Origin of the sequence: Tritonibacter multivorans, from assembly GCF_001458415.1 — a bacterium.
Taxonomy (GTDB): domain Bacteria; phylum Pseudomonadota; class Alphaproteobacteria; order Rhodobacterales; family Rhodobacteraceae; genus Epibacterium; species Epibacterium multivorans.
In genome coordinates, this window is sequence record NZ_CYSD01000002.1 from 115,344 (window position 1) to 173,014 (window position 57,671).

General features: G+C 57.7%; 51 protein-coding genes (2 of these 51 cut by a window edge). 33 read left to right on the forward strand and 18 right to left on the reverse strand.

What is annotated here, in order from left to right; translation table 11 throughout:
• The 20 genes from xdhC to TRM7557_RS00740 form a co-directional block, all read left to right on the forward strand.
• Nucleotides 1–610, forward strand: the 3' portion of a protein-coding gene (xdhC, locus tag TRM7557_RS00650; RefSeq protein ID WP_058288290.1) for a xanthine dehydrogenase accessory protein XdhC. Its footprint begins 326 nt before the window's first position; the window shows 610 of its 936 coding nt (coding positions 327–936); its start codon lies beyond the left edge, outside the window; it ends in the stop codon at nt 608–610.
• Entirely contained in the window at nt 607–2,124 is a 1,518-nt protein-coding gene (locus tag TRM7557_RS00655; protein WP_058288291.1) for an ABC transporter ATP-binding protein, read from the forward strand. Before xdhC ends, TRM7557_RS00655 begins: the two co-directional genes overlap by 4 nt.
• 126 nt (nt 2,125–2,250) lie before the next feature.
• Nucleotides 2,251–3,333 (forward strand): ABC transporter permease, encoded by a 1,083-nt coding sequence (locus TRM7557_RS00660; protein WP_058288352.1) that lies wholly within the window; start codon nt 2,251–2,253, stop codon nt 3,331–3,333.
• Nucleotides 3,333–4,253 (forward strand): ABC transporter permease, encoded by a 921-nt coding sequence (locus TRM7557_RS00665; RefSeq protein ID WP_058288292.1) that lies wholly within the window; start codon nt 3,333–3,335, stop codon nt 4,251–4,253. The genes TRM7557_RS00660 and TRM7557_RS00665 overlap by 1 nt, the downstream gene beginning before the upstream one ends.
• An 85-nt stretch (nt 4,254–4,338) precedes the next feature.
• Nucleotides 4,339–5,409, forward strand: a complete 1,071-nt coding sequence (locus TRM7557_RS00670) for a BMP family ABC transporter substrate-binding protein (protein ID WP_058288293.1) — start codon at nt 4,339–4,341, stop codon at nt 5,407–5,409.
• 314 nt (nt 5,410–5,723) lie between these two features.
• A complete protein-coding gene (locus TRM7557_RS00675; RefSeq protein WP_207382599.1) occupies nt 5,724–6,146 on the forward strand; it encodes a tetratricopeptide repeat protein in 423 nt (140 codons plus the stop codon).
• Complete coding sequence (locus TRM7557_RS00680; protein WP_074942085.1) at nt 6,124–6,645, forward strand: prepilin peptidase; 522 nt, start codon at nt 6,124–6,126, stop codon at nt 6,643–6,645. The genes TRM7557_RS00675 and TRM7557_RS00680 overlap by 23 nt, the downstream gene beginning before the upstream one ends.
• 96 nt (nt 6,646–6,741) lie before the next feature.
• Nucleotides 6,742–8,379 (forward strand): TadE/TadG family type IV pilus assembly protein, encoded by a 1,638-nt coding sequence (locus tag TRM7557_RS00685; protein ID WP_058288296.1) that lies wholly within the window; start codon nt 6,742–6,744, stop codon nt 8,377–8,379.
• Between the two features lie 299 nt (nt 8,380–8,678).
• Nucleotides 8,679–8,903: a Flp family type IVb pilin gene (locus TRM7557_RS00690; protein ID WP_110590851.1), complete on the forward strand. Its 225-nt coding sequence runs from the start codon at nt 8,679–8,681 to the stop codon at nt 8,901–8,903.
• 153 nt (nt 8,904–9,056) lie between these two features.
• Nucleotides 9,057–10,217: a Flp pilus assembly protein CpaB gene (gene cpaB / locus TRM7557_RS00695; RefSeq protein ID WP_207382600.1), complete on the forward strand. Its 1,161-nt coding sequence runs from the start codon at nt 9,057–9,059 to the stop codon at nt 10,215–10,217.
• Between the two features lie 240 nt (nt 10,218–10,457).
• A complete protein-coding gene (locus TRM7557_RS00700) occupies nt 10,458–11,777 on the forward strand; it encodes a type II and III secretion system protein family protein (protein ID WP_207382601.1) in 1,320 nt (439 codons plus the stop codon).
• A complete protein-coding gene (locus tag TRM7557_RS19905) occupies nt 11,755–11,931 on the forward strand; it encodes a hypothetical protein (protein WP_165592387.1) in 177 nt (58 codons plus the stop codon). Before TRM7557_RS00700 ends, TRM7557_RS19905 begins: the two co-directional genes overlap by 23 nt.
• Nucleotides 11,932–12,040: 109 nt before the next feature.
• Nucleotides 12,041–12,517: a TadE/TadG family type IV pilus assembly protein gene (locus TRM7557_RS00705; RefSeq protein ID WP_165592388.1), complete on the forward strand. Its 477-nt coding sequence runs from the start codon at nt 12,041–12,043 to the stop codon at nt 12,515–12,517.
• Complete coding sequence (locus tag TRM7557_RS00710) at nt 12,511–13,143, forward strand: TadE/TadG family type IV pilus assembly protein (protein ID WP_058288299.1); 633 nt, start codon at nt 12,511–12,513, stop codon at nt 13,141–13,143. The genes TRM7557_RS00705 and TRM7557_RS00710 overlap by 7 nt, the downstream gene beginning before the upstream one ends.
• Before the next feature lie 32 nt (nt 13,144–13,175).
• Entirely contained in the window at nt 13,176–14,324 is a 1,149-nt protein-coding gene (locus TRM7557_RS00715) for a hypothetical protein (protein WP_058288300.1), read from the forward strand.
• Entirely contained in the window at nt 14,321–14,881 is a 561-nt protein-coding gene (locus tag TRM7557_RS00720; RefSeq protein WP_058288301.1) for a L,D-transpeptidase, read from the forward strand. Before TRM7557_RS00715 ends, TRM7557_RS00720 begins: the two co-directional genes overlap by 4 nt.
• 26 nt (nt 14,882–14,907) lie before the next feature.
• Nucleotides 14,908–16,281 carry a CpaF family protein gene (locus TRM7557_RS00725; protein ID WP_058288302.1) on the forward strand — a complete coding sequence of 458 codons (1,374 nt, stop codon included), beginning with the start codon at nt 14,908–14,910 and terminating at the stop codon, nt 16,279–16,281.
• On the forward strand, nt 16,281–17,240 hold the full coding sequence (locus TRM7557_RS00730) for a type II secretion system F family protein (protein ID WP_058288303.1): 960 nt from the start codon (nt 16,281–16,283) through the stop codon (nt 17,238–17,240). The genes TRM7557_RS00725 and TRM7557_RS00730 overlap by 1 nt, the downstream gene beginning before the upstream one ends.
• A 27-nt stretch (nt 17,241–17,267) precedes the next feature.
• Nucleotides 17,268–18,191, forward strand: coding sequence for a type II secretion system F family protein (locus TRM7557_RS00735; protein ID WP_058288304.1), 924 nt, complete (start codon nt 17,268–17,270; stop codon nt 18,189–18,191).
• Nucleotides 18,192–18,214: 23 nt separating this feature from the next.
• On the forward strand, nt 18,215–19,591 hold the full coding sequence (locus TRM7557_RS00740) for an AAA family ATPase (protein ID WP_131727503.1): 1,377 nt from the start codon (nt 18,215–18,217) through the stop codon (nt 19,589–19,591).
• 62 nt (nt 19,592–19,653) lie between these two features.
• Here TRM7557_RS00740 and nqrF read toward each other — a convergent pair whose 3' ends face one another.
• The 6 genes from nqrF to TRM7557_RS00770 are packed head-to-tail and all read right to left on the reverse strand — an operon-like array spanning nt 19,654 to nt 25,508.
• Nucleotides 19,654–20,877 (reverse strand): NADH:ubiquinone reductase (Na(+)-transporting) subunit F, encoded by a 1,224-nt coding sequence (nqrF, locus tag TRM7557_RS00745; protein WP_058288306.1) that lies wholly within the window; start codon nt 20,875–20,877, stop codon nt 19,654–19,656.
• Between the two features lie 12 nt (nt 20,878–20,889).
• Entirely contained in the window at nt 20,890–21,498 is a 609-nt protein-coding gene (nqrE, locus tag TRM7557_RS00750) for an NADH:ubiquinone reductase (Na(+)-transporting) subunit E (protein WP_058288307.1), read from the reverse strand.
• Nucleotides 21,498–22,151 carry an NADH:ubiquinone reductase (Na(+)-transporting) subunit D gene (locus TRM7557_RS00755; protein WP_058288308.1) on the reverse strand — a complete coding sequence of 218 codons (654 nt, stop codon included), beginning with the start codon at nt 22,149–22,151 and terminating at the stop codon, nt 21,498–21,500. The genes nqrE and TRM7557_RS00755 overlap by 1 nt, the downstream gene beginning before the upstream one ends.
• Nucleotides 22,151–22,969 carry a Na(+)-translocating NADH-quinone reductase subunit C gene (locus TRM7557_RS00760; protein ID WP_058288309.1) on the reverse strand — a complete coding sequence of 273 codons (819 nt, stop codon included), beginning with the start codon at nt 22,967–22,969 and terminating at the stop codon, nt 22,151–22,153. The genes TRM7557_RS00755 and TRM7557_RS00760 overlap by 1 nt, the downstream gene beginning before the upstream one ends.
• Nucleotides 22,962–24,161 (reverse strand): NADH:ubiquinone reductase (Na(+)-transporting) subunit B, encoded by a 1,200-nt coding sequence (locus TRM7557_RS00765; RefSeq protein ID WP_058288310.1) that lies wholly within the window; start codon nt 24,159–24,161, stop codon nt 22,962–22,964. Before TRM7557_RS00765 ends, TRM7557_RS00760 begins: the two co-directional genes overlap by 8 nt.
• 3 nt (nt 24,162–24,164) lie before the next feature.
• The gene (locus tag TRM7557_RS00770) at nt 24,165–25,508 is read right to left on the reverse strand and encodes a Na(+)-translocating NADH-quinone reductase subunit A (protein ID WP_058288311.1); all 1,344 of its coding nucleotides are present in this window, start codon (nt 25,506–25,508) and stop codon (nt 24,165–24,167) included.
• Nucleotides 25,509–25,680: 172 nt separating this feature from the next.
• Between TRM7557_RS00770 and TRM7557_RS00775 the strand changes: the two genes are divergently transcribed.
• On the forward strand, nt 25,681–26,706 hold the full coding sequence (locus tag TRM7557_RS00775; protein ID WP_058288312.1) for an FAD:protein FMN transferase: 1,026 nt from the start codon (nt 25,681–25,683) through the stop codon (nt 26,704–26,706).
• 22 nt (nt 26,707–26,728) lie between these two features.
• Nucleotides 26,729–26,974, forward strand: coding sequence for a (Na+)-NQR maturation NqrM (nqrM, locus tag TRM7557_RS00780; RefSeq protein WP_058288313.1), 246 nt, complete (start codon nt 26,729–26,731; stop codon nt 26,972–26,974).
• Between the two features lie 28 nt (nt 26,975–27,002).
• Here nqrM and TRM7557_RS00785 read toward each other — a convergent pair whose 3' ends face one another.
• On the reverse strand, nt 27,003–27,185 hold the full coding sequence (locus TRM7557_RS00785; RefSeq protein ID WP_058288314.1) for a hypothetical protein: 183 nt from the start codon (nt 27,183–27,185) through the stop codon (nt 27,003–27,005).
• A gap of 81 nt (nt 27,186–27,266) precedes the next feature.
• On the opposite strand from TRM7557_RS00785, the gene TRM7557_RS00790 reads away from it, so the two are divergent.
• Complete coding sequence (locus TRM7557_RS00790; RefSeq protein WP_058288355.1) at nt 27,267–27,788, forward strand: CBS domain-containing protein; 522 nt, start codon at nt 27,267–27,269, stop codon at nt 27,786–27,788.
• Between the two features lie 97 nt (nt 27,789–27,885).
• Here the strand turns inward: TRM7557_RS00790 and TRM7557_RS00795 are convergent, their stop codons facing one another.
• Nucleotides 27,886–28,485, reverse strand: coding sequence for a CDP-alcohol phosphatidyltransferase family protein (locus TRM7557_RS00795; protein ID WP_058288315.1), 600 nt, complete (start codon nt 28,483–28,485; stop codon nt 27,886–27,888).
• 99 nt (nt 28,486–28,584) lie between these two features.
• Between TRM7557_RS00795 and TRM7557_RS00800 the strand changes: the two genes are divergently transcribed.
• Nucleotides 28,585–29,526 carry an aldo/keto reductase gene (locus TRM7557_RS00800; RefSeq protein WP_058288316.1) on the forward strand — a complete coding sequence of 314 codons (942 nt, stop codon included), beginning with the start codon at nt 28,585–28,587 and terminating at the stop codon, nt 29,524–29,526.
• 6 nt (nt 29,527–29,532) lie between these two features.
• Here TRM7557_RS00800 and TRM7557_RS00805 read toward each other — a convergent pair whose 3' ends face one another.
• The 5 genes from TRM7557_RS00805 to TRM7557_RS00825 form a co-directional block, all read right to left on the reverse strand.
• Entirely contained in the window at nt 29,533–30,315 is a 783-nt protein-coding gene (locus TRM7557_RS00805; RefSeq protein ID WP_165592389.1) for a GGDEF domain-containing protein, read from the reverse strand.
• Nucleotides 30,316–30,634: 319 nt separating this feature from the next.
• A complete protein-coding gene (locus TRM7557_RS00810) occupies nt 30,635–33,145 on the reverse strand; it encodes a GcvT family protein (protein ID WP_058288318.1) in 2,511 nt (836 codons plus the stop codon).
• Between the two features lie 187 nt (nt 33,146–33,332).
• The gene (locus tag TRM7557_RS00815) at nt 33,333–33,644 is read right to left on the reverse strand and encodes a hypothetical protein (protein ID WP_058288319.1); all 312 of its coding nucleotides are present in this window, start codon (nt 33,642–33,644) and stop codon (nt 33,333–33,335) included.
• A gap of 253 nt (nt 33,645–33,897) precedes the next feature.
• Nucleotides 33,898–35,685, reverse strand: a complete 1,788-nt coding sequence (ggt, locus tag TRM7557_RS00820) for a gamma-glutamyltransferase (protein ID WP_058288320.1) — start codon at nt 35,683–35,685, stop codon at nt 33,898–33,900.
• A 30-nt stretch (nt 35,686–35,715) separates the two neighbouring features.
• Nucleotides 35,716–36,702: a 2-hydroxyacid dehydrogenase gene (locus TRM7557_RS00825; RefSeq protein ID WP_058288321.1), complete on the reverse strand. Its 987-nt coding sequence runs from the start codon at nt 36,700–36,702 to the stop codon at nt 35,716–35,718.
• A 233-nt stretch (nt 36,703–36,935) separates the two neighbouring features.
• Between TRM7557_RS00825 and TRM7557_RS00830 the strand changes: the two genes are divergently transcribed.
• The 3 genes from TRM7557_RS00830 to TRM7557_RS00840 all read left to right on the forward strand — a co-directional run bounded on the left by TRM7557_RS00830 (nt 36,936) and on the right by TRM7557_RS00840 (nt 41,886).
• Nucleotides 36,936–37,403, forward strand: a complete 468-nt coding sequence (locus TRM7557_RS00830) for an SH3 domain-containing protein (RefSeq protein ID WP_082626465.1) — start codon at nt 36,936–36,938, stop codon at nt 37,401–37,403.
• Between the two features lie 279 nt (nt 37,404–37,682).
• Nucleotides 37,683–39,899 (forward strand): NADP-dependent isocitrate dehydrogenase, encoded by a 2,217-nt coding sequence (locus tag TRM7557_RS00835; RefSeq protein ID WP_058288323.1) that lies wholly within the window; start codon nt 37,683–37,685, stop codon nt 39,897–39,899.
• Between the two features lie 220 nt (nt 39,900–40,119).
• Nucleotides 40,120–41,886, forward strand: a complete 1,767-nt coding sequence (locus tag TRM7557_RS00840; protein WP_058288324.1) for a methyl-accepting chemotaxis protein — start codon at nt 40,120–40,122, stop codon at nt 41,884–41,886.
• 259 nt (nt 41,887–42,145) lie between these two features.
• Here the strand turns inward: TRM7557_RS00840 and TRM7557_RS00845 are convergent, their stop codons facing one another.
• The 4 genes from TRM7557_RS00845 to TRM7557_RS00860 all read right to left on the reverse strand — a co-directional run bounded on the left by TRM7557_RS00845 (nt 42,146) and on the right by TRM7557_RS00860 (nt 47,962).
• Nucleotides 42,146–43,891: an FkbM family methyltransferase gene (locus TRM7557_RS00845; protein WP_058288325.1), complete on the reverse strand. Its 1,746-nt coding sequence runs from the start codon at nt 43,889–43,891 to the stop codon at nt 42,146–42,148.
• Between the two features lies 1 nt (nt 43,892).
• Entirely contained in the window at nt 43,893–45,368 is a 1,476-nt protein-coding gene (locus TRM7557_RS00850; RefSeq protein ID WP_058288326.1) for a glycosyltransferase family 2 protein, read from the reverse strand.
• Between the two features lie 163 nt (nt 45,369–45,531).
• The gene (locus tag TRM7557_RS00855; RefSeq protein WP_235811366.1) at nt 45,532–46,503 is read right to left on the reverse strand and encodes a sterol desaturase family protein; all 972 of its coding nucleotides are present in this window, start codon (nt 46,501–46,503) and stop codon (nt 45,532–45,534) included.
• Between the two features lie 58 nt (nt 46,504–46,561).
• Complete coding sequence (locus TRM7557_RS00860) at nt 46,562–47,962, reverse strand: DUF4856 domain-containing protein (protein WP_058288328.1); 1,401 nt, start codon at nt 47,960–47,962, stop codon at nt 46,562–46,564.
• Nucleotides 47,963–48,270: 308 nt separating this feature from the next.
• On the opposite strand from TRM7557_RS00860, the gene speA reads away from it, so the two are divergent.
• Genes speA through speB form a run of 4 tightly spaced genes read left to right on the forward strand, consistent with a single transcriptional unit; the run spans nt 48,271 to nt 53,527 of the window.
• The gene (gene speA / locus TRM7557_RS00865) at nt 48,271–50,223 is read left to right on the forward strand and encodes a biosynthetic arginine decarboxylase (protein WP_235811367.1); all 1,953 of its coding nucleotides are present in this window, start codon (nt 48,271–48,273) and stop codon (nt 50,221–50,223) included.
• Nucleotides 50,224–50,279: 56 nt separating this feature from the next.
• Entirely contained in the window at nt 50,280–51,491 is a 1,212-nt protein-coding gene (locus TRM7557_RS00870; protein ID WP_058288329.1) for a saccharopine dehydrogenase family protein, read from the forward strand.
• A 15-nt stretch (nt 51,492–51,506) separates the two neighbouring features.
• Entirely contained in the window at nt 51,507–52,679 is a 1,173-nt protein-coding gene (locus tag TRM7557_RS00875; RefSeq protein ID WP_082626467.1) for a carboxynorspermidine decarboxylase, read from the forward strand.
• Complete coding sequence (gene speB, locus TRM7557_RS00880) at nt 52,676–53,527, forward strand: agmatinase (protein WP_058288331.1); 852 nt, start codon at nt 52,676–52,678, stop codon at nt 53,525–53,527. The genes TRM7557_RS00875 and speB overlap by 4 nt, the downstream gene beginning before the upstream one ends.
• A 78-nt stretch (nt 53,528–53,605) precedes the next feature.
• Here the strand turns inward: speB and TRM7557_RS00885 are convergent, their stop codons facing one another.
• Entirely contained in the window at nt 53,606–54,886 is a 1,281-nt protein-coding gene (locus tag TRM7557_RS00885; protein WP_058288332.1) for an MFS transporter, read from the reverse strand.
• A gap of 215 nt (nt 54,887–55,101) precedes the next feature.
• Between TRM7557_RS00885 and cyoA the strand changes: the two genes are divergently transcribed.
• Together cyoA and cyoB are read left to right on the forward strand one after the other, a co-directional pair.
• Complete coding sequence (gene cyoA, locus TRM7557_RS00890; RefSeq protein ID WP_058288333.1) at nt 55,102–56,196, forward strand: ubiquinol oxidase subunit II; 1,095 nt, start codon at nt 55,102–55,104, stop codon at nt 56,194–56,196.
• A 6-nt stretch (nt 56,197–56,202) separates the two neighbouring features.
• On the forward strand, nt 56,203–57,671 hold the 5' portion of the coding sequence (gene cyoB, locus TRM7557_RS00895; protein WP_058288334.1) for a cytochrome o ubiquinol oxidase subunit I. Its footprint extends 568 nt past the window's final position; only the first 1,469 of its 2,037 coding nucleotides appear in the window; the start codon lies at nt 56,203–56,205; its stop codon lies beyond the right edge, outside the window.

Below are 57,671 nucleotides of genomic sequence, written 5' to 3' on the forward strand. Positions count from 1 at the left end.
CCGTCCGGTCGAGGCCAGCCCGCAGCCACTGTCGGTTGCACGTCTCATCGGCCAAGCGCGCAATATGGGCATCCAGCCCACCGTGCAATTGACTGACGGCTGGATGATCGAACCGGTCTATCGCCCGGACCAGCCCCTGTGGATTTGGGGCGCTGGTCATGTAGGCCGCGCGCTGGTGGACGTCCTGTCACCCTTGCCGCAATATGACATCACCTGGGTCGATACAGGGCCGGAACGGTTTCCAGCAGACATCCCCTCTGGCGTCACACAATTGCCCGCCGCCCGGCCGGAACGGCTGGTGCCCCACGCGCCAGCAAAAGCCGTGCATCTGGTGCTGACTTATTCCCACCAACTGGATCTGGCGCTGTGTCATCGCCTGCTGGGCCACGGTTTTCAGTTCGCAGGCCTGATCGGTTCTGACACCAAATGGGCGCGTTTCCGATCCCGGCTGGCAGACTTGGGCCATCGACCGGAACAAATTTCCCGGATCACCTGCCCCATCGGCCAAAAGGATCTTGGAAAACACCCCCAAGCCATTGCCGTAGGCGTCACAGCTGAGCTACTGAGCCTCAGCCTGAGCCTCGAAACCAAAAAGGACCTGACAGCGTGAGCCATCCGCCCTTGTTGACCCTGAGCGGCCTGACCAAGGCCTATCCCGGCGTGGTCGCCAACGACCAAGTCTCTTTGACCATCGGCGAGGGTGAAGTACACGCGCTGCTTGGGGAAAACGGGGCTGGCAAATCGACCCTGGTCAAAATGATCTATGGTCTGGTGAAGCCCGACAGCGGCACCATGACCCTGCGCGGAACCCCTTATGAACCGGGTGAGCCGCGCGAAGCGCGTGCCGACGGCATTGCCATGGTGTTCCAGCACTTTTCGCTGTTTGACGCGTTGAACGTTGCCGAAAACATCGCGCTTGGCATGGAAAACCCACCGCCCATGCGTGATCTTGCGGCGCGTATTCGCGAGGTATCAGAGGCCTATGGCCTGCCGCTGGACCCGTTTCGCACCGTTGGCGATCTCTCCGCAGGCGAACGCCAGCGGGTCGAGATCATCCGCTGCCTGCTTCAGGACCCAAAGCTTCTGATCATGGACGAGCCGACCTCGGTTCTGACCCCACAAGAAGTCGAGATCCTGTTCCAGACCCTGCGGAAGCTGAAATCCGAAGGCACCTCGATCCTCTATATCTCGCACAAGCTCGAAGAAATCCGCGCGCTGTGCGATCACGCCACGATCCTGCGCCTGGGCAAAAACGTCGGTGAATGCGTGCCAGCCGAGACCTCGGCCCGTGACATGGCAGAACTTATGGTTGGCACCACGCTACAAACGCCGGAACGCCACGCGCGGGACGTAGGCGAGGTGATCCTTGATATTTCAGGGCTGTCTGTGGCCTCGCCATCGGAATTTGGCACCGCGCTGAAAAACCTGCATCTGACCGTCCGCCGCGGCGAAATCCTTGGTATTGGCGGTGTGGCTGGTAACGGCCAAGACGAACTGCTGAGCGTTCTGTCGGGGGAGATCACCACCGCCGCAGATGCGGTTAAATTCGACGGCAAAGCCATCGGCCAGATGGGCCCGAACGCGCGCCGCGCGTTGGGTGTACTGGCGGCGCCGGAAGAACGTTTGGGGCATGCGGCAGCGCCAGACATGAGCCTGACCGAAAACGCGCTCTTGACCGGCGCTGCGCGCGAAGGGCTAGCGCAAAACGGGTTCCTGAAATGGGGCGCGGCCAAGGAGTTTGCCGAGACAATCATCAAAGCCTTTGATGTGCGCACCCCCGGCCCCGCCAATGCGGCGCGGTCGCTGTCGGGGGGCAACCTGCAGAAGTTCGTCATTGGCCGTGAGGTCCTGCAACGGCCCGAGGTTCTGGTGGTGAACCAGCCCACCTGGGGTGTGGATGCGGCGGCAGCCGCCGCGATCCGTCAGGCCCTACTGGACCTGGCCGCCGGTGGCGCGGCCGTCATTTGCATCAGCCAAGATCTGGACGAACTGATGGAAATCTCGGACAACTTTGCCGCCCTGAACGAAGGCCGCCTGTCGGCGCCGCGTCCTGCGGTGGATCTGACGGTGGATGAAATTGGCCTGATGATGGGTGGATCCCACGGTATGGAAGTGGCGCATTGAACCCTGCGCCGCCCCCAAAGGGCAAAGGCCTGCGCCTGTGGTGGCGGGGGGGAGCCTCCGGCGGGGATATTTGGAAAAAGATGAAAGAGCGGCCGCTAAGGGCCGCAAATGACAGGGGAGTTGGAGATGATCCGGCTTGAGAAAAGACCACAGCCATCGCGCGCCTGGTCACTGGCGACGCCTTTGGTTGCGGTGCTTGCAACGATGCTGTTTGGGGGCGTGCTGTTTGCTGTGCTGGGCAAAGACCCGGTGGAAGCTATTCGCACGATCTTCTGGGAGCCGCTGTTTGGCGAGTTTGCCTTTTATTACCGCCCGCAGCTTCTGGTGAAAGGTGCACCCTTGGTGCTGATTGCCATTGGCCTGTCCTTGGGCTTTCGCGCTGGCATCTGGAACATTGGCGCTGAGGGGCAGTATATCATCGGTGCACTGACCGGCGCGGGCGTGGGGCTGGCGTTTTACCCGATGGAAGCCTTCTATATCTTCCCGCTGATGGTCCTTGCCGGTGCGCTTGGCGGCTGGGCCTGGGCGATGATCCCTGCAATCCTGAAAACACGCTTTGGCACCAATGAGATCCTTGTGTCGCTAATGCTCGTCTATGTGGCTGAGCAGCTTTTGGCCTCTATGTCCTTGGGGTTGTTGAAAAACCCTGAAGGCTTTGGTTTCCCCGGTTCACGCAACCTGCAGCAATATGACAGCGCTCATAATGCGGAACTCATCGCAGGCACAGGCATGCACTGGGGTGTTGTGGCCGCGCTGATCGCGGTGATCTTTGCCTATGTTCTGCTGAACCGCCACATGCTGGGCTTTCAGATCCGCCTCACCGGTGAAGCGCCACGGGCTGCAAAATTCGCCGGTGTGAACCCGCCGCGCCTGATCCTGTTTTGCCTCGGGATCTCTGGTGCGCTGGCCGGTCTTGCGGGCCTGTTTGAAGTGGCAGGCCCGGCTGGCCAGGTGTCGATCGACTTTAACGTGGGTTATGGCTTCACCGCCATTATTGTGGCTTTCCTTGGCCGCCTGCATCCTGTGGGCATCCTGCTGGCCGGTGGGCTGATGGCGCTGACTTACATTGGCGGTGACATTGCGCAGGGCAATCTGGGCCTGCCTGCCGCTGCGATCCAGGTGTTCCAGGGGATGCTTCTGTTCTTCCTCTTGGCGCTGGACCTGTTGACCAACTACCGTATTGCAATCGGCAAACCGGAGGCCGCGTGATGGACCTTAGTGCAATCAACCCCGTCCTCCTCGTTGCATCGCTGATGGTCGCGGCCACCCCGATCCTACTGGCAGCCATTGGCGAACTGGTGGTGGAGAAAGCTGGCGTGCTGAACCTTGGTGTTGAGGGCATGATGATCGTCGGCGCCATCGCAGGCTTTGCCACTGCCGTTGAGACCGGCTCACCGCTGTTCGGTTTCCTGATCTCTGCTTTCGCTGGTGCGGCGCTGTCGCTGTTGTTTGTGATCATGACCCAGGTGGCGCTGGCGAACCAAGTGGCGTCTGGCCTTGCGCTGACACTGTTTGGCCTGGGGCTTTCGGCGCTGATGGGGCAATCCTATGTTGGGATCAAACCGCCGCAGCTGGGTCAAATACACCTGCCGGTCCTGTCGGACCTGCCGGTTGTCGGCCAAATCCTGTTCAGCCATGACATCATTCTTTACTTTGGCATCGCGCTGACGGCAGCGGTCTGGGCGGTTCTGAAATACACGCGCGTTGGCCTGATCCTACGGGCGGTTGGCGAAAACCACGACGCCGCCCATGCGCTTGGCTATAAGGTTGTGCGCATTCGCATTCTCGCCATTTTGTTTGGTGGTGCCTGCGCTGGTCTGGGTGGCGCTTACATTAGCCTGATCCGCGTGCCGCAATGGACCGAGGGCATGACTGCAGGCGTGGGCTGGATTGCGCTGGCGCTGGTCGTCTTTGCCAGCTGGAAACCCTGGCGTGCGCTGCTCGGTGCCTATCTTTTTGGCGGTGTGACCGTTGTTCAGCTTAATCTACAGGCAGCCGGCGTTGCGATCCCCGTCGAATATCTGGCAATGTCACCCTATCTGATCACCATTCTGGTGCTCGTCATGCTTTCCGCAGACAAGAGCAGCGCACCTGCCGCACTTGGCCGCATCTTCCACGCCTCCCGCTGATTTCGGGGGGCTTTTACCTGCCTGACTGCCGGAGAAACCGGCAGCGGCTCTCATCAACAGGATCCAACAAGGGGGAACCTTACTTATGAAACTCACCAAACTTCTGACCGGGGCCGCAATGGCACTGGCGCTGGCCACCGGCGCGATGGCCGACACCACCAAAGTTGGCTTTGTCTACGTTGGCCCCGTCGGCGACGGCGGCTGGACCTATGAACACGATCAGGGCCGACTTGCTGTCGAAGAAGCCTTCGGCGACAAGGTCGAAACCGTCTATGTAGAAAGCGTCGCGGAAGGCCCAGACTCCGAGCGTGTGATGACCCAGATGGCGCTGGAAGGTGCAGACCTGATCTTCACCACCTCGTTCGGCTATATGGACCCGACCATCAACGTTGCGAAGAAATTCCCGAACGTGAAGTTCGAACACGCAACCGGCTATAAGCGCGCAGACAACGTCTCCACCTATTCCGCACGCTTCTATGAAGGTCGCGCGGTTCAGGGCCACATCGCGGGCAAGCTGACCAAGTCCAACACCATTGGCTACATCGCCTCCTACCCGATCCCCGAAGTGATCCGCGGCATCAACTCTGCTTATGTGCACGCCAAGAAAGTAAACCCGGATGTCGAGTTCAAAATCATCTGGGCCTACACATGGTTTGATCCGGCAAAAGAAGCCGATGCGGCTAAGGCGCTGATCGAACAGGGCGCAGACGTAATCCTGCAGCACACCGACTCCACCGCGCCGCAGGCGGCAGCTCAGGCTGCTGGCAACGTCTACACCTTTGGTCAGGCGTCTGACATGGCGGAATACGGCCCGATGCCGCGTGTGTCCTCCATCATCGACAACTGGGCGCCCTACTACATCGCGCGCACCCAAGCGGTCATTGACGGCACCTGGACCTCTGTTGACACCTGGGACGGTATCCCCACCGGCATGGTTAAAATCGGCGAGATCACCGACGCGGTTCCCGCGGACGTAAAAGCCGAAGCTCTGGCCATGGTCGAAGCCATGCGTGCGGGCGAATACCACCCGTTCACCGGTCCGCTGAAAAAGCAGGACGGCTCTGACTGGCTGGCAGATGGTGAAACCGCAGACGACGGCACCCTGGCAGGCATGAACTTCTATGTTGAGGGCCTCGAAGGCACCATCCCGCAATAATTTGCGCTGAGACTGAGACCGAAATGGCCCGCCATTGGCGGGCCTTTTTCGTCACGAGGCGGAGGGCAGCGTCCGTGTGCCGTACCACTTCGGATAGTTTGGGGCCCTGACAGACTGTGTGAAAACTACCACGCGTGGCCAAACATCCCGCTGTTTTCACTATTTTGAACAAATTCCGTATGTAATGATTCTTTCATGCGCTTCGCTGTTGGTTAATTTATTGGTGAGGAAGAATGAAAATTCTACGTTTGGCCCCCTTGGTACTCGTCCTATGCGCCTGTGAGATGTCAGCCTTCTCGGACTCATCTGACGCTGTGAAAGATACGGCAAATGTCGCATACTATCCCGATGATGAATTGCTGGTCTCGGCCAAGGTTCAGTTTAGCGAAGGAAACTACGGCAAGTCCTTCCGCATGTTCGAACAGGCCTTGGATGTTACGCCAAAAGATCCTGCCGCCCTGCTGGGATATGCCGCAAGCGCAGATATGCTGCGCCGGTTCGACAAGGCCGACGTTGCTTATCGCAAACTGCGTCCCACCATCGGCAACCGCATCGAATATCTGAACAATTACGGATACTCCCTGCTACTGCGTGGAGATCTGGTCAGTGCGCGAAAATTCTTTCTCAAAGCCTATGAGAAAGACCCGGCGAACCCCGTTACGGCAAATAATCTGGAATTGCTGCGCAACTCCGTAAACTATCCGAAGCGCGGTCGTGGTGACCTCAAAGGCCTTTGAGTCCGCAAACATCGGTGAATTGATCTCCACCAGTGCGACCGCTGTTTCTGTCGGGCTTCTGATTTGGATCGCGGTTCAGGACATTCGGTACCAGCGGATCGGGAACCGCGCAGTTTTGGCGCTTTTGCTTTTGTATTTGCCTGCTCAAGGGGGATTCGGTTTTCCCAATCTTGCCAGCGATTTTCTGGCTGGAAGTACCCTGTTTGGAATCGGTTTCCTCCTTTGGCTAGTCCGGGCACTGGGTGCAGGAGATGCAAAACTCATGTTTCCACTGGGTCTCCTTATGGGGATTGACGGGTTACCGATCTTTGCGGTGGCGCTCCTCTTCGGAACTGTATTGTTTACCACGACTTCACGTCTAAGCATTTACTTTAATTTGGAAAACTCAATTTCCACCTGGCTTCGACGGTGTCGCGATCAGGGCGAAACACCCTACGCCCCCCTGTTGGTCGTCGCGTCAATTTCGGCGCTGATCACGCCGTTTTTTTCCAGCTCTTGAAAGATCGGCGATTCTTTGCCACCATAAATCCACCGTGTTTGTTTCTGAGTAACCGCACCTTTCGAGGTGTTGGTATTGTTATAAGGGCTATTGTGTATGCAATTGCTTCTACGCCTTTTGCGCAAAGAGGACGACGGCTATGTGCTGGTTCTGACTTTGCTGCTTTTGCCGATTTTTTTGGGTGCCTCATTGCTCATGGTCGATGTTGGTCGCGTGACCAACGCGCATGCTGATTTACAGACCGTGGCCGACGCCACCGCATTGACAGCCGCCCGCGAATTGGACGGATCCCCCAACGCAATCGCCAATGCCCGCCTAGCGATGGCCGAAGTGTCGAACTCCGTGAGCATGCTGTCTGCAGGCGGCGACAACATGCTCCACGAGATTTCATTCTCGACTGAAGACGGCGCCTTCGTCTCTGTCGCGTTTCTTGACGCGATCCCGACACAAGACGACACCCCAATTGACGCAACCTGGCTTGCAGCCCACCGCGTCGCGGACAGCGCGGCAACCGACGCAGCCTATGTCTATGTTCACGTTCAAGCCGGGGATTTCGAACCGCTTGCCGGGTACATCAACGAAGAGGGCCTCTTTGCCAGACCCGCCAGCCGCCCTATCGGTGCAGTGGCTGTCGCCAAAGTACAGCGCTCCGTTTGCAATGTACCGCCCTTGTTCATCTGCAACCCGTTTGAAGAAGAGAACGGCGTGTTTTCCACGGATGGCCTCAGAGAGGCCTTCCGCCAAGGTCTCTTGCACGGTCGCATGATCAAACTGCAACCGCTTGGGTCTGATGATCCGGCCCCCGGCCACTATGGATTTCTGGAAACATTGGCCGAAGACGGTTCCATTTCCCTTGCAGCGGACGCCGCGCGGCACATCTATGCCGGGAAGGTCAACCCGACCTGCTATAGCGGCAACAGCGTGACCCCTTCCACCGTTCTGCCGGATGAAATCAAGGACGGGTTCAATACGCGGTTCGATATCCTAAAGGGGGCCTATAACGTCTGGAACAACAATGATCCGGGTGTCGAATATGAAATCGCTCCTGCCCGCAATGTGCGCAAAGGCTACAAGCCGGGCCCGGTGAAATTCAAGTTCCTGCCCGAAGTGTGCACCACCGTTGTCACAGACGACCACTTTGACAACGCCGATGGTGAAACCGACGTGGCCTATGGTTTGCCCGACGATCCGGTGATGACCCGTCCCCCCCTGGGTGTGACAGGCGCTTTCATTGGCGGCGGCTCCTGGAGCATTGATCAATACCTCGAAGAAAACTATGGCGCAGCGCATGTGAACACGATCAAGAATCAGATCACATCGTCCTTTCCGAACCGCCCCCCATCCCGGTTTGATGTCTACCTGGCCGAACAGACGATTCTGCATCCCGACACTGGCGAAGAACTTTACAAATACACCCCAGCCGGCGGCGAAAGCGGCGAAGCACTTTGTGCGGCCACGAAACCGGCGACACGTGGCATTGATCCAGTGTCCGACCCCGACAGGCGCCAGTCTTTTGCGGTGATTGTTGATTGTATCGCAGGGTCGGCACCAACCGGGCTTCCTGACAGCTATCCAGTCAATAGTTTCGCCAGTATTTTTCTCGCGCGCCCGATCGAAGAAATTTCCTCCCCCGGTGGAGGAACGCTCGATCTGGAAATCATCGACATGTCCGGGTCTGGAAATGAAGGTGGTTTGGAAAACCTAATGCGCGTCGAATCGGTTCTTGTCAGATAATACGAGGGCGGCATTAATTTGCAAAACATCAACCGGCACACAACCCCTGCGTTAATATCAATTCAGTCAATTCAGCATTGCGATAGCCGAGCACTGATGTAAATGGAACCAATTGAAAGGAATGGAAAATATTCAAGGTTTTCCGCAAAAACGGCCTTGAAAAACCAATAAAAAATGAGGTAGATTTTAAATGTGGACGGGGCACTGGATCATGTCATTGATCACCAAAGAAGAACCCACACATTCTCAAAGAGCATGTTTATCGCCCATGAGGGCTTAGTTAGTGGTTGGAGTTAAAAATGAAGCGTTTCAGCAAAATCAAAGCAATCGATGTTTTCCGTCGCTTTATGAAAGAAGAAGACGGAATCGCGCTGTCTGAATACCTGGTCGTTCTGGGTCTGATGATCGGTGGCGTTATTGTGGCCGTGACCCTTTTCGGCACAAACCTGGGCATTGCCTGGGACAACTGGGCAGACTGGATTGTCACGCTGGATGATGGTGTTGTGGCATTGATGACCCCCTAAGGGTCTCCTTGGGGTCTCTCCTTTAGTGTCGGCATCGTGCCGTCCAAAAAGGGCTTTATTTTTCGACCCCACCAAATTGCAAAAAATGCATTTACGGAATCGAGGCCCGACCCGATTGGGCCGGGCCTCGATCAATTGTGCTTGAATTGAGTTGTGGAGTTCGTGTGTGTTTTGCGGCCCCTCATCAATTCAGGATTACCAATGGAGTTCACAATGCGATTTTCTGTTTTTTTCAGCTTCATAATTGCCGCTCTATTTGCAGCTGGTGCTGTTTTCGGCGCCCGTGCCTGGTTAGATGCGGAGCGCAGAGAATTGCTAATGGGAATTCTTCCTGAACAGACTGAAACCGTCCCCACAGAGACCGTTGTTGTTGCGACGGGAGGAATTGGTTTCGGCGAAAGATTGACCCAAAGAAAACTCAGAGAAATCCCCTGGTCCGGAGATATCCGACCCGAAGGATCGTTTGAAAAAATTGCTGAGGTTCTTTTGGACGGCACGGAGTCCAAGGCTCGATTTGCATTGACCTCAATTGCGGTCGGCGAACCGCTTTTGGCAACCAAAGTGACAGAGCCGGGTGTGCGTGCGAAACTGTCAACCGCACTGAGCCCAGGGCTGAAAGCCGTGTCGATCCGCGTCAATGATGTCCTTGGCGTTGCAGGCTTTGTTCTACCCGGCGACCGCGTCGATATTCTGCTCACGCGGGACGACTTCGTGGATGTTTTGTTGCAAGGGGTGAAAGTTCTGGCGATCGACCAGATTGCCGATGACCGCAAAGACAAGCCAAGCGTCGTGCGCACGGTGACATTTGAAGTCGGCACACAAGAAGCGCAGAAACTGACGCTTGGCGCGCAGGTCGGCGTTTTGTCGCTGGCCCTGCGCAACCTCAGCTCGGACGAGCTGGAGGACAATATCCGCATCACCAAAGAAGACCTGAGCGATTTTGACGTGGCGGACGGACTCCCTTCCCTCAAAACCGCCAAAGCTGATCCAAACGCAGAACGCGTGGCAGATCTTGAAAAACAACTCGAGGATATGGCGGGGCTGCTGGCGAAGCAAATGCGGACGATCGAAGAAAAGCTGGAGCGCAAACCGTTGCCGACCCCGGCCCGTGGGGTCAGTTCTGGCAAAGCACGCCCCACATTCGATCCCAGCGCCAAAATCGGCGTGATCCGAAATGGCAACCGCGAAGAGTACCGGGTCGATGTCCCGCGCCCCACCGCAATAGAGGAAGAACATGCAATGAAAACCTCCGGGTCGGCGCTCCTGGCATCCTGGGCCAGTTTGCTCGCCGCGCAACATACGCTGAAAGAATAGGATCGCCCCCTTGCAAGCCCGTTTACGCAACCAGTTTTCGTCAATAGGCTTAGCTCAGGTGGGGTAGGCAGAGAGTAAGTTGGTATGATTTTAATGCGCACATCCTTCAAGAACGTCCGCGTCCGGGGCACGCCAATAGGCATGATGCGACGGCTGGGACAGACATTGATAGCAGGTCTGTTCGCCGGCGTGTTCGCCGTAACGAGCCAAACAGCACCCAGTCACGCGCAAACCAGAGATGTGATCATCGACGACGGCATCGTGACATCGCTGACATTGGCGCCGGGGCGCACTTTGACGCTCCAGACCAATAGACCCTATGCCGATATTCTCATCGGCAATACCAGTGTTTTGGATGTCTTCCCGCTCACCCCAAGTTCGCTTTATGTGCAGACCAAGGGGCTGGGCGCCACAAACGTCACGCTTTATGACGAAGAAAAGCGGCTCCTCGAAGTGATCGATGTGAATGTGCGCATTGATTTCTCTGATCTGGAGCGAGAAATCCGCCGCGCGGTGCCAAGCGCACAGGTGAGTGCGCAGAACATCAACAACCGCATTCGGGTCTCGGGCGTTGTGAAAAACGATCTGGACAAAGCCCGGGTGCTGGAAATCGCAGATCAATATTCGGAAGAGGATGTCATCGACGGCATTCGCGTCCATACCGCGCAGCAGGTTGAATTGGATGTCCGCATTCTCGAGGTCGAACGCACCTCGGGCCGCAGCTTGGGTGTGGATCTGACCGGAACCCGTGACGATGGATCCACCGCGTTCCGCACCATTGGGGCGCAGACAACTGCTGCCAATGGCACACCCTTTGGGACCATCGTCGGAGACCTCTTGTCGGTTGGTGGCGTGGACGTCGATATTGTCATCAACGCGCTTGAGGGCCGGGGCCTGGCACGCCGCCTTGCCAACCCGAAACTGGTAACGACCAGCGGTGTAGAGGCGAATTTTGTAGTGGGTGGCGAGGTTCCGATCCAGGAATCCACCATCGGTGAAAACGGCAATGTGGCCACCAGCACCGGCTACCGCGAATACGGTGTACGCCTGAATTTTGTACCGGTTGTCCAGGACGACGAAGTTATTCGCCTGCGCATCAACCCAGAGGTCAGCGACATTGACCCATCCCTGACGGTGAACGGCCAGCCCGCGTTTATTTCGCGCAAGGCAGAAACCACTGTCTCCCTGCGCAGCGGGCAGAGCTTTGCGATTGCTGGTCTTTTGCAGGTGAACAATGCGCGTAACAGCGATCAGGTGCCGCTGCTGGGGCAGGTTCCGATCCTTGGCACGCTGTTCAGCTCCCGTCGTTTCCGCAAGGATGAGACCGATCTGGTGATCCTCGTCACGCCACGCCTCGTGTCGCCTGTGGATGCAGATACACCTTTGCGCTCTCCGCTGGATGACACGCGGTCGTCCAACGATGTGGAGCTGTTCCTGTTGGGTATGCTTGAAGTTGACCGCAACCTCTTGCGTCGTTTCCGCGAAGGCGACGGTGTGATTGGCCCCTACGGCCACATGATTGATCTGGAGTTTGAAGATGGCATTATTGAAAAGAAATGACCTGTCCACCCAGTCAGTCCTCAAGGGGATCTTCTGTGCTGGCGCGCTGCTGATCCTTTCGGGATGCGCAGATTACCTTAACAACTGGGATTCTTCTTCTGCCCGCAGCGGTAACGCCCATCAGGCCAATACGGCCATTCAATCCGTGCCCTAGGCAGGGGCCAACAACACTGTTCGGGGCGGACCTTTTGTTCGCTTTTCTCCCGCCCCGGATCCTTTGCGCACCCTTTGTGTTCCGGTGCGAAATGTTTGTGGTGAGTATAATGTTAGATGGTTTTCTTTCGCGATTTCGCAGGAGTGACAGCGGCGGTGTCCTCGCCGAAGGCATGATCGTCTTTCCCGTCATGATCCTGTTCACCTTTGGCATGCTGGAATTCGGTTCGGTGCTCTGGCACCGCGAACAGGTGCAGACGGGCGTGCGGGATGCCGCCCGATACTGGTCCCGCTGCCGCCAAAGCGCAGGCGACTACACCACCGGCTGTTCGGAGCAGATCGCCCGAAACATTGCATTTTATGGCACCCCATCCCCGATTGTTGGCACCACCACCCTGCGTGTGCCGGGCTGGGATGGGAGCCCGGTGACAGAGCTGGTCATCACCCCGGAAAAATCCGCCCTGCCCACCAGCCCCGAAATTGATGACGTCGTTCAGGTGACCGGTCAGCTGTCGTATCAGGGGTTTCTGTATTTGCGGGGCAAGCCCATCCGCTACCGGGCTGAAATGGGGTTTGTGGGATGGTGAAATCGTTTCTACACTCCTTCCGCCGCGATGACAGCGGCGCAGCCCTGACCGAGGGCCTGCTGGTCTTCCCCATAATGCTTTTGGTTTTGGCGATCACCGTGGAATTCAGCGCTGCATTGATGCAATGGAGCAAACTGGTCAAAGCCTCCCAAATCGCGGGACGTTTGGCATCGGTGTCGTCCCCTCTCACGGATATCAGCGCGCTGGAAATCACGCCTGCGGGGCGGGTTATGGGCGATGCAATGTCCGACGCCGCCATCAGCGTCGCCTGTGGTCATGGCACGGGCACCGCCTGCGATGCGGCCGCACTGGCGCGGCTGCATCAGGGCAGCGATGCCACCTGCGGAACCGTCACCAATGGAATGATCGGCGTTTGCGACGTCGCGGGCTTTGTCCCCGCCGCCAATATCCGGGTGACGTACAGCAATGGCGGGCTTGGCTATGTCGGACGCGCGGCGGGGCCGGTGGCAATCGTCACTGTTTCGATCCACGATATTCCTTTTAATTTCTTCATGTTGGACCGTGTTTTCGCATTGGTCGGAGGAAGCCAGTCTGCGCTGACGCTGCCGTCTTTCCCTGTGACCTTCGTGGGCGAGGACCTGTCAAGTTGCGAGGGCTGCACATGAATATGTCTGCTTCCATTTCCAGACCCCATAGGATGCCTGTCACCCGGCTCGCCTTGGTGACACCCGCTGACGCAAACACGGACCCCGGCCTGGACGCGCTGCGTAACGAACCTCGACTGAAGATCACCTCTATCCAGATAGATACGCTGGCGGCCGGCCAATGCGCCGAGGATTTCGACGCCATTGTGGTGCATGCCGTCGCGCTTGGCTCGGATCTGTTGGACATTCTGGAACGCCATGCAGCAGGCCCGCACGAGGTGCCGGTTATCCTCTTGTCCCCGCCTTTGGCCGTCGAAGACACGCGTCGCTTGATCCGCATGGGCGTTCAGGACTGGCTGCCAACGCCATCCACAGCTGACGAATTAATGCTGACCATCGCCAAGACCCTCAGGCACCGCCCGGCCAAGGACACGCAGGTCCATGCGGTCCTGTCGGCTGTCGGTGGGGCCGGCGCAACCACGCTTGCGTTAACCTTGGCCCATCAAGCTGCACAAAAGGTGAAAGAGCGAGAGAGCGTTGCCCTGTTTGATCTGGATTTTTCGCTTGGCAACTGCGGCACCTATGCCAATCTGCCCAACAATCTGGATCTCGCGGCGCTGGTTGCGACACCCAACCGCGTGGACGAGGAATTCATCCGCGCCATCCAAAAGAAGCATGAAGAAGGGTTTTACCTGTACTCCTTCAAGGATCCGGCGCTGAACCGTGGACCCGATGGGTCAGAATTGATCTTGCGGATGCTCGATGCAGTCAGCAGCGAACATCAGCAGGTCTTTCTGGACATGCCACATTACGCCAGCCCCTGGCAGCACGATGTCCTGACGGCAGTCAACAGCTGCACTGTCGTCACCGACTGCAATGTCGCTGCCCTCAAACACACACTCGATGTGACCGATGAGATCCGCGCCGCAAGAGGCGAAGATTTCCCCCTGCGCGTGGTGGTCAACAAGCAGAAGTCACAGCTTTTTGGCGGCAATTTGGGCAAGCGCCGACTACGCAACTTACTGGGGGATGCGCCCTTTTCCGGCCTTCCCGACGACCGCGCGACCCTGCAGGATGCGTTGGATCGTGGGTTGCTGCCCGCTCAGGTCAACCGCCGTTCGAAATTCGTCCGCTCAGCCCGTAGCCTGCTGCCGGAACTGGAAGCCGCCTGCGCCCAACCCCAAGGAGTTGAAGGAAGATGACCCATCCCTCCCTAGACCGACGCCGGTTCGTGACATTGGGATTGGCCGCCGCTGGCAGCTTGATCTTGCCACCGATGGCCGAAGCCAAAGTGCCCCGCAGCCATGGGGACCGAACCAGCAAAATTGTGTCTTACACGGGCAGCGAAGCGCCGGGCACGCTGGTGATTTCGAACCGCAACCGCAGCCTGCTGCGCGTGTTGAGGGATGGCAAAGCCGAACGCTTTCGCATTTCTGTTGGCCGAGATGGCTTTACCTGGACCGGCGTGACCCGGGTCGGTCGCAAAGCTGAATGGCCCGGTTGGCGCCCTCCTTCCGCCATGCGCAAACGCCAGCCAAGCCTCCCGGGATATGTGCCTCCTGGCCCCTATAATCCGCTGGGCGCGCGGGCCATTTATCTGTTTTCTGGTGGCCGCGACACTCTCTACCGTATCCATGGAACCAACAGCGCCGATACAGTCGGCGGCTATGAAACATCAGGCTGTTTTCGCCTGACAAATGCCGATGTGCTCTACCTTTATCCAAAAGTGCGCATGGGCACGAAAGTTGTTGTTTATTAATCAGTTCGCCCGAAGGGGATTGTTAAATGGGACGGTTTTACAAGCGTTTTAGAGCGGAAGAAATCAATGAACCGACAGCCGAAGATACGGCGCCAGCGCCCGTGGCCACCGAGCCGCAGGAACCAGAAACGCTGGATTTTGTGAACGAACGCGTCACGTTGCATCGGTTTCTGATCGACAAGATCAATCTCTCCATCCTCGACAGTCTGGATGAAGATGAAATCCGCGACGAGCTGCGACCTTTGGTGCGCGACTATGCCCGCAACAACAATTTCCCCCTGAACGCCAAGGAACTTGAAGGGCTGACAGAAGACATCGCAGAGGAAATGCTGGGCCTTGGCCCGCTTGAACCGCTGCTGAGCGATGACACGGTTGCTGATATTCTTGTGGTTGGCTCTGGTCGCGTGTTTGTCGAACGCCATGGCCGTATTGAGCCCACAAAGGTCCGCTTCAAAGACGAAAGTCACCTGCTTCGGATCATCAATAAGATCGTGGCCTCGGTCGGGCGGCGCGTGGATGAGAGCTCCCCCCTTGTGGACGCACGCCTTGCGGATGGGTCCCGGGTCAATGTGGCCATTCGCCCGGTGGCCGTAGATGGCCCACAGGTTTCAATCCGAAAGTTTTCCAAGAAGCCCCTGTCGCTGGACCGCCTGGTTGAAAACAACGCGCTTGCTCGTGACATGGCCGACCTTCTGGCCGCTGCGGTCGAGGGCAAAATCTCCATGGTGGTTTCGGGCGGGACAGGCTCTGGTAAAACCACACTGTTGAACGCGATGTCCTCGTTTATCCCGGAAAGCGAACGCCTGGTGACCATCGAGGACGCGGCCGAACTGCAACTGCAGCAGGCCCATGTGGTGCGGCTGGAAACCCGCCCGCCATCCATCGATGGCCGCAACGAGATCGCACAGCGGGATCTGGTGAAAAACGCCCTGCGAATGCGCCCCGATCGGATCATTATCGGCGAGGTGCGCGGCAGCGAGGCCTTCGACATGCTGCAAGCGATGAACACCGGCCACGAAGGCTCCATGTCGACGATCCACGCCAATACCCCGCGCGATGCCCTGTCGCGGATGGAGCAGATGGTGGGCATGGCCGGGATGCCGATGAGCCAGCTTTCCATTCGGTCCCAGATCGCCTCGGCGGTGCAGATCATTGTGCAATTGTCGCGCCTGCGAGACGGCAGCCGCCGCATCACCTCGATCTCCGAGATCACCGGCATGGAAAGTGAAGTGGTACAGCTGCAGGAACTGATGAGATTTGAAAAGACAGGCGTCGACGAAGAGGGGCGCATCACGGGACACTTCCGCGCGACGGGCATTCGCCCCCGCTGCCTCGAGGACCTTCAGACTCAAGGTCTGGCTCTGAGTGTTGATATGTTCAATCCGTCGAAGGTGCTGTGATGTTTGACTCTTTACTGCCCGTCTATGCGCTCGTTTTTGCCGCCGCACTCTTGGTGGTGGATAGCGTTTTTCGCTTTGTTCTGAACAATCGCCGTGCGGCCAAGGACGTGCGGAACCGTCTTGAGGCCCTGAAACAGACCAAAGGCACCGAAGACGCCTTTCAGGAACTTCTGCTGCGACGCGGGGTGAATTTTGGCAACAAACGAAATCTCGCCAAGGCACTTGAACAGTTTTATGCCCGCTCTGGCCTGAACCTGAGCGTGCCACGCAGGGTGCTTTATTTCATTGGCCTCACTGCGGGAGGCTATGGGCTAATTTATGTGTTTTTGGTTGCAGACCCGGTCATTGCCGGCGTCGGAGGTCTGCTGTCGGCCATTGTTGTGGCGTTTTCGATTATCTGGACCGCCCGCGCCATGCGTATCCGCAAATTTACCGATCAGATGCCGCAGGCCATCGACATTATTGTCCGCAGCTTGAACGCCGGTCACCCGCTGAACGCAGCCCTATCCTTGGTGGCCCGCGAGATGCCAGATCCGCTGGGCTCTGAATTTGGCATCCTGACCGACCAGATGACCTTTGGTGCAGGTCTGGAAGAATCCATGCAGGTGATGATCGACCGCGTGGGCGTCCCGGAACTGCGACTGCTGGCAACGACCTTTTCGGTGCAACAGGGCACGGGCGGCAATCTATCTGAAATCCTTGTAAACCTTGCCCAAACGATCCGCGCGCGGATGATGCTACGCGCCAAGATCAGGGCAATTTCGGCCGAGGGGCGGTTCACAATGTGGGTGGTCCTGCTGTTCCCCTTTGTGCTGTTCATTATGATCCGTGCGCTGCAGCCCAAGTATTTTGATCCCGTTTGGGAAAGCGGCCACGCCGGTCTATGGATCGCCGGCTGTCTGCTCGCCATGGGGATCGGCGCGATTGTGATCCGCCGAATTGTGAACTTTGACTATTGATACCCAGTGTTTTGGGAGGACTAAGATATGACCGAGACCCTTGTACTAGGTGCGATTTTTCTGGCCGTGCTGGTCTTTGCCTTCACCGGGCTCACGATGTTTCAGCGTCAACGCGACCTGCAACGGACATTGTCCACGACCAAGCAGAAGGCCGATCGGGAAAAGATCGTGCTCGACAGTTTGCCCCAGCAAGAGGACGGCCAGCTCGGGTATTTTATTGATGTTGTCAAAAAGGCAGGCCCCAACAGCATCCAGATGCGTCTCGTTCAGGCCGGGTATTTCTCACCTCGGGACGTGACAGTGTTCAACTTTGTACGCCTTGGAATAGCCGTCGGCTTTTGTTTGCTTGGCCATGTCCTGCTTGGCATTCTTCGCCCGGAATCCAGCCAGTTTGCATTGATGGTTGCGGCAGTCCTTGTCGGCGGCCTTGGGTTCGTGTTGTGCGGCATTGTTCTGGAGCAGATGGGCAAGCGCAAACAGGCCGAATATCGCAAGATCTTTCCCGATATGATGGATCTGCTTTTGGTCTGCGTGGATGCGGGCCTCAGCCTCAATGCCTCGATTGACCGGGTGAACCGCGAGTTTCTGCGCACCGTCCCCGGTTTTGGCATTCAGCTGTCGATCCTCAACCTCGAAATCCGCGCCGGGCGTCCCATTCACGAGGCACTGAACAACCTCGCCATGCGCATTCAGGTCGACGAAGCGCGAATGCTTGCCGTGCTCTTTCGCCAATCCGAAGAACTCGGTTCCAGCGTTGCACGAACCCTGCGCACCTTTGCGAAGGAGATGCGACAGATGCGCATCATCCGCGCCGAAGAAAAAGCGAACACCCTACCGCTTAAGATGTTGTTTCCAATGGCGCTTTGCATGTTTCCGGTCAGCCTTTTGATCGTGCTGGTGCCTATTGTCATGACACTCCTGGAGTTTCTTGACGTTATGTCGCCCGCATGATGCGCGCCAAAGGAGATGCCAAAATGCTGGACCCATTGAGCCCACAACAAACCACGCCTGACGATCAAAATGAAGCCTATGCCAACGGTGCGGACATCGGACCCAACGGCCAGACACCCACTCCACAAAGCGGCACGTTCCACGCGGCCGGGGAGCCACCACGCCGCGTCGCGGATACAGACCTCCCTGTCTCGTTCCTGATCGACCTAACCGCCAAGATCCTGCAATCCGGTGGCACCATGACGCCTTCGGAGATCAGCGCTGAAATCAAACTTCCACGGATGGTATGCCGTCAAATCATCGAAGAGATGACGCGCCTCATGTTGGTAGAAGCACAGGGTCTTGAAGGGGGGGATATCAAATCTGACATCCGCTATCGGTTGACCGACCTTGGCGCAAAGCGGGCACTCGAAGCGCTGATGGTGTCCCAATACGTCGGCCCTGCCCCGGTCACGCTTGCGGCATTCGAAGACCAAATCCGCCGCCAGACCATCGCATCAGAAGAGATCAACAGCACAGCCCTCGACGCTGCGTTGACCCATATGGTGATCCCCGAAGTCCTGAAGTCCCAGCTGGGACCGGCCGTAAATTCTGGCCGTTCGATGCTGCTGTTTGGCGCGCCCGGCAATGGGAAAACAGCCTTGGCCGAAGCCTTGGGGGATTGTTTTCGCGACATCGTCAGCATCCCTTATGCGCTGTTTGTTGGTGGTCAAATCATTCGCTTCTATGATGAAACCCTTCACGAACAGGCGCCCCCCCCAACGGATGCGCCCCGTCTGGACCCCCGCTGGGTCCCATGCCGCCGTCCGGTTTTTGTCGCCGGAGGTGAGCTGACGCTTGCCATGCTGGATCTGTCCTTTGAACCGCATTCCCGGTTCTACGAGGCCCCTATGCACCTCAAAGCGCTTGGTGGGATCTTTGTACTGGACGATTTTGGCCGCCAAACTGAGGTGCCGCAGGCCTTCTTGAACCGCTGGATCGTCCCGCTTGAAAAAGGGTTCGACATACTGTCGCTGCACACCGGCAAGAAATTCAACCTGCCGTTTGACCAGCTGGTGGTGTTCTCTTCAAACCTTCTGCCCGAAGAATTGGGCGATGAGGCCGCGTTGCGCCGGATCTATTTCAAGATCTTTGTGCCCAATCCCAGTCGCGCGGATTACATGCAGATCTTTGAAGACGCCTGCGCAGACATGAACATCGCCTGGCAGCCGGATGTGGTCGAAACCTTTTATGATCGGCGTTATGTTCAGGGTGGGTACAACACCTCGGGCGCGCATCCGGGTTTCTTGCTGCGCCACATTATTGCGGCCTGCCGTTTCCTCGAGATCGAACCAGAACTCACGGATGATCTGCTGGAACTGTCATGGCGCAATGTCGCCGCAGGCCGGTCTGACGCCTAGCCCCGACACATGCAAAACGCCGGGCCAAAAGGCCCGGCGTCTTTTGGTTTCAAGCGATCAGCTTAGCCGCCGAAATCGTCGAGCATGATGTCCTCGCGGTCCACGCCCAGATCCAAGAGCATATTGATGACCGACTGGTTCATGATCGGCGGACCACACATGTAGAACTCGCAGTCTTCCGGCGCCGGGTGGTTCTTGAGGTATTCCTCGAACAGAACGTTATGGATGAAGCCGGTGAAGCCTTTCCAGTCGTCCTCGGGCTGCGCGTCGGACAGGGCCACGTGCCATTCAAAGTTGTCGAACTCTTCCGCCAGCTGGTCAAAGTCCTCAACAAAGAACATCTCTTTCTTCGAACGCGCGCCATACCAGAAGGTGATCTTGCGATCGCGGTTCTCAAGGCGCTTGAGCTGGTCGAAAATGTGGCTCCGCATCGGCGCCATGCCGGCACCACCCCCAATGAAGACCATTTCTTTCTGGGTGTCGCGGGCAAAGAATTCGCCGAACGGGCCAGAAATGGTGACCTTATCACCGGGCTTCAGGTTGAAGATGTAAGACGACATCTGACCGGCCGGAATACCCGTCGACCCCGGCGGCGGCGAGGCCACACGCACGTTGAGCATAATCAGGCCCTTTTCGTCCGGGTAGTTCGCCATGGAGTAGGCGCGCTCGATCGGTTCAGCCACTGTGGAATTATACTGCCACAGGTTAAACCGATCCCAGTCTTCGCGGTATTCTTCGCCAATATCGAAGTCAGTGTATTTCAGCTGGTGCGCGGGTGCTTCAATCTGAATGTAGCCACCTGCGCGGAAGTTCACGTCCTCGCCCTCGGGCAGTTCAAGAACCAGGTTCTTGATAAAGGTTGCGACGTTGTCGTTGGAACGCACGGTGCATTCCCACTTCTTCACGCCGAAGACCTCTTCCGGGACTTCAACTTCCATGTCCTGCTTCACAGCCACCTGACAGGACAGGCGGTCGCCGCAGGATGCCTCGCGCTTGGTAATGTGGCTTTCCTCGGTTGGCAGAATGGACCCGCCGCCAGAGTGCACTTTCACACGACACTGCGCACAGGTACCGCCGCCGCCACAGGCGGAGGGCACGAACAGTTTCTCGGCTGCCAGCGTTTGCAGAAGTTTACCACCTGCGGGCACAGAGATCGTCTTTTCACCATTGATGGTGATATTGACGTTGCCCGAAGACACCAGACGCGAGCGCGCGGCAAGGATGATCGTCACCAGTGCGATAACGATCAGGGTAAAGAGGATAATACCAAGGCTAAATGTTTCCATAACTTAGGCTCCTCAGAGTTTCACGCCGGAGAAGGACATGAAGGCCATCGCCATCAAACCTGCGGTGATAAAGGTGATGCCTAGGCCCTGGAGACCATCGGGAATGTCCGAATACTTCAGCTTTTCGCGCACGCCGGCCATGGCGGTGATCGCCAGCGCCCAACCAAAGCCAGAGGACAGACCATAGGTCGCCGCTTCGGCAAAGTTGTAGTCGCGCTCAACCATGAACAGCGACCCGCCAAGGATGGCACAGTTCACTGTGATCAGCGGCAGGAAAACACCCAGCGCGTTGTAGAGCGGCGGGAAGTATTTATCGAGCACCATCTCAAGGATCTGAACCAGCGCCGCGATGACACCGATATAGGAGATCAGGCCAAGGAAGGTCAGATCGACCTCCGGAAAGCCTGCCCATACCAGTGCGCCCGGGGACAGCAGATGGGTCAGGATCAGGTTGTTGGCAGGAACCGTAATGGCCTGCACGATCATCACAGAAATCCCCAGACCAATAGCGGTCGAGATTTTCTTGGACACGGCGATGAAAGTACACATGCCAAGGAAGAACGACAGGGCCAGGTTTTCAACAAAGATCGCCTTGACCGCGAGGGAGAGAAGACCTTCCATCAGTGCGCCTCAACCGTTTGGATTTTATATTCACGCTCTTCGACCTGATCGGTTTTCCAGGACCGGAACGCCCAGATGATCAGACCAATGATGAAGAACGCCGACGGCGGCAGCAGCAGCAGGCCATTGGGGACATACCAGCCACCGTTGTTCACGGTTTCCAGAATGGTCACGCCAAACAGGCTGCCAGAGCCGAACAGCTCGCGGATCACACCGACCAGCATCAGGATCAGGCCATAGCCCAGACCGTTGCCGATGCCGTCAATGAAGCTATCGATAGGGCCATTTTTCATCGCAAAGGCTTCCGCGCGGCCCATCACGATACAGTTGGTGATGATCAGACCCACGAAAACCGACAGGGTTTTAGAGATCTCAAAGGCAAAGGCCTTCAGCATCTGGTCCACCAGGATCACCAAGGAAGCGATAATGACCATCTGCACGATGATCCGGATCGAGCTGGGGATCTGGTTGCGGATCATCGAGATGAACATCGACGAGAACGCGGTCACCAGCGTCACGGCGATGGACATAACGAAGGCCACCTGCAAAGAGGAGGTCACCGCCAGCGCCGAACAGATGCCCAGAACCTGAAGGGTGATCGGGTTATTGTCGACCAGCGGGTCGATCAGCATTTCTCTGCGTTTATGGGCCATTAGATGTTCCCCGCTTTGAGGTTGTCCAGGAACGGCTTGTAGCCGGCTTCACCCATCCAGAAACGCACAAGGTTGTGCACACCAACGGTGGTCAGGGTCGCGCCAGCCAGCGCATCAATGTGGTACTCGGAACCAGCGGCCGGTGCGGTTTTGGTCACGCTGATCTGCAGATCACCGTTCTCGTCACGCAACTTTTTGCCGTTCCAAAGCGCCTTCCAGCGCGGGTTGTCGACCTCGGCGCCAAGGCCGGGGGTCTCTGCCTGCTCATAGAACTGAAGGCCAAAGATGTCGTTGCCATCTTCTTCCAGCGCAATAAAGCCATAGAGAGTCGACCACAGACCATAGCCGTGGATCGGCAGGATCAGCTTGTCGATGTCGCCATTGGCATCGCGCAGCAGGTAGACGGTGACGTAGTCACCCAGACGGCCAATGCCCGCCGGGTCATCGCTCAGCGCTTCCGAGGTCGCGGGATCAGCGGCTGCCGCACGATCATCAAAAGAGGCCGCGTCGAACTTGTCGGTGAAGTCACCGGTTTTCAGCTCCAGAACATGGGGTTCAAAAGCGGCAAAGGATTCAACGACGTCCTTGGACGGGTCATAGATGCCCGCAACCTGCAGAATGTTGATCTGCTTGTCCTTGAGCGCGTTCACCTCTTGCAGCGGGCGCAGGGCCACGGCTGCTGCGGACACGATCATCGAGGCCACAAGGCACAGCGAGATAGCGACAAACAGGGTTTTGGGAACCGAATCCGTGGGCAGAGCCAAGAACCGGCGGATGAAACCTTGCGGCTCGGTCGGGGTCTGGTCGTGATCAGCCATGACGTTTTGCTCTACGTTTGATGTTGGCCTGAACAACGAAGTAGTCGATCAGCGGCGCAAACACGTTGCCGAAAAGGATGGCGAGCATCATGCCTTCGGGGAAGGCCGGGTTGATCACACGGATCATCACCACCATGAAACCAATAAGCGCACCATAGAAGTAGCGGCCCATATTGGTGTGGGAACCAGAGACGGGCTCGGTCACCATGAACACCAGACCAAAGGCAAAGCCGCCGGTCACAAGGTGCCAATACCACGGCATTGCAAACATCGGGTTGGTGTCAGAACCGATCCAGTTGAGCAGCAGCGAGAAGGCGATCATGCCGCCCAGACAGCCGACAACCATACGGTAGTTGGCAATCTTGGTGGCCAGCAGGAACACCAGCCCCAACAGACACGCAAGGGTCGAGGTTTCGCCCATGGAACCGGGGATAAAACCATAGAAGCTGTTCCACCAGCTCATGCCGTGTCCTGCCAGCGCCTGAAAGCCTTCAGATGCAGAGACCGCCAGTGCTGTCGCACCGGTAAAGCCATCAACCGGGATCCAGACCGCGTCGCCGGACAGTTGTGCCGGATAGGCAAAATACAGGAACGCACGGCCCGTCAGTGCCGGGTTCAGGAAGTTCTTGCCGGTGCCGCCAAAGACCTCTTTGCCGATCACCACACCAAAGATGATGCCCAGTGCAACCTGCCACAACGGCGTGCTTGCCGGGACGATCAGCGCATACAGCATGGAGGAAACGAGGAAACCTTCGTTCACCTCGTGGCGACGCACGGTGGCAAAGACCACCTCGAACACGCCACCTGCAACCAGCGTCACAATGTAGATCGGCAGGAAATACAGAAGGCCATGGAACATGTTTGCCGCGACATTATTCGCGTCAAAGCCGATGCCAAGCGCCTCGACGATGGATGCGCGCCAGCCAGAGGCGCCCATTTCGGCGATTGCCATATTGGTCTGATAGCCGGTGTTGTACAGCGCCATCAGGATACAGGGGATCGTTGCCAGCACGACATAAGTCATGATGCGCTTCATATCGATGTAGGAACGCGCATGCGGGGCGACCGTAGTCACCGTTTTCGGCGTGTAGAGGAAGCTTTCGACCATCTCGTACAGCGGGAAAAGTCTCTCCCACTTGCCGCCCTTCTCGAAGTGCGGCTCGATGCGATCAAAGAAGTTACGCAAGCCCAAGGTTCACCCCTCTTTCTCGATCTTTGCCAGGCAGTCGCGCAGCGCGAGCCCGTATTCATATTTGGCCGGGCAGGCAAAGCCCACGAGGCCCAAGTCTTCTTCGTCCAGCTCCATCGCGCCGAGCGCCTGAGCTTGGTCGGTGTCCATCACCAGAAGCGCGCGCAGCAACTGTGTCGGCAGGAAGTCCTGCGGCATCAGCGCTTCGAACGTGCCCAGCGGAACCATGGCGCGGCGGCCACCGTTGAGGTTCGAGGTCAACGGGAACTTGCGGCGCGACAGGGCAGAGCCCAGAACCGGCTGGATGGCGAATTTCGCGAACATTGGACGGATCCAGCCCATGGGGATCTGTTTCTTGTCCTCTTCGATCACGGTGACCTGACGTGCATAACGACCAAGGTAGCCGCTTGCGCCTTTGCCTGCGCGGCCCGACAGAACCGAACCAGAGATCAGGCGAACCGGCAGATCCTGCGGCAGGTCGTTCTGCGCCAGATCCGCCAGCGACGCGCCAGCAACGGTGCGCACCAGACGCGGGTCTTTGCAGACCGGACCAGCCAGCGCGACAACGCAGGAGGCGTCATAGGTGCCGGTCACCAGCAGGCGGCCAATGACGATCACGTCCTGATAGCTGATGGTCCAAACCGTCTTGTCACCGGCGAGCGGCTCGAGGAAGTGGATATGCGTGCCAGCCAGACCTGCGGGGTGCGGGCCAGAGAAGGCAGCGGCCTCAACACCCGCCAGATCGCCGCCGGGCACGGATGCTCCGTCGGCGTGACACAGATAGGTGTTGCCCTCGGTCAGGGCAGCAATTGCCTCAAGACCCTTGGCAAAGGCCTCGGCGCTCTCTGCGATGATCAGCTCGGGATCAGCGGCGAGCGGCTCGCTGTCCATTGCCGTCACAAAGATCGCAGCCGGGCGTGTTTCCGGCGCTGGAACCTTGGAATAGGGGCGCGTGCGGAACGAGGTCCACAGACCAGCAGCACACAGACGTTCGACCAGCCCCTCAGCAGTGCTCACGTCACCAACTTTCGAGAAATCGACAGGAGCGGCGGCGCCATCCTGAACTTCGATTTCAACGCTGATGAGCTTGCGACGTTCACCACGGTGGATCGCTTTAACCTGACCAGCAACAGGGGACACGATTTGCACTTCGGGTTGATCCTTGTGGATCATCACGGGCGTGCCCGGTGCAACGGTGTCGCCTTCTGCGACGAGGATCCGCGGCTTCAAACCGATGTAGTCGTCGCCGAGGATGCCAACAGTGCCGACCTGCGGGGCGGCTTCGATTTCGGCCCTTGGCGCGCCCTCGATGGGCACATCTAGACCTTTTCTGAGCTGGAAGCGCTTCAAAGTTCGAACCTCTAGAGAAATTTTGAAGCGCTTATGCGACATGTGCGCGCTGTGTGAAAGTAGAAATTTCTGCGCTTGCACTACCTTTTCCTGTTGAAACAGGTCCAAATGTGGCCGAAAAGCCGTTCCGATAAATTGCTTTGGCTACGATGACCCAAAAGGGAGTGCCTCTTTGTCCGATCTGACCGTGTTGTCCCGTCGCTCTTTCATCATGATGTCGGTGGCTCTTGCCGCCTGCAAACCTGGTGCAAAAATCCTTGAATTCTCGGGCTCTACCATGGGCACCACATACAATGTGGTTGCGGTGGATGCCTCCCGTTCGGTCGACAAGATCGAAGCCCAGGCGCGAATCAATGCCGCGCTGGCGCAGGTGAATCAGCAGATGTCCAACTGGGACCCGGCATCGGAAATCTCGCGCTTCAACGCCAACAAGGGCACAGATGCGACATTTATGTCGCGCGAGTTGTCGCATGTTATGCAGGCAGCTCAGGATGTGAACACGGCAAGCGAAGGCCGTTTTGACACAACCATGGGCCCGCTGATCGAACTGTGGGGCTTTGGCGCGCCGGGCGGCAAACGTATGCCGCAGGACGCAGAGATCCTCGCGGCGCAAGCCCGTTCTGGCCACGGCGCGACGCTGAAAGTTGGCGCAGGCGCCATGCAGAAGATCCAGCCGGAAACTCAAGTCTATCTCGCAGCGATCGGCAAAGGCTTTGGTGCAGACCAAGTTGGCCGCGCGCTGGAAGGCCTCGGCCTCTCTGACTACATGGTCGAAATCGGGGGTGACCTTTATGCGTCTGGTCTGAACGCAGATGGCAAACCCTGGCAGATCGGTATTGAGAAGCCCGCAGCCCTGTCCGGTGTTCTGGACGTTGTTGGCGTCTCCGGCATGGGTCTCGCGTCCTCCGGTGACTACCGCAACTACTTCGAACAAGACGGCGCGCGTTACTCTCACGTGATTGACCCGGTCACTGGCCGCCCGATCACACACAAGACCGCTTCCGCCACCGTTCTGGCAGAAAATGCAATGCTTGCAGATGCTTGGGCGACCGCAATGCTGATCTTGGGTCGCGAGCGTGGTCTGGAAATCGCCAAGGCAAACGACCTGGCGGTTCTGTTTGTGGAACGCGATGAGGCAGCCTCTGACCTGCGTTTCAAGACCGCAGCAAGCGAACGCTTCACCGCGCTGACCGCTTAAAAACTCCGAAGGAGCAGCACTTATGACAACGTTTATTTTCGCTTTCGGACTGCTGCTCCTGATCATGCTGGGCATGGCGCTTGGCGTGATTATGATGAACAAAACCATCAAGGGCAGCTGCGGTGGCCTCAATGCCATTGCCGATGCGGATCAATGTCTTGTTTGCAAAAAAGACATCGACCCCAACAGCCCGCTGCGGGATCGTCTGCAGTGCCCGCGCGCCAAGAAAATGCTCGAACGCGCGCAAATGGAAGCCGAAAACGCCTGATCACATCAGGCGCAATAGCAATGCGCCTTCAGGGCGTTTGCATCGGCAAAAAGCCAACAGTCAGGATCCCGCAGGCAGCAATCAGGCCAAACAGCCACAGCTGCCACCGGGGTCCTTCTGCTTTCCAGACCCTGCGATATTGATAGCCACTCAGGCAGGCGATGACAAAGATCGTCGTGGCGATGGCCGGGGTCAGGCTGAGGTCGGACAATTTACTCTCCGTTTTTGCAGAACCTGGGTTATGCTGGACGTCCCTCATAAAGGCAACCAGATCTGGGAGGAACCTGCAGCCATGCCAACGTCCTATCAGGCCCCAATGCGCAAGGATCAAGCCAAGACGCGCACTCAAAGCCAAACAACCACGAGCAATCTTCAACCAGAAGCCGCGACCGTTGCGCATTTGCTCTCTGGAAAGGGCGGCGATGTGTTCGCCATTAAACCCGAAGAAACACTGGGAGAAGCAGTAAAAGTGCTGCGTGATCGGCGCATTGGTGCGCTGGTTGTCACGGATGTGTCCGGTGCGCTGTGCGGCATCCTGTCTGAACGCGACATTGTCCGGAAACTGGCAGATACGCCGGGTCAGACCCTGCCGAAACAGGTCCGGGACATCATGACCAAAACCGTAGAGACATGCAGCCCCAACGAGGCTTTGGTCTCTGTTCTCAAGCGGATGACGACAGGAAAGTTCCGCCACATGCCCGTTGTTCAAGGTGGCCAGTTGGCCGGGATGATCACAATCGGTGATGTGGTGAATTTCCGTCTGACAGAATTGGAACACGAGGCCCTTCAGCTCAAACAACTGATTGTTGGCTAAGTAGCACATCCTGCGCCAAAGCAAGCACCAACCTGCTGTCGCTGATCTGGCAAGCCAGATCAGCGCAGGCGGCAGTTACGGCTGCGTCAGCAGCACATTAGAAAACCCGCGCAGCCAGTAGAACCCGAGACACGGCTGTCACAAGGCAAAGCGCCCCGAAGACAAAAGCCGCGGGCACAAACCAGCCCGGCAGCAGGCAAAATAGCACAAAAAGGCCGATTGTCTCTGCGCCCTCCAAAAGCCCGCCGGTGAAATAGAGCGTTTTCACCCCAAGCGCATCCGTCTTCATCTCGCGCTTTTCGGCCAAAACGGCATAGGCCAGAAAGGTTGCGCCATTGACGTAGAAGGAAAACAGCAAAAACGCCGCCGCCAAGCCATTGGCGGGATCGACCACCACAAAAGCCAGCGGCACCGCGCCGTAGAATGCAAAATCGCAGACAATATCGAGAAACCCGCCAAAATCACTGGGCTGCCCGGCCCGCGCGACCGCACCATCCAAGCCATCCGCCAAGCGCGACAACACGATCGCAGCCAAAGCCCAACCCATAGCACCAAGCGCTATCAAAAGCGCGGCAAGAAGCCCGAACCCCAGCCCAGCCAAAGTCACTTGATCGGGGCGAACCCCCCGCGCTGCAAGCCGCGCGCCTTGGGCGTTCAAAATCGGATCAATAAGAGGGCGAATTCTGGCGTCAAACATAGCCTTAGTCCTAGCCTTGGTCAGGGAAAAGGTCCATTCACGTTCCCGCGGGTCAAATCAGATCTGGCCGCTTGATCCCACACCGTGCAACATGGGGCCATGACACAGCGCATTCCTCTCAGAACTCTCGACGGGCAACCGATTGGCGGCTTTGCCTTTGGCACCATGCAATATGGCGGCCGCGCCGACCGCGCGGCGTCCGATGCGATGTACGCGGACTGCCGTGCGGCAGGGCTTCGTCATTTCGACACGGCCTTTGTCTATACAGACGGGGCCAGCGAAGAAATCCTCGGCGCGCAAGTCAAAGCCGAGCGGGAGGCGGTTTTTGTGGCGAGCAAGGTCGGCTACATAGGTGGTGCTGGCGCGGAAAACCTTCAGACACAGTTCGAAACCAGCCGTCGCCGTCTGAACATGGATGTTGTCGATCTTCTGTATCTGCACCGCTTTGATCCGAACACGGATCTTCGCGAGACTTTGCACTGGTTTGCTGAAGTCAAAGCGAAGAGTCAGATCCGCCACGTTGGGCTGTCCAATTTTGCCGCATGGCAAGTGATGAAAGCAATCCAGATTGCGGCAGAATTTGATCTGAGCGTTGATGTACTGCAGCCCATGTATTCCCTTGTGAAGCGCCAGGCTGAAGTCGAAATTCTTCCGATGTGCGCCGATCAGGACATTCTCGCGGCCACTTACTCCCCGCTTGGTGGCGGACTGCTGACCGGGAAATATAACCACGGTGGTCAAGGTCGGCTGAGCGAAGACAAGAGATATGCTGCCCGCTACGGCCAGCCGTGGATGCACACATGCGGCGCACAGCTTGCAGAGCTGGCCGAACGTCACATGGTCGATCCGGCCACGCTTGCTGTTGCATGGGCAGCAGCACATTCCTGTGCCCCCTGCCCGATACTATCAGCCCGATCCAGCGCACAATTGGCCCCCTCTTTGGCGGCTTTGAGCTACGATCTGAGCGACGCGCTTTATGCCGAAATCGAAACGCTGAGCCCGCGCCCTGCGCCGGCAACAGACCGTTTGGAAGAAAGTTGACAGCTGCTAGCCAAGATTGCGTAGGCGCCCCAGTTGCGCCTGAACATCCTCCAGGGCGTCGCCGGGCGTCTCTCCACCAGTCACCGAAGAGACGCTGATTTTAACTGCCAGATTCTGGCTCGCCTCACATTGAACGAGGTGCGCCCGCACCCGATCGGCAAGCGCATGCGTTTCATGCTCGCTCCAGCCGCGCAGCAGAATCATAAATTCTGACGGGCCCACGCGAAAAATCTGCTCTCGCTCGCCCAGAAACCCGTGGAAGGTTTCTGCGACCTGACGCAGCGCATTGTCGATTGCAGCATGTCCCAATGACTGCTTCATCTGGGAAAAATTCTCGATCTCCAGCACCAGCAGGCCAGCTGTCTCTTGTGGTTTCAGCTCTGCAACGACCCGATCCAAACGCGCCCGGTTAAAGACTCGGGTCAACGGATCCCGCATGGACGCCATATCGATCGCTTCCCCAAAGGTCGGCACATGCCCCTGGGCAAACACAACGTAAAAACTGGTCAGCAGCAAAGCCCCAAACATCCGCGCCGCATTTGCCGGATCGCCATTAAAGGCGAGGATTGCGGGAACAATGGCTGTCAGAAAGATCGCCATGGTCACACTGCCACCTCTGGACGCCAATACCCGCGCGCTGACAAGGGCTGGAAAGACCCAAATCGCGCCACCGACCCCCAAAGAGGCTGTCGAACACAGCAGAACAAGCGTCAATGCGCAGCACATAATACGGCTGGAGACAGGCCGCGTGCCGCGTTTAATATCTGCGAATAGATTGAGCAAAAGCATCAAATCGAACACTGCCAAGGCAGCAGCCAATGGCACAAGCCCAATCATAAGGTTTTTGATGCACAGCCCGAGCAGTAAAAGCGACAACAGTCCTCTCGCGGCAAGCTCCGCCCCCTGCAGAGGATGCGGTTTTGCGGGCTCTTGAGATCCGGACCCTGGCTTCACATTGGTCTCCTCGCTTGTCTTTCGGCGATCAGAGCGACGTACATACAATCTTTCCGAGTACAAAGATGCGATTCCCACCGAAAAGAAAAGCCCCCCGGCCGTATAGGCCGGAGAGCATTTTGACATAAAACCATCAGAAAATGGTTAATTTTTATCAGCCATCCTGGCGGATAGTGGCGTTTTTCGGATCATAGGGGCTGTCGCAGGTGACAACCGCATCCCATAGCTTGTCCTGAATTTTAACCTTCAGCTTGGTGCCCTCAACCGCATCTTCGGGGCGTACATAGCCCATGCCGATGGATTTCTCGAAGGCCACCGAATAGCCACCCGAGGTCAGACGACCCACGCGGGTTGCGCCATCTTCGGTATAGAGCGCCTCACGACCCCAGGGATCTGCATCGGCCGGGCCGTCGATCAGCAGGGTGCAGCACTTGAAGCGCACACCGGTCTCGACCAGCTTCTCTTTGCCGTAGAAGTCCTTGTTCAGGTCAATAAAGCGCGGCAGGTCGGCTTCGGCCGGGGTCGCGTCGCGGCCCAGTTCGGTGCCAAACGCACGGTAGGATTTCTCCATGCGCAGCCAGTTTTGTGCGCGCGCACCCACCAACTTCATGCCGTGCTTCTCACCAGCCTTTTCGAGAAGGTCGAACAGGTAGTTCTGCATCTCGATCGGGTGGTGAAGTTCCCAGCCAAGTTCACCGGTATAAGCCACGCGGATCGCGTTCACGGGGCACATCCCCAGTTCGATCTGCTTGGCCGACAGCCAGGGGAACCGCTTGTTGGAAAGCGCGGTTTCCGGATCTGCATCCTTGATGATCTCTTTCAGAACATCGCGCGACTTCGGACCAGCGATGGCGAAAACACCCCACTGCGTGGTCACATCCTGCAGTTCGATGCGGCCGAATTCTGCTTCTTTGTCCTCGATCGCCTTCTTCAGGTAGTCGGCGTCGTATTCGGTCCAGGCACCTGCGGACACCAAGTAGTATTCGTCATCTTTCAGACGGACGATGGTGTATTCGGTCCGGGTGGTCCCGTGCGAGGTCAGCGCGTAGGTCAGGTTGATGCGCCCCACCTTCGGCAGCTTGTTGCAGGTGAACCAGTCGAGGAACGCAGTTGCGCCGGGGCCTTTGACGATGTGCTTGGTAAAGGCGGTTGCGTCCACCAGACCAACGCCTTCGCGGATCGCTTTGGCTTCTGCGACCGCATATTCCCACCAGCCGCCGCGGCGGAAGGAACGGGCATCGTGATCGAAGTTTTCCGGTGCGTCGAGCGGGCCGAAGTAGTTCGGGCGTTCCCAGCCGTTGACCCAGCCGAATTGCGCGCCGCGCGCGGCCTGACGGTCATAGGCAGGCGAGGTGCGCAGCGGGCGGGCCGCCGGGCGTTCTTCGTCCGGGTGGTGCAGGATGTAGACGTGGTCGTAGCACTCTTCGTTTTTACGCGCTGCGAATTCAGTGGTCATCCAGTTGGAGGAGTACCGCTTGGGGTCCAGCGACGCCATGTCGATCTCGGCCTCGCCGTCGACCATCATCTGCGCCAGATAGTAGCCGGTGCCGCCTGCAGCGGTGATGCCGAAGGAGAAACCTTCTGCCAGCCACATGTTGCGCAGACCCGGCGCCGGGCCAACCAGCGGGTTGCCGTCGGGGGTGTAGCAGATCGGGCCGTTGAAATCGTCTTTCAGACCAGATTCTTCGCAGGACGGCATACGGTGGATCATTGCCATATACTGGTCTTCGATCCGCTCCAGATCGAGCGGGAAGAGGTCAGCCCGGAAAGAATCCGGCACACCGTACTCAAAGCAAGCGGGTGCGTTTTTCTCGTAGACACCAAGGATCCAGCCGCCGCGTTCTTCGCGGACATAGGATTCTGCGTCGGCGTCACGGATCACCGGGTGCTCCGGGTTGCCTTCGGCGCGGTAAGCTTCCAGCGCGGGGTCAACGTCGGTGACGATGAACTGGTGCTCAACCGGGATCGCCGGGATTTTGATGCCCAGTTTCTTAGCGGTGCGCTGTGCGTGGTTGCCGGATGCGGTGACAACGTGTTCTGCGGTGATGACGACTTTCTCGTCGGACTCGACCAGGTTGCCGCCCTTTTCCACCATCTTGGTGCAGGTGACTTCCCAGTGGGTGCCGTTCCAGTGGAACTCGTCCGCTTGCAGTTTGCGAACGATGTCCACGCCGCGCTGACGGGCACCTTTGGCCATCGCCTGGGTCACGTCTGCCGGGTTAATGTAGCCGTCTTCAGTGTGGTAGATCGCACCTTTCAGGTCTTCGGTGTTAATCAGCGGCCAGCGCTCTTTGATCTGATCCGGGGTCAACCACTCATAGGCAACATCGCAGGTTTCCGCGGTGGACGCGTAGAGCATGTATTCGTCCATACGCTCTTGGGTCTGCGCCATGCGCAGGTTGCCCACAACCGCAAAGCCCGCGTTGAGGCCGGTTTCTTCCTCAAGCGTCTTATAGAAATCCACGGAGTATTTGTGGATGTGGGTTGTCGCAAAGGACATGTTAAACAGCGGCAGCAGGCCTGCTGCGTGCCAGGTCGAACCGGCGGTCAGCTCGTCGCGTTCGATCAGCATCACATCATCCCAGCCCGCTTTGGCCAGGTGATAGGCGATCGAGGTGCCAATGGCGCCGCCACCAACGACAAGTGCCTTTACTTGGGTTTTCATCTGCATGCCCTTCCGGTCATTGATTCAATTGCTGGACGCATATTGCCAATGACGGCGTTTTAGAGCGAAGAACAGGCGACGCAAAACACACCAAAACCGACTTGGAGCGACAGAAAACGCAAAGGGGGGTGGTTTAGGGTGCCCTACCCCCATGTCGCAAGCCGTTCATGGGGGCGCAAAAGGTCAATTAGTGCGAGTCGGTCAGACGACCACGGTTCAAGGTCGCAGGCGGTGTGAGCGCCGATCCACCCAGATCAACTTCGCCCTGACCAGCGCCCATTTCAACCAGCGCACCACGCAGCTGAACAACATCCGTCAGCTGCAGATCGCCCTGCGCAATTTCTGTGCCCAGGCCAGCAATCCGCGGCGCATAACCTTCCATGTAGCTTGAAACTTCCAGCTCTCCAAAGGCCAGGCCGCGATAGTGGCCCTGACGTTCATAGTCCACGCCCATTGCAACAACTGCGCAGACGATGGCGAAAAGAACATGGTATTTCATTCGTGGATCCTCAACTTGTTACACGTCTTCTAAGACGTTGAGAGTTACCGCTTGTCTAACAACCGACCGTTTCGGCGCTGCGGACAAGCGACATGGTTTCGCTTTTGTTAACCATGTTCGGTCCACAGGGCGGAAATGAGGCTGAAGCGCGTCAGTTCGAGGAAAGTTAGAGGCAGCGCCGCCCAAGTTGGCGGCACTGAGCCAAGATTGTGACGGAATGGGGCATCCCGCCACGCAGCCGACAGATTACGGTCTATCCGCCAAGAGCAATGCCTTCGCGACGCGGATCTGCTGCGCCCTTTAAGGTGTCCCCGATCTCAATGGCATGAAGACCGGAATTCAGATCGCGTAGATTGACCTCGAACCCCATGGCCGACAAAGGCTCCGAAAGCGTTTCCGCCGCCGTGCCAGCCTCTAGGTCGTAAGTGCCAAAGCGATTGACCGCATGAGGCAGCGCCAGCGCAGCCTGAAGGTCCATGTCCCAATCCGCCCAAGCCACAATTGTTTTGGCCACATAGCCAATAATCCGGCTCCCGCCGGGGGATCCGATGGCCAGCACAGGGGCCCCCTCTTCCAGCACAATGGTAGGCGACATTGACGACCGCGGCCGCTTGCCGGGCTCTAGCCGATTGGCAATGGGCACCCCATCACGCTGGGTACGGAACGAAAAATCTGTCAGCTCATTGTTCAGCAGGAAGCCATTGGTCATCAATCGCGACCCAAAGCCGTTCTCGATTGTGGTCGTCATCGACAGGACATTGCCGTCGGCGTCCACAATAGAGATATGAGACGTCGACGGCAGTTCGAGGCTTTCATCATCTGCCCAGTTCAGCGCGTGGTCGAATTCCGGGGTGCCGGGTTCAACGGTTTCGAGCGCTGTTTCGCGACGCATAAGATTCGCCCGTTTGGCAAGATAGTCTGCATTGACCAGCCCACCTGTCGGCACGGGCACATAGTCGCTGTCGGCCATGTAGCGACCTCGATCTGCAAAAGCGAGCCGTGACGCATCACCGATAAGCCGCCAGCTGATGGGATTGTCCGCCCCAAGCTCGGCCATATCAAACACGTTCAACATGCCCAAAATCTGTCCAACGGTCAGCGCCCCAGAGGATGGCGGCCCCATGCCGCAGACATCAAAGCTGCGATAGGTCGAACAGGTCGCGGGCCGCTCTTTCACCTGATAAAGTGCAAGGTCCATCGCGTTCAGAACCCCGGGATTGCCCGGCGCATCTTGCACCGTGCGCACAATGTCGGCAGCGATCGCACCAGAATAGAAGGCCGCCGTGCCCTGCTCTGCCAATGCACGCAATGTATCAGCGTATTCTGTATTGGTCAGTATTTGCCCTTCAGCCAAGGGCTCTCCATCTGGCAAGAAATAGGACGCGGTTTCAGGGAAACGCGCCAGACGCTCTGCGTCACGCGCGACCGAGGCCGCCATACGTGGCGACACAGCAAAACCGCCCTCTGCCATCGCAATGGCATCCTCGAAAAGCGCGCTCCAATTGGCGCGCCCCCATTTCCGATGCGCCGCCTCCAGAAGAGCCGGGGTGCCGGGCGTGCCAACAGACAGGCCGCCGACGACGGCATCAAAGAATTTGAGCGGCACACCGGTTTCGTCCTGAAACAGTCTTGGTGTTGCGGCGAGCGGCGCGGTTTCGCGCCCATCCAATGTGGTCACCCCACCGGTTTTTGCATCGTAGTATACAAGAAATGCCCCACCCCCGAGGCCGGACGACTGCGGCTCGACCAGCCCAAGCATAACCTGTACGGCCACCATCGCATCTGCAGCGGTGCCGCCTGCACGCAAGATTTTCGCGCCTGCCTCCACCGCGTGCGGATTGGCAGCCGCAACCATCCAGTTGTCAGCCTCAACAACTTGCCCTGCATCGCGCAGGGCAAGCGCCGTCATCGCCGTATCCGAGAACCCGGAATTTGCAAGCGCTGTGGCGCCTTCCGGTGCAACCGCATCCGCCGCATCCTGAGCCACAGCCCCTGACACCAAAGCCGCAAAAGCGACCCCGCTCAAAACCATCCGCAACATGTCAGTCTCCCCCGTCTTGTGACCCGCAGGTCAGAGCATGGAGGGCACCACCTGATCCGGCGGGCGGTGCCCGTCTTCAAACGTCTTGATATTCAAAAGGACTTTCTCACCCATCTCCAGGCGCCCCTCGAGCGTCGCTGAGCCCATATGCGGCAAGAGCACCACATTTGGCAGCTCGCGCAGGCGTGGATTGATATCCGTGCCGTGTTCATAAACGTCCAGACCTGCGCCAGCGACCTCGCCCGCACGCAGCATTCGCGTCAGGGCATTTTCGTCCAACACTTCCCCACGGGACGTATTCACAATGACGGCGTCCGGTTTCATCAGCTTGAGCCGACGGGCGTTCATCAGGTGAAAGGTCGAAGGGGTCGACGGGCAATGCACTGTCAGCACATCCATGCGCGCCACCATCTGATCAAGGCTTTCCCAATAGGTGGCCTCGAAACTCTCTTCGATTTCGGGACGGAGGCGGCGGCGATTGTGGTAATGCACCTGCATTCCAAAGGCACAAGCGCGCCGCGCCACAGCTTGGCCAATACGTCCCATCCCAAGAATACCAAGGCGCCGCCCAGCAAGGCGCCCGCCCAGCATCGCCGTTGGCGACCAACCCGACCAATCCCCTTTTTGCATCAGCGCCAGCCCTTCAGGGATGCGTCGGACCACGGCCATGATCAGCGCCATGGTCATATCAGCGGTATCGTCGGTCAAAACGCCCGGCGTGTTCGACACCAGAATACCGCGCTGCCGCGCCGTTGCGACGTCAATATTGTCAACGCCTGCACCGTAGTTTGCAATCAGGCGCAGGTTTTCCCCCGCCTGCGCCAGAAGGCTTGCGTCAATCGCATCGGTCACAGTCGGCACCAGGACATCTGCATATTTGACCGCGGCCACCAGCTCTGCTCGGGACATGGGGCCATCATCCTCGCGCAGGCGCACATCGAACAGCTCGCTCAGGCGGGTTTCGACCGGCTCGGGCAATTTGCGGGTGACCACAACGGTCAGGCGTTCTCTGGGCACTTGCACACTCCTCGGTTTTGGCAAGTTTGCGCGATTGCGGCACTGCGGCAATCAGCTTTGTTCCCCGTATCAAAGCGCAGGACGCAGGCGGGCACAAGAACCGATCCCATCGAACGTCGCATCCCCTTTGCCTTTTTCGCCGGAGCAGCTAAGACTTCCTGCAACGGAAATGATCCAGCACGAGAGCCGCCTTGTCCCCACTGCCTCGACTCCTTTGTCAGCTAGCGTTTGTGATGTGCATTGCCCTGCCGGTGGCTGTGCAGGCCGAAACGACACGCGGTCCGGTGACGAATCTCCCTTTGCCGCGTTTTGTCTCTCTCAAAGCAAGCGAAGCTAATGTGCGGCGCGGCCCGTCCCTGACCCACCGGGTCGACTGGGTCTTCAAACGCCGCGGTATGCCTTTGGAAGTCACAGCCGAATATGGCCACTGGCGTCGTGTCCGCGACCGCGATGGCGCTGGGGGCTGGGTCCACTACGCCCTGATTTCCGGCAATCGGACCGTTTTGGTCGAAGACGACCTGACCCAGGCGCGCGCGCGGCCCGAAGACACGGCACCCGTAGTTGCCGCGTTTGAATTGGGTGTGGTTGCGAAACTGGGGTCCTGCCAGTTGGACTGGTGCGAGATCGCTAAGGATGGACACAAAGGCTGGGCCGAGAAACACAAGCTTTGGGGCGTCACCGCCGACGAGATCCGCGAATAATCGGATCTGTTTCGCTACGGGCAAACAGATTGCCCTTAAACAAAAACAGAAAAAACTTTTGCACCGCCCCTGCGGAAATCGCGCCGAAACAATTGCTTTGGCCGCGCCCCTGCTCTAGTAGGGGGGTGATCAAATCCCGTTGCAGGGGAAGATTCATGTGGTGGCAAGGCGGATTTCGCCTAATGATCACCCGGATCACACCTGCAACGTAACCGGGCGGGCCTCCTTTTCCGCCCATCAGAGACAGAAGCTTCCGTTATCGCAGAAAGGTTGTGGAACATGGCAGAAAACTCAACACCGGACATTTTGTATACCATCGTAGACGAAGCGCCTGAACTGGCCTCGGCATCCTTCCTGCCGATCATTCGCAAATTCGTCTCCGCTGCAGGTATTACTGTTGGAACTCCGGACATTTCGCTGGCCGGCCGCATTATCGCGACCTTCCCAGAGAACCTGACCGAGGAACAGCGCCAGTCCGACGATCTGGCAGCGCTGGGTGAGCTGGTAAAGACCCCGGACGCAAATGTCATCAAGCTGCCGAACATCTCTGCTTCCGTGCCGCAGCTGGTTGCTGCGATCACCGAACTGCAGGGCCAGGGCTACGACATTCCGAGCTACCCGGAAGAGCCTGCGACCGACGAAGAAAAGGCGATCCGCGCCCGTTACGATGGCATCAAGGGCTCCGCTGTGAACCCGGTCCTGCGCGAAGGCAACTCTGACCGCCGCGCCGCCAAAGCCGTCAAAAACTTTGCCCAAAGCAACCCGCATTCCATGGGTGCATGGGACGCGTCCAGCAAGACCAAAGTGTCTTCCATGCCGGGCAACGACTTCTACGCCAACGAAAAATCCGCGACCATCACCGCAGCGCAAGCCGGTGACGCGAAAATTGAATTCGTGGGCGCTGATGGGTCCGTGACCGTTCTGAAAGACGTCTACCCGCTGGCGGAAGGCACTGTTGCAGACGCAACCTTCATGTCCGCCAAAGCGCTGGCATCCTTCCTTGCCGAAGCAATCGAAGACACCAAAGCCGACGGCACCATGTTCTCCCTGCACATGAAAGCCACCATGATGAAGGTCTCTGACCCGATCATCTTTGGCCACGCGGTCAAAGCCTGGCTCGGCCCGGTCTGGGACAAGCACGGCGACGCCATTGTGTCCGCTGGTGGTTCCCCGAATTCCGGCCTCGGCGCAGTCCTGAACGCAATCGACACCCTGTCGAACGCCGACGAAATCAAAGGTGAGATTGCCGCGCTGGATCGCCCATCCATGTACATGGTCGACAGCGACAAAGGCATCACCAACCTGCACGTGCCGTCTGACGTCATCATCGATGCGTCCATGCCGGCCGTGATCCGCGCAGGCGGCAAAGGCTGGGACGAAGCAGGCAACAAGGGCGACACCAACTGTGTGATCCCCGACCGCTGCTACTCCACCGTTTATGATGAGACCATCAACTTCTTCAAAGCCAACGGCGCGCTTGACGTAACCACTGCAGGTTCCGTGGCAAATGTGGGCCTGATGGCGCAAAAAGCGGAAGAGTACGGCTCTCATCCGACCACATTTGAGGCCCCTGCAGACGGCGAAATCCGCATTGTTCTGGCCAATGGCGACACGCTGCACAGCCACGCTGTGGAAGCTGGCGACATCTGGCGCTCCTGCACCGTGAAGAAGGCGCCGATCGAGAACTGGATCCAGCTGGCAATGGACCGCCAGCGCCTGACCGGCTCTGAGGCGATCTTCTGGCTGGACGCAAACCGTGCCCACGACGCAGAGCTGATCAAATACGTTCAGCCGGTGCTGGAAGCCGCAGGTGTTGCGGACAAGTTCATCACCCTGGCCCCGCGCGAAGCAACCGCGCAATCCCTGAAAACCATCACCGCAGGCAACGACAGCATCGCCATCACCGGCAACGTGCTGCGCGACTACCTGACCGACCTGTTCCCGATCCTGGAACTGGGCACCTCAGCCAAGATGCTGTCGATCGTGAAGCTGATGCAGGGCGGCGGTCTGTTTGAAACTGGTGCCGGCGGTTCTGCGCCGAAGCACGTTCAGCAATTGGTCGAAGAAAACCACCTGCGCTGGGACTCCATGGGTGAGTTCTGTGCGCTGGGGGAAAGCCTGAACTTCCTCGCGGACGTCAAAGGCAACGCCAAAGCTGGCGTTCTGGGCGCCGCGGCCGAAGTTGCGACCCAGGGCATTCTGGACAACAACAACTCGCCTTCGCGCAAAGTGGGCCAGCCGGACAACCGTGACAGCCACTACTGGTTTGCCCGTTACTGGGCCGAAGCGCTGGCGGCACAGTCCGACGACGGGGATCTCGCGTCCGAATTTGCAGGTGTCGCTAAAGCCCTTGCAGATGGCGAAGCGGCGATCCTGGCCGAGCTGGCAGCAGCGCAAGGCCCGGCAGCTGACATCGGCGGCTATTTCCGCCCGAACGTTGAGCTGAAAGCCAAAGTGATGCGCCCGTCCGCGACGCTGAACGCGATCATCGGGTAAGCCCACTTACCTTTCAAATTGTCGAAACTACGCCCGGAGGTATTCCTTCGGGCGTTTTCTCTTTCAACAAGATGACGTTGAGTAAATCCATCATAAACCACTGAAAAAACACGTTGCGCCCGAAAAGGCAGCACCCCTGCCTTCGTCTGCCGCAATAATACATTATTAGGGCGCGTGTGCGAGTTTGCCTTCATCCACTCTGATAATGGTACTCCACATCATGCGTTCTGCACTTTTTAGCCTTTCGGCTCGTATCTACGCCATCGTGGCTCTCGCACTTGTTGTTGCGGTTGGCCTGACCTTTTTCATGCTCTCGAGCTCTACCAAACAAGCCTACCACCTGCGCAACGAAGAAATGCGCAAGATCAATGACAGTTCCATCAGCCTGATCGAAGATCTACGCGCTCGCGTCGACGCCGGTGAGATGACGGAATCCGACGCCAAGGCCGAGGCCCGCCGCCTGATGGAAGTGATCCGATTTGACGGCAATGGCTATATGTTTGCGTTCGAACTGGACGGGACATTTATCGCGCACCCGTTCAAACCGGACTGGATCGGCGAAAATCAGATGCACGTCGAAGATGTCACCGGCATCAAGATCTTCCACGAATTCCTCGATGGGATCGAGGAAACCAAGACCACGCGCATCACCTATTACTTCAACAACCCCGCGACCGAAACGATCGAACCAAAGATCGGCTTTGCAACGCTCTATGAACCCTGGGGGTGGGTGGTTGCGACTGGCTCTTATGTGGATGACATTGAGGCCGACCTGGCCACACAACGCTGGACCAGCCTTGCGGGTCTTGGCATCGGTATGATTCTGATGGTGGTTGTCTCCACCCTGATCAGCCGCTCGATGATGATCCCGCTCGCGGCCCTGCGCGACCGAATGAGCTCCATGAGCGAAGGCGACCTGACCGGTGAGATCCCCGCGCTGGCAGACCAAAGCGAAATCGGCAAAATGGCCGGTGCCGTTGAAGGCTTCCGTCAGGGTCTGGAACTTCAGGCCGCTATGGAAGAAGAGCAGCGGCGCCAGGACGAGGAACGTCAGCGTGTTGTTGGCATTCTGAGCCAACGGCTCGCCTCGCTTGCCGACGGCGACCTTACGGTGCGCGTGAAGGATGATTTGCCGTCAGAATTCGAACAGGTGGCGCATGACTTCAATGCCGCCGTTGAACGCATGTCCAGCGCTGTCCACCGAATCGTTGAAGGCGTTGCGGGCATGCACAATGAAACCAACGCCCTGGACGAAGCTGCCAACGAACTTGGCATGCGAACCGAGACACAGGCTGCCTCGCTGGAAGAAACCACAGCAGCACTGACGGAGCTGTCCGGTTCTGTCAAAACCTCCGCAGAAGACAGCCGCTCTGCTGCGCGCCGTGTCGAAGAAGCCGGCACCCGAACAGAGCGCGGCGCTGAAGTGGTTCAGAAAACCATTGATGCAATGAAGGGGATCGAGGAAAGCTCTATGCAGATTTCCAATATCACCAGCCTTATTGACGACATTGCCTTCCAGACCAGCCTGCTGGCCTTGAACGCTGGCGTCGAAGCCGCCCGCGCAGGCGAGGCAGGCCGCGGGTTTGCAGTGGTCGCCGGTGAGGTCCGCGCGCTTGCTGCAAAATCATCTGATGCCGCGCAAGAAATTGCGACGCTGATCAACAACGCCAGCCGCGAAGTGCAGACGGGGGTGGAACTTGCCCAAGATTCCGGCACAGCTCTGACAGAGATCAACGACCTGATCACATCTGTACGCGGTATCGTTAACGGGCTTGCTGACTCGGCGCGCGAGCAATCAGTCAGCCTGTCCGAAATCACAACCGCAGCTGATCAGTTGGACAAAGTGACCCAGCAGAACGCGGCGATGTTCGAAGAAACATCGGCGGCCACTCAACGTCTGCGCGACGAGGCGGGGCTTCTTGCCCAGGACGCGCAGAAATTCAAACTTGAGGCCAATGACAGCCAAGAGTTTATGAAAGCCGGCTAACGAAAGAGGCGTCCTCAACCACGTTGAGGACGCCTGATTTTTGGCAACAGATTCGGAGTGGAGTGTGGAAGGCATCAAGGTGCCTTCACTTCTGTTATGGAAACTCAGACTTGGCGACCCTCCACGCAATCTGCGATCCGAATTTGATCTGCGCTCTTTTCCACCCATCGCCGACCGACTGCCGACCTCACCACCCAAACTGTGGTATTGGAAATCGACGGTCGATCCTTCGAAATGGGTATGGACAGGCCTGTTGGGACTAGGCGCTTATCTGAAACAGCCAGTCGCCAAGATTTTTGACAGCTTGATCTTCCACCAAACGCCGCTTTTCGACCTTCCAGAAGGTAAAGTCAGCGGTGCCGCAATGAGACAGTTTTTGCACAAAGGGTGTCACCTCTCCAGACCGTGGCACCAAGTGGATTTCCCAGTTGTAGCTGCTTTGAGCAATCTTCGCGCGCAGATCATCCGTCACCGCATCGCACATAATCAAAACAATCGGATCCCGGCTATTGAGTTGCAAGTCCTTGAGGGCCGACAAAACATTGCTGTCTTTTTCAAGGGCAAGGCAAGCAACTGCAGACGCCGGGTTTGTGTCCAGAATGGACAAAGGCATCTCGCCATTCTGATGCCCACAGGACGCCTGGTCCGGACCGGTCGCCGCTTGGCTCACCCTGAGCGGGAGAAGCCAATCTGCTTTGCGCGCAACGGCATGAGCCGCGATCTGACGGTCGAGGGCAAGCTTGGCAAACCCCAAGTCCCCCAGGTCAGACATGTCGCCTTGATCCAAAGGAAGTTCCACCAACGAACTGTGAAACGCACAGGTGCCAAGACGCGGCACATGAACCTGGCGGCATCTGATAAGCTCTGCTTCTGCGTTAAAATCGCTGCGCGCGCCCTTGGCGTGGTAATCCGCCATTGGCTGCAAAATCAGAGCTCCCTCCACGCAGAGGACGGATTTTCCCGCGCAATTGGCGAGCGCCTGCGTCATCCGCTGAACATAGTTCTGCGGATACAAAAAGCAGTCGTCACAGGCCAGAAAGACGGCGTCCTTGATTTGCCCAAGGCCCCAAAGTTTTCCCGAAATCCCATCACGGGTGCCATCCGGGTCCAACTGGCAGGTAACCTGCCCCAGACCGGCGAGGAAACGAGGCACTTCAGTGTATCCAGAAAGGGTCAGGAATAACCCATCAACCTGAGGCAACAACGACATAACCGCAGCTCGCAGCACCGCTTCATTCCCCGCAGCTGAGCTCATTCCTGCATAAATGCCTGTGGTCTTTGGCAGCTTGCCGTCCAAAGTGGCCAGCAAATTGCCGGTAAAGGTTTCTTCCTCGCTCTTTGGCTCCAGCCCATGTTCGAAAAGGAAAATCGGCGTTTCGCTGAAACTCCGGGTTTTGCGATACCCATAGGGACGCAGCACATCCTCGATCGCGGACAGATGCTCCAACGTCGCCGCTCTGGCGACCAGCATGGGTTTACAGCGCTCCAGAACTTCGGCGGCCCCGGCCAGAACAACCTTTTCCAGGCCCGCGGCGTCAATGCGGATGAGGTCGACAAAGCGGGTGCCCAGAACGTCGTCCAAAGATCCGGTCGAGCCTGCGCCCTCCCGACCACAGACCGAGGCGTTGCTCAGCTCTATCTGGTGTTCAAGGTTGTTCAACGCGATCGACGTCTCAAGGACCTCACGGGCGTCTTGGGCAGGTTCAAATGCCAGAACCTTGGCTCCGGTTACTTTGGCAAAAAACAAAGAGCTATTGCCAATACCCGCGCCGATATCAACTACCATTGCATCATCAGGGAGCAACACGCCCACCTCGGCCAGAATATCTTGCTCGAAGAACTTCTTGGTTGTGCGAATGGTCTTTTGAACGAGATCAGACGGGTTCGGCAGATAGAACGACACGTCTTGCTGAAACGCAGAAACCCGCGTGACATTCTTGGCGAGCTGTCCTGCCGCGGCCTTCACCGCTTGCCCGGTGGCCTTCACTTTACTGTGGACACTCATTTCACGCTTCCTTCTCGTTGGCGAAAATCACACAGCCTGTTCCGCCAATTGCACCACTGCATGCGGTCAGGCTCGGTGCGAGGGCCAGAGCCCCTTCTGCGATGCCATCAGCGGCCCCCAGATCGGTGGTGAGCGCACAATAGTGGAAGCCCGTTGTGGCAATATGATTTGCAAGCGCAGGCAGGCCAAGCACCCCAAAGGCGACTTGGTTCTTTTCGCCACAAGCATCTACGATCACGACAGAGAAAACGCCCTGCCCATCCAGGACCGACAAGGACGGGAACGGACAATCATATGTGCCAATCCGCAAAGGTGCACGCGGCGCTTCGATCATGCGTATGGACTGTTCCAATCCGGCAAGGGCCGCTTTTCCCTGAATGGCGGCCGCTTCCACGGCGTTGTCAGCCAAACAGGTCACCTTTGTTGCGTCGTCGTCGAGGAGCGCCGCAATGGAAAGAGCAAGTTCGCCGTTGCCAATGCACAAGACCTCACCCGGTGTTTTGCGCAGAATCTGTTGCAGCGACACCAGTTGCATCGGCGTGAGACTCTTGGCGATCACGGACTGTGCAAACAGGATTTTTGGGGCCTCGGACAAGAGATATTCGGCGGCTTTCGCCTGCCACTGCACCGCCCCACTTTCGGGAGGTGGCGATACAGGACGCGGCGCTGTGGTTGGTTCGGAAGTATGGGTCACGGCTGCCTCCTCGGCTTCCTTTTCCGCCAAGATCGGCAGCGGCTTCATCTGCATGATCTGCTTAGCATTCCCCGACTGCAAAGCAGAGCTCAGTCCAATGGAATTGCTGTCGAGATTGTGCAGCGAATAGGGGTTTGACGCCGTGTAGCGATAGGCGTGTTTGGGAATAAAGGCATAGTTCCGCGTCTGATCCAGGACCGGCAGCGCCAAAGCGACATCACAGGCTCCTTGGAACCACTGGCCATGCATATCCTTGAAATAGCTCTCTGGAATATTAGCCAGCAGGGCCGCGCGAAAGCTGAAGAAATGGCTGGTTCGCCAGCCCTGCTGTCGCGGAGATCGCGACGGATCCAGTTGCTGGTTCTGTCCTTTAAAGCCGGTATCGGTGAAGAAATTGGACCAGACGACATCTTTGCCAGCGGAATAATATGCTGCCATTTCAGCCAGAATGCCCGGGTCTGCCAGTTGATCATCAGCATCCAAAATCGCAATAAAGTCAGCATCTTTGGCGCGCGGACGCAGATGTTCCCAAATATTGCGGGACTTTCCGAATTTTTCTTCGTTGCGAAAATAGTCAAAGCGACCGGGGAAAAGCGTATTCAAATAGTGACGTGCGATCCGCCCCGTTTGATCCTCTGATGCGTCATCAACATAGACCACATGAATGTCGTCCATTGTCTGCCGCGACAGGCTGCGCAACGCCTCGGCAGCGTACATCTCGCAATTGCGTGCGGGCATAAAAACAATGCATTTTGTCTGGGTGATCGGCTGTGTGTCTAACATCGTGCCCTTCTAGCGTCCCGTTTCCAGCAGCTTGCCATTCCTACAAATGGCACAGCAGGCCCCTTTTGGACCCGGCTCGGATATTTGCCCGAGTCTGGTTACCACCGTCTTTACAAACTGCGGACACGCCTGAGAAAATCAGAAGGGACTGGCCAATCCTGGCCTAGGTTTGCGACCCGCGCCAGCGCGAAGCGAGACGTTTCATTCGCCGATGCACCACACGCGCCATATCGGCGAAAGGGCGCAGGTAAATATCCAAAACATTCGTCGCGCTGGCCTCTTTGGCAGGCAGGCCAAAAGTCAGCTTTCTGTCCCGCTCTGACAGATGCAGGGACCCAAACGCCCAATCCCAGACGGCAAAGGCTGCACCAAAGTTTTTGTCGTGGTGTTCACGCGCAGTCGAATGATGCACTTGATGCTGGGCCGGCGAAATCAACAGATGTTCAAGCCATGCCCAATACCGGATCGCCACATGTGAATGACGCAAGTTCGACCCCGTGACATGGAAGGCAAAGGACAAAACATTGACGCCAACCACGGTGTAAAGGTCTACCTTTGACCCAAACAGGTACAGACAGATCGCCATCGTCGTCCCCTGAGCCAATGCACCCCTCATCGCATACAGAACCCCTTCAAGCGGATGTACCCTGTACACTGTAATTGGGGTCATGGTTTCGGCAGAATGGTGCACTTTGTGGATTGCCCACAGCAGGGGCCACCGGTGCATCCAACGATGCAGAAGATACTTCGACAGGTCATCAACAAAAAAAAGAACAGTCGTAAAAATGGCGACAACCCAACCTGTTGGCAGATGGCTAAACTGCCCTTGGCGCACCCACGGCACATCATGCAAAGCATAGAAAAGCGCGGTCGCAATGGCCAACTGGCTGACCAGAACCGGAGAGATAAACAGCGTAAACACCCGGTTCAGCAGGAAGATCTGATAGTCCGCCAGTGCCGAGCGCGAAAAAAACACCCGCTTATCAAACACCTCAACAAAGGCTGCCCGCCAGCTGCGGCCGCGGGCGGCCACCAACCAGACCAATGCCAGCGCAACCGCCAAAAGCAGATACCCGAAGAAGACGCGCTTCTTCGGGTTGGAGAAATCGGCAAAAAGCGCCGGTATCTGCTGCAACAGGTCCAGGGCCTGTTATCCTCCGAATAAGGGCCGGGCGAAGCCGGCCACAGGATGTTTAGTCGGTTTCCGCCGCCTCGGTTGCGCCCAGCTTGTCTGCCAGAGCTGCCAGATCCGCAGTTGCGTCGTTTGCCAGCGACTTCAAACCAAAGGTGTCTTTCAGCAGCTTCTGAACTTTGAGCATGTTGACCTGATAGTCTTCAAGGCTCATTTCGCGGCCCCGGATCACATTGCCATCGGCGTCAATGTCGCTGACCATTTTGCCGTCCAGCATTGCCGGGCCAAAGCCCACCAGCCAGTTCAGGTCAAAGGCCGTGGCGCCGAGGTTGGATTTGCCGGTCTGCAACGCCATGGTGAAGCCTTTCAGCTCGCCCCAGTGTTTGACATAGGCGCGCAGCGCCTTGTCCTGGTCTTCGCCGGATTTCAGCGTGTTGATGTCCTTGTAGACCGAGCCTGCATATTTGAACGCCGCTTCGGCCAGAACCTGCTCCCACGCGCTTTCGATGGTTGCGGCATAGCCCACCAGCTGGGCGCGCTGTTCGCTTGTCAGGGCGGCGCCATCAGCGGATGCGATCAGGGCACGGCCGTCACGGAAAGCACCAAAGATGGTGCCCATGTAATCGGTGGATTTGGTGCCGCCTTTGTCTGCACCAGCCGCATAGTAGGCCGGGCCAAAGACATATTCGGTTTTCAGGTCAACCACACCGTCGCCATTGGCGTCCGCCGCCGCCAGATCCTTGCGCTTCGCAACGCCGTAGTTCTGGTTCGGGTCGAGGTTTACAGAGTGTGCCGCTGCACCAAAGTAGCCGAAGGCTTCGTCCCAAACGTGCTCTTTTCCGGTGTAATATGCGCCGTCCTTGTAAGGCTTGTCGTTCGGCTTGTTGTCCGCCGCCAGTTTCTCGTCGAGGTAGTTGTCGACCGCCTGACTGTAGGGCATCGCGCCGAGCGTGAATTTGGAAATCAGCTGACCATAGTCAAAACCGTTCACAGCGTCATAGCCCTGCTCGGAGGCCGCCGCCATGGAGATCATCTGCAGCATCACATCGAGGCCGGATTTGTTACCCGGCCACGCAGGCATTGCACCTTTATAGAACTTGCCCGAGATGTTCTTGCCTTTGGAGATCTCGTTCACGGTGGTCTGCTTGATCGGGAAACCATCTTTGGAGGTCGGCGCAATGATCGGCAGATCTTCGTCAGAGCCGTTGAAATAGGCCAGCATCTGCGCCTCGAGCGCGGCTGCGTTGTGGCCGCCGTCCCCTTTGTAGGCCAGCGCTTTCAGGCTGTCGTGCAGCACGTGACGGGCAACCTGACCGGAGTAGGAGACAGAATTCGTCTTGTCGCCGCTGTAGGATTTTTCAGTGATCGGGAAGGGGCCATAGACCTCGCCCGCCAGAGCTGCGGAACCCGCGACCGCCAGAACAGCCAGTGCGGTGGTGAATTTCAGTTTCGACTTGAGCATGACGCCCCCAATTCTCGACTATAATAGTCATGTTTCAATTTCTGACAGTTCTAATCAGTTATTTACATCAGCAAGTCAAGCAAACTTTGCCGCAGTTTTTTTGGACGGGGTCACCACTGGTCGAAAAATCCCGCAGCGAGTGTTTCTGTTTTGATCGTTTTCGCGCTAGAATTTTTTCAACGGTGATCATTGTTGCTTGATCCTGTGCATACTGCTCAGTAAGGACGGGCAAAAAGCGCGGCTGTGTGTGCCTTTGGACAAAGGTGCTTGCACGTCCCAGCCAGACGATTTTAGGCAAGGACAGACTCGTGACGACCACTTCTGATAAGATCAAGCCCTTGAAATCCTTAGAGAATACGGAAACTCCTGACACATGTGGTAACGCCCCCTCCGCAAAAGAGGTGGCCAATCTTTACGGTCTCGATTCGTGGGGAACGGGGCTTCTTGACGTCACAGAGGACGGTGAACTTGCCTTGCGCCTGCCGCAAGAGCCGGACACGAAAGCGACCTCGCTGCCCGCGATCATGACCGCATTGGCCCAACGCGGCATCAACGCGCCCATGGTCCTGCGCGTTCAGCCCTATCTGGATGCCGCGCTCGAACGGCTGAACCTCGCCTTTGCGCGGGCAATGGCGGACAATCAGTACAATGGTGCCTACCGTGGCGTTTTCCCGATCAAAGTGAACCAACAAGCCGAGGTGGTCAGTCACCTCGCCCGCTCTGGCAAAATCTATCATTACGGGCTCGAGGCGGGCTCCAAACCCGAATTGATGGTCGCTCTGTCGCAGCCCCTGTCGTCCGAAGCCCTTTTGGTCTGCAATGGCTACAAAGACGAGGACTTTGTCCGCCTGGCCATTCTATCGGGCAAACTGGGCCGCAAGACGGTTCTGGTCATCGAAACCCCGGAAGAGTTTGAGATTATCCTGAAGGTCAGCCGCGAGTTGGGCGAAAAACCCATGCTGGGCGTGCGGGTCAAACTCACCGAACGCGTGGGCGGCAAGTGGGAAGCCTCTTCGGGGGACCGATCCACCTTTGGTCTGGGGGCGCGCGAACTGGTCGCGATGATCGCACGGATGCGCGAGACCGGTTTCCTCGAGTGTCTGGTGCTGCAGCACAGCCATCTGGGCAGCCAGGTTCCAGACATGATCGACATTCGCCGTGCCGTGTCCGAAGCCTGCCGCTTTTATGTTGAACTACATGCTATGGGCGCGCCGCTGACGCATATTGATTTCGGTGGCGGCCTAGGGGTGGACTACACTGGTTTCCAAGAAGCCGAAGACAATTCCGTGAACTACACCGTAGAGGAATACGCCTCTAACGTTGTGGAAACGCTGCGCTATGCGCTGGAAGAAGCCGACCTGCCGCATCCCGACATTGTCACCGAAAGTGGCCGTTATGTGGTGGCGCAGTCGTCGATCTTTATCTTCAACGTGCTGGGTGCCACGCTCTACGATCAGCCCAAGCCGCCAGAGTTGAAGCCCGATGACCATCACCTGCTCACCGATCTTATGGCCGTCGCCGGTTACGTCGATGGCCGCCGCCTGCGCGAAGCGCTGAATGACGCGGTCTATTACCGTGACGAACTGCGTGCGCTGTTCCGCCGTGGCCAGATCGACCTCGAACAACTGGGGCGGGCAGAATCCGCGTTCCTATATTTGGCGTCGCGTTTCAAAACAGCCATGGCGCAGGACAATCAGCACCACGTGGCGCTGGCCGACTTCACCGACCATTACCACGGCAATTTCTCTTTGTTCCAATCCCTGCCGGATGTCTGGGCAATTGACCAGCTGCACCCGATGATGCCGCTGCAACGCCTGAACGAAATGCCCACGCGGCAAGCAATCTTTAGCGATATTACCTGCGACAGCGACGGTAAGATCAGCAAGTTTGTGACCGCCGACGGCCCGGCGGACGCCTTGCCCGTTCACGACTTGCGACAAGACGAACCCTACCACGTCGGCGTATTCTTTGTCGGCGCGTACCAGGAAACGCTGGGCGATTTGCACAACCTCTTTGGCGATGCCAATGTGGTCACCATCTCGCTTGACGGCAATGGTGGTTTCGCAATCGAGCATGAAACCGAAGCCGACAGCATCTGGGAGGTGCTGTCTTATGTGGAATATGACCCGCGCGACTGTCTGGACGCGCTACGCCGCGAGGCCGAGGCTGCGCTGGCCGCGGGTCGCCTGACCCCGCTGGAACGCCGCCAGATCATTGAGGCCTATAAGAAGGCGCTTGCGGGTCACACTTATTTTGAATGAGCAAGTCCGGGGAACCCCTCGGGCAAGCCACCCCCTCTGACAGAAGGAAATAACGGATGAACAAGGTTCTGGTTGTCGGCGCCGGCGGTGTCGCTGCAGTTTCAGTGGTCAAAATGGCCATGCACCCCGAGATCTTTGGTGAGATCACACTGGCCAGCCGCACGCTGTCCAAATGCGAAGACATCGCCAAGAACGTCAAAGATCGCACTGGCGTGACGATCAAGACGGCGCAGCTGGATGCAATGAAGGTCGAAGACACAGTTGCCCTGATCCGCGAAAGCGGCGCAGAGCTTCTGGTGAACCTCGCCCTGCCCTATCAGGATCTGGTGCTGATGGATGCCTGCCTTGAAGCGGGCATTCACTACCTGGACACTGCGAACTACGAACCCGAAGACGAGGCAAAGTTCGAATACAGCTGGCAGTGGGCCTATCAGGAGCGCTTCAAAGAAGCAGGCCTGACCGCGATTCTGGGCGCAGGCTTTGATCCGGGCGTGACCTCGATCATGGCGACCTGGGTGCGCAAGCACAAACTCGACGGCATTCGCCTGATCGACATTCTGGACTGCAATGGCGGCGACAATGGCAAAGCGTTTGCAACCAACTTCAACCCGGAAATCAACATCCGCGAAGTGACCGCGCCTGCCCGCCACTGGGAAAACGGCGAGTGGATCGAAAGCCCCGCAATGACCCACAAATACGAGTTCGACTTCCCCGCCGTGGGCAAGAAGAACATGTATCTGATGTATCACGAAGAGCTGGAGTCGCTGTCGACCCACTTCTCTGAGATCGAGCGCGCCCGCTTCTGGATGACCTTTGGCGATGCCTACATCAACCACGTCACCGTGCTGCAGAACGTTGGCATGACGGGTATTGAGCCGGTAATGCACGAAGGCACGGAAATCATCCCGCTGCAGTTCCTGAAAACCCTGCTGCCTGACCCCTCCGAACTGGGCGAGCTGACCAAGGGCAAAACCTGCATCGGCGACATTATCACCGGCCCCGCGAAAGACGGCGAAGGCGAGAAGACCTACTACATCTACAACATCTGCGATCACGAAGAGTGCTATGCAGAAGTTGGCGGTCAGGCCGTGGCCTATACCACCGGCGTGCCTGCGATGATCGGTGCAGCAATGGTGATGCAGGGCATTTGGCGCGAACCCGGTGTGTGGAACACTGAACAGCTGGATCCCGATGCGTTCATGGACATGCTGAACAAAGACGGCTTGCCCTGGCAGGTGGTTGAACTCGACGCACACCCCGAGTTCTGATCTGCGGAGATGGATATGGACACCAAGACCCTCCATCGCGCGGACTTCGCCCGGTTCGACCTGAACCGGGTGCCCTCACCCTGTTTTGTGGTGGATGAGGTTGCCGTTGAACGCAACCTCCAGATCCTTGCCCAGGTGGCAGAGGCCTCTAGCGCCCGTATCCTCTCGGCTCTCAAGGCCTTTTCAATGTTTTCTGTCGCACCTCTGGTGCGGCAGTATCTCTCCGGCACCTGTGCGTCTGGCATCTATGAGGCCCGTCTGGGTCGCGAAGAATATGGTGGGGAGGTCACCACCTATTGCGCCGGGTACAAACCCACCGACATGCCGGAAATCCTGCACCTGTCGGATCATGTGATTTTCAATTCTCCCAGTCAGCACCGCCGGTTTGCCGGTCAGGTCGCCGAGGCCCGCGCGGCGGGTGAAACCGTCAGCCTCGGCCTGCGGATCAACCCCGAACATTCCGAGGGCTGGACCGAAAAATACGACCCCGCCGCGCCCTGCTCGCGTCTTGGCACGCCGATATCGAAACTGTCTGCGGATGACTGGGACGGGATTGAAGGGCTGCATATGCACACCCTCTGCGAACAGGGGTTCGAGCCCCTGCAGCGCACCTGGGCGGCGCTGGAGCCGAAGATCACCGACATCCTGCCACGTCTGAAGTGGCTGAACCTTGGCGGTGGCCACCATATCACGCAGCCCGATTACGACCGTGACGGGCTGATCGCTTTTGTCCGCGACCTGCGCGCGCGCTTTGATGTCGAGGTCTATCTGGAACCGGGCGAAGCCGTTGCGATCAATTCGGGCATTTTGGTAGGTGAAATCCTTGACGTGCTGGACAACAGCATGCCGCTGGCAATCACTGATATCTCGGCCACGTGCCATATGCCGGATGTTCTAGAAGCCCCCTATCGTCCCGATCTTCTGGGCGAAGTCGAAGACGTCGCGCCTCACCGTTTGGGAGGGCCATCCTGCCTCGCTGGTGATGTGATCGGTGATTATCGCTTCGCGACTGCTCCCGAGGTGGGGCAACGATTCGCCTTTTTGGACCAATCCCACTATTCGATGGTGAAAACCAATACCTTCAACGGCGTACCCCTTCCGGCGATTGCGCTGTGGAATTCCGATACTGATGCGTTGCGGATCCTGCGCCGCCCTGCATACGAAGACTTCAAGGAGCGCCTGTCATGACTGATTTCCTCGAGGGAGAGCTGTCTCCGACTGAATGCAATGTCGACACCGCCAAGTTCCGCGTGATTCCGGTGCCTCTGGAACGCACCGTGTCTTATGGCAGCGGCACCAAAGGCGGCCCCGACGCCATTCTGAACGCTTCAACCGAACTGGAACGCCTGCACCGCGGCGCGGAGCCTTGCGCGGCCGGGATTTTCACGGAAGCCGCTGTTGATTGCGACGGCCCCCTGCCCGAAGTGATGGACCGAATTGCTGCGCGCACTTCAGCTGCTGTGGCTGCGGGCGCGGTGCCTGTGACCTTGGGCGGGGAACACGGGCTCAGCTATGGTGCGGTGCGCGGTGTGGTGCAGGGCCTTGGCCGACCTGTCGGAATTATTCAAATTGACGCCCATGCCGACCTGCGCAAGGCCTATCAGGACGAACGCCACTCTCATGCCTCTGTCATGCAATTGCTGGCCGAGGAAGACGGGATCAGGATGGCGCAATACGGCGTGCGCGCCATGTGCCAGGAAGAGGTCGACCGCCGCGCAGCCTGCGGCGTGGTTGCGCTAGATGCTGAAGACCTGGTGACGGGCAATATTTCCGAGGTCACCCTGCCCGAGGATTTCCCGCAGGACGTCTACGTCAGCTTTGACGTGGATGGGCTGGACCCGTCGATCCTGCCCGCAACCGGCACACCAGTTCCCGGTGGTCTGGGATATTACCAGGCACTGTCGATCGTCCGCAGCGCCTGTAAGGGCCGCAATCTGGTCGGTCTTGACGTGGTGGAGCTCGCCCCTGTTGAAGGCAGCGAAGTCAGCGACTTTACCACCGCACAGATTGTCTATGCCCTTATGGCGATGGCCTGATACCACGCGCCGCACCCCTCGAAAGAAAGCCGGGCTCTTTCAGTAAGAGCCCGGCCTTTTTGTTTGATTTGCTGCGACTTACTTGTTCTTCGCCCATTTACGGTCGAGTTTCTGCTGCAGCAGGTAAAGAGCAACCATAGTCACCACAACGGCCGACAGCAGGTAGAGCGCCGCCGCCCAAAGCCCGAAGGCCCACGCGAGGAACAGCCCAACCAGCGGCGCAAATGCGGCACCAAGGATCCAAGACAGGTTGGTCGCAAGTGCGCTGCCCGAGTAGCGGAACTCGGGCGCGAAACGGTCCGGAACAATTGCACTGGACTGACCGTAGGAAAAACCCAGCACGGCAAGACCAAAGATAATGTAAAGCGCCGGGCTGGTTTCAAGCATTCCGATCGAAAAGCTCAGCAAAACAACCAAACCGCAGCTGACCCAAGTTACAACGCGACGCGAAAACCTGTCGGCGAGCACGCCCGACAGCATAACGGCGCCAATCGCCAATGTGCCGCCTAGCAGCTCAAAGAGCAGAATGTCAGTCACACTATTGTCGCTCAGAAGCAATGTGTAGCTCAGCGGGAAAACCGTTACCATGTGGAACAGAGCGTAGCTGGCCAGCGGCAACAGCGCCGACAGAACGATGGTGTCCCCTTCGCTGCGCAGCAGTTTCGGCAGCGGTGCGGATTTCAGAAGCGTCTCATCAGAGTTGCCAAAATTGGTGGTCAGCAGACGCAGACGCGCAAACAAAGCCACCACATTCACAGCCATTACCGCGAAGAAGGCAAAGCGCCAGCCGTAGCCAAGGAATTCCTCTTCGGTCAAGAATCCCGACAGCACATAAAACAGCGCCGCTGCGACGCAGAAACCGATGGGGCCACCCAGCTGCGGAACCATGCCATAAATGCCCTCGCGACCTTTTGGCGCAGCGTTCTTCAGCTGAAGCGTGATCCCGTCCCACGCCCCGCCAAGACCAAGGCCCTGAACGAAGCGCAGAGCCGCCAAACTAATGGGGGCAAGAATGCCGATTTGGTCGTATCCGGGCAGCAGACCAATGGCGACCGTGGACACGCCGAGCACCATAAGAGCCAGTGTGATCTTACCGGGTCGCCCAATTTTGGTCTGGATACTTCGCCCCATAAGGCTAGCGATTGGCCGAGCCAAAAAGGCCAATGAAAACAAGGCAAAAGACCACAGCGTGCCTGCAACTGGATCAAGATGTGGAAAGAAAACCGCCGGAAAAACTAGGGCCGATGCAATCGCGTAAACGAAAAATCCGAAGAAATCTGTGACCCGGGCCATGACCACTGTGGTGATCACGTCGTCGATTGTCACGCTCTGTTGGAAGTTCGTGTCGGTTGTTGCCATGTAATAGTCTCCTTTGGCGTAGGGTCTTCTTTAGTCGTCTTGTTGGGGTCTCTCAGTTAACTGCCCAAAAAATGTTCGCGTGGGGATTAGTACTGGTGCGCACCTTGTGCCTCCCTACCTCTCGCGCTAAGTCGTCGCGCGAGCGGTTATGCTTCTCCTCCCTTAGGAGCTTAACCACCATTTAGTCCTGAAACAAACACTAACACTGGTGCACCATGCGGTTCTCACAGGTCGCCCTCCTCACGGGCCTGATGTTCCTCCTGTCTGGTTGCAACCTTGTCGTCCTCAATCCTTCGGGCGACATTGCAGCACAACAGGGCGATTTGATCGTCTATGCTACCGTTCTTATGCTTATCGTGATCGTTCCGGTCATGGCACTGACGGTCTTCTTCGCCTTCAAATATCACAAAGACAAAACCGATTCGGCTTACGAGCCGGACTGGGACCACTCCGTTAGCCTTGAAATCGTCGTTTGGGCGGTTCCGCTGGCTATTATTATCTGCCTTGCAGGTCTGACCTGGGTCGCGACACACCGTCTGGAACCCTATGATGATCTCAAGCGTATCTCAGCTGAAAAGCCGCTGGATCCCAACGTTGAACCGCTCGAGGTTCAGGTTGTCGCGCTCGACTGGAAATGGCTGTTTATCTACCCGGAACAGGGCATTGCCACTGTGAACGAAGCCGCCGTGATCGTAGATCGCCCGGTTGAATTCAAACTGACCTCCAACACCGTGATGAACGCGTTCTATGTCCCCGAAATGGCGGGCATGATCTACACCATGGCGGGCATGGAAACCGAGCTGAACGCGGTCCTGAACCACGCTGGCACCTTTGAAGGTTTCTCTGCGAACTACTCCGGTAACGGCTTTTCCGGCATGCGCTTTGACCTGCACGCCTCGGATGAAGCTGGCTTTGACGCCTGGGTCGAAAAGGTCCGTGCAGAAGGCAACGAGCTGAGCCGCGAAGCCTTTGTTGCGCTGGAAGAGCCTTCCAAGAACAACCCCGTTGCCTACTTCGGCGCTGTCGAAGCCGGTCTCTGGGACAAGGTTCTGAACCACTGCGTCGGTGACGACGAAATCTGCCTGAACGACATGATGATGGTGGACGCCCTTGGTGGCGGTGGTGTTGAAGGCCTGTACAACCGCGAACTGTTCCGCGGTCTGTGCTCTGCGGATGACCCCGAGGCCCTGTTCCTGATGCTCCGCGACGAGCATGCAAGCATCAAGTCCGAGATCATCTCTGCAATGACCCTGCTGCCCCCGGCGCATGACGCACCGCTGCAGCAGTCCACCCCTCTGGAAGCGAACTGACATCCAATGGCAAACGTACACGCAATTGCCGAAGCTGCTGAGCACGTGAACAACGTGCACTGGCTGTGGGGCAAAATCACTTGGGATGCGCATACATTCCCATTCCTTTACGACCCGATCATTGCCGTCACCTTTGCCGGCGTCATCGTGGCAACGCTCGCCCTTCTGGGCGCGCTGACTTACTTCCGTCTTTGGGGGTATCTCTGGACCGAATGGTTCACCTCCATCGACCACAAGAAAATCGGTATCATGTATATGGTGCTGGCGGTCATCATGATGGTGCGGGGCTTTGCCGACGCGCTATTGATGCGGGTTCACCAAGCCCTCGCCTCGGCCGGGTTGTTCGAACTTCTACCCGCGTATCACTATGACCAGGTCTTCACCGTTCACGGTGTGATCATGATCTTCTTCGTTGCGATGCCTTTCGTGACCGGTTTCATGAACTATGTGATGCCGCTGCAGATCGGTGCCCGCGACGTGGCCTTCCCGTTCCTGAACAACTTCAGCTTCTGGCTGACAGTCTCCGGCGCGGTTCTGATCATGATCTCGCTGTTTGTCGGCGAATTCGCAGCCACCGGCTGGCTGGCCTACCCGCCGCTGTCAGGGCTTGAGTTCTCTCCGGGTGTTGGCGTCGACTACTATCTGTGGTCGCTGAACATCGCTGGTATCGGCACGACCCTGTCGGGCATCAACCTGGTTGTCACCATCGTCAAGATGCGTGCACCCGGCATGACCTGGATGAAGATGCCTGTTTTTGTCTGGACCACGCTCTGTACCAACGTCCTGATCGTTGCGACCTTCCCGGTTCTGGCCGCCACCCTGGCGCTGCTGACTGCAGACCGCTACCTCGGCACCCATTTCTTCACAAACGACATGGGCGGCAGCGCCATGATGTATGTGAACCTGATCTGGATCTGGGGTCACCCGGAGGTCTATATTCTGACCCTGCCGGTGTTCGGTATCTTCTCCGAGATCGTTCCGACCTTCTGCAAGAAGCGCCTGTTTGGCTACACCTCTATGGTTTACGCGACCTGCGTGATCATGATCCTCAGCTACATCGTTTGGCTGCACCACTTCTTTACGATGGGTGCGGGCGCGGATGTGAACTCCTTCTTCGGCATCACCACCATGATCATTTCGATCCCGACCGGTGCGAAGCTGTTCAACTGGCTGTTCACCATGTACAAAGGCCGCATCTCTTACGAGCTGCCGATGATGTGGACCGTGGCGTTTATGCTGACCTTCACCATTGGTGGCATGACCGGCGTTCTGCTGGCGGTTCCCCCTGCGGACTACGTGCTGCACAACTCTCTGTTCCTGATCGCGCACTTCCATAACGTGATCATCGGCGGCGTTGTCTTCGGCATCTTTGCGGGCATCAACTACTGGTGGCCCAAGGCCTTTGGCTTCAAGCTTGACCCGTTCTGGGGCAAGGTGAGCTTCTGGAACTGGGTGCTGGGTTTCTGGTTTGCCTT

Bases quoted from the DNA above. Each gene is read 5' to 3' on its own strand.
- TRM7557_RS00660 (WP_058288352.1), top strand. From the start codon at position 2,251: ATGATCCGGCTTGAGAAAAGACCACAGCCATCGCGCGCCTGGTCACTG.
- TRM7557_RS00665 (WP_058288292.1), top strand. From the start codon at position 3,333: ATGGACCTTAGTGCAATCAACCCCGTCCTCCTCGTTGCATCGCTGATG.
- TRM7557_RS00670 (WP_058288293.1), top strand. From the start codon at position 4,339: ATGAAACTCACCAAACTTCTGACCGGGGCCGCAATGGCACTGGCGCTG.
- TRM7557_RS00685 (WP_058288296.1), top strand. From the start codon at position 6,742: ATGCAATTGCTTCTACGCCTTTTGCGCAAAGAGGACGACGGCTATGTG.
- TRM7557_RS00690 (WP_110590851.1), top strand. From the start codon at position 8,679: ATGAAGCGTTTCAGCAAAATCAAAGCAATCGATGTTTTCCGTCGCTTT.
- TRM7557_RS19905 (WP_165592387.1), top strand. From the start codon at position 11,755: ATGGCATTATTGAAAAGAAATGACCTGTCCACCCAGTCAGTCCTCAAG.
- TRM7557_RS00705 (WP_165592388.1), top strand. From the start codon at position 12,041: ATGTTAGATGGTTTTCTTTCGCGATTTCGCAGGAGTGACAGCGGCGGT.
- TRM7557_RS00710 (WP_058288299.1), top strand. From the start codon at position 12,511: ATGGTGAAATCGTTTCTACACTCCTTCCGCCGCGATGACAGCGGCGCA.
- TRM7557_RS00715 (WP_058288300.1), top strand. From the start codon at position 13,176: ATGCCTGTCACCCGGCTCGCCTTGGTGACACCCGCTGACGCAAACACG.
- TRM7557_RS00720 (WP_058288301.1), top strand. From the start codon at position 14,321: ATGACCCATCCCTCCCTAGACCGACGCCGGTTCGTGACATTGGGATTG.
- TRM7557_RS00725 (WP_058288302.1), top strand. From the start codon at position 14,908: ATGGGACGGTTTTACAAGCGTTTTAGAGCGGAAGAAATCAATGAACCG.
- TRM7557_RS00730 (WP_058288303.1), top strand. From the start codon at position 16,281: ATGTTTGACTCTTTACTGCCCGTCTATGCGCTCGTTTTTGCCGCCGCA.
- TRM7557_RS00735 (WP_058288304.1), top strand. From the start codon at position 17,268: ATGACCGAGACCCTTGTACTAGGTGCGATTTTTCTGGCCGTGCTGGTC.
- TRM7557_RS00740 (WP_131727503.1), top strand. From the start codon at position 18,215: ATGCTGGACCCATTGAGCCCACAACAAACCACGCCTGACGATCAAAAT.
- nqrF (WP_058288306.1), bottom strand. From the start codon at position 20,877: ATGGAAACATTTAGCCTTGGTATTATCCTCTTTACCCTGATCGTTATC.
- nqrE (WP_058288307.1), bottom strand. From the start codon at position 21,498: ATGGAAGGTCTTCTCTCCCTCGCGGTCAAGGCGATCTTTGTTGAAAAC.
- TRM7557_RS00755 (WP_058288308.1), bottom strand. From the start codon at position 22,151: ATGGCCCATAAACGCAGAGAAATGCTGATCGACCCGCTGGTCGACAAT.
- TRM7557_RS00760 (WP_058288309.1), bottom strand. From the start codon at position 22,969: ATGGCTGATCACGACCAGACCCCGACCGAGCCGCAAGGTTTCATCCGC.
- nqrM (WP_058288313.1), top strand. From the start codon at position 26,729: ATGACAACGTTTATTTTCGCTTTCGGACTGCTGCTCCTGATCATGCTG.
- TRM7557_RS00790 (WP_058288355.1), top strand. From the start codon at position 27,267: ATGCCAACGTCCTATCAGGCCCCAATGCGCAAGGATCAAGCCAAGACG.
- TRM7557_RS00795 (WP_058288315.1), bottom strand. From the start codon at position 28,485: ATGTTTGACGCCAGAATTCGCCCTCTTATTGATCCGATTTTGAACGCC.
- TRM7557_RS00800 (WP_058288316.1), top strand. From the start codon at position 28,585: ATGACACAGCGCATTCCTCTCAGAACTCTCGACGGGCAACCGATTGGC.
- TRM7557_RS00805 (WP_165592389.1), bottom strand. From the start codon at position 30,315: ATGCTTTTGCTCAATCTATTCGCAGATATTAAACGCGGCACGCGGCCT.
- TRM7557_RS00810 (WP_058288318.1), bottom strand. From the start codon at position 33,145: ATGAAAACCCAAGTAAAGGCACTTGTCGTTGGTGGCGGCGCCATTGGC.
- TRM7557_RS00815 (WP_058288319.1), bottom strand. From the start codon at position 33,644: ATGAAATACCATGTTCTTTTCGCCATCGTCTGCGCAGTTGTTGCAATG.
- ggt (WP_058288320.1), bottom strand. From the start codon at position 35,685: ATGTTGCGGATGGTTTTGAGCGGGGTCGCTTTTGCGGCTTTGGTGTCA.
- TRM7557_RS00830 (WP_082626465.1), top strand. From the start codon at position 36,936: ATGTGCATTGCCCTGCCGGTGGCTGTGCAGGCCGAAACGACACGCGGT.
- TRM7557_RS00835 (WP_058288323.1), top strand. From the start codon at position 37,683: ATGGCAGAAAACTCAACACCGGACATTTTGTATACCATCGTAGACGAA.
- TRM7557_RS00840 (WP_058288324.1), top strand. From the start codon at position 40,120: ATGCGTTCTGCACTTTTTAGCCTTTCGGCTCGTATCTACGCCATCGTG.
- TRM7557_RS00845 (WP_058288325.1), bottom strand. From the start codon at position 43,891: ATGAGTGTCCACAGTAAAGTGAAGGCCACCGGGCAAGCGGTGAAGGCC.
- TRM7557_RS00850 (WP_058288326.1), bottom strand. From the start codon at position 45,368: ATGTTAGACACACAGCCGATCACCCAGACAAAATGCATTGTTTTTATG.
- TRM7557_RS00860 (WP_058288328.1), bottom strand. From the start codon at position 47,962: ATGCTCAAGTCGAAACTGAAATTCACCACCGCACTGGCTGTTCTGGCG.
- TRM7557_RS00870 (WP_058288329.1), top strand. From the start codon at position 50,280: ATGAACAAGGTTCTGGTTGTCGGCGCCGGCGGTGTCGCTGCAGTTTCA.
- TRM7557_RS00875 (WP_082626467.1), top strand. From the start codon at position 51,507: ATGGACACCAAGACCCTCCATCGCGCGGACTTCGCCCGGTTCGACCTG.
- speB (WP_058288331.1), top strand. From the start codon at position 52,676: ATGACTGATTTCCTCGAGGGAGAGCTGTCTCCGACTGAATGCAATGTC.
- TRM7557_RS00885 (WP_058288332.1), bottom strand. From the start codon at position 54,886: ATGGCAACAACCGACACGAACTTCCAACAGAGCGTGACAATCGACGAC.
- cyoA (WP_058288333.1), top strand. From the start codon at position 55,102: ATGCGGTTCTCACAGGTCGCCCTCCTCACGGGCCTGATGTTCCTCCTG.